This is a genomic window from Larkinella punicea, assembly GCF_003334855.1.
GTDB lineage: Bacteria > Bacteroidota > Bacteroidia > Cytophagales > Spirosomataceae > Larkinella > Larkinella punicea.
On sequence record NZ_QOWE01000018.1, the window covers coordinates 115,343 to 173,013 of the forward strand.

54 protein-coding genes and 1 pseudogene (2 of these 55 running past the window's edge) are annotated in these 57,671 nt (G+C 44.0%); 3 read left to right on the forward strand and 52 right to left on the reverse strand.

Annotation, left to right across the window (positions count from 1 at the left end; genetic code table 11):
* The 3 genes from DUE52_RS32820 to DUE52_RS21085 form a co-directional block, all read left to right on the forward strand.
* Positions 1-146, forward strand: the 3' end of a protein-coding gene (locus DUE52_RS32820; RefSeq protein ID WP_114408031.1) for a S8 family serine peptidase. 2,086 nt of this gene lie to the left of the window's left edge; only the last 146 of its 2,232 coding nucleotides appear in the window; the start codon falls outside the window, past its left edge; the stop codon is at positions 144-146.
* Positions 147-151: 5 nt separating this feature from the next.
* A complete protein-coding gene (locus tag DUE52_RS21080) occupies positions 152-1,549 on the forward strand; it encodes an MSCRAMM family protein (protein ID WP_114408032.1) in 1,398 nt (465 codons plus the stop codon).
* A 106-nt stretch (positions 1,550-1,655) separates the two neighbouring features.
* Positions 1,656-3,272, forward strand: coding sequence for a hypothetical protein (locus DUE52_RS21085; RefSeq protein WP_114408033.1), 1,617 nt, complete (start codon positions 1,656-1,658; stop codon positions 3,270-3,272).
* Between the two features lie 97 nt (positions 3,273-3,369).
* On the opposite strand, the gene DUE52_RS21090 is transcribed toward DUE52_RS21085, so the two are convergent.
* The 52 genes and pseudogenes from DUE52_RS21090 to DUE52_RS21340 form a co-directional block, all read right to left on the reverse strand.
* A complete protein-coding gene (locus tag DUE52_RS21090) occupies positions 3,370-4,020 on the reverse strand; it encodes a hypothetical protein (protein ID WP_114408034.1) in 651 nt (216 codons plus the stop codon).
* An 11-nt stretch (positions 4,021-4,031) separates the two neighbouring features.
* Complete coding sequence (locus DUE52_RS21095; RefSeq protein ID WP_114408035.1) at positions 4,032-5,492, reverse strand: capsule assembly Wzi family protein; 1,461 nt, start codon at positions 5,490-5,492, stop codon at positions 4,032-4,034.
* A gap of 57 nt (positions 5,493-5,549) precedes the next feature.
* Positions 5,550-6,047 (reverse strand): UpxY family transcription antiterminator, encoded by a 498-nt coding sequence (locus DUE52_RS21100; protein WP_114408036.1) that lies wholly within the window; start codon positions 6,045-6,047, stop codon positions 5,550-5,552.
* Positions 6,048-6,139: 92 nt separating this feature from the next.
* A complete protein-coding gene (gene wecB / locus DUE52_RS21105; protein WP_114408037.1) occupies positions 6,140-7,285 on the reverse strand; it encodes a non-hydrolyzing UDP-N-acetylglucosamine 2-epimerase in 1,146 nt (381 codons plus the stop codon).
* 27 nt (positions 7,286-7,312) lie between these two features.
* Positions 7,313-7,720 carry a VanZ family protein gene (locus DUE52_RS21110; RefSeq protein WP_114408038.1) on the reverse strand — a complete coding sequence of 136 codons (408 nt, stop codon included), beginning with the start codon at positions 7,718-7,720 and terminating at the stop codon, positions 7,313-7,315.
* 36 nt (positions 7,721-7,756) lie between these two features.
* The gene (locus DUE52_RS21115) at positions 7,757-8,512 is read right to left on the reverse strand and encodes a polysaccharide deacetylase family protein (protein WP_114408039.1); all 756 of its coding nucleotides are present in this window, start codon (positions 8,510-8,512) and stop codon (positions 7,757-7,759) included.
* Entirely contained in the window at positions 8,512-9,600 is a 1,089-nt protein-coding gene (locus DUE52_RS21120; protein WP_114408040.1) for a glycosyltransferase, read from the reverse strand. Before DUE52_RS21120 ends, DUE52_RS21115 begins: the two co-directional genes overlap by 1 nt.
* Before the next feature lies 1 nt (position 9,601).
* Positions 9,602-10,144 carry an acyltransferase gene (locus DUE52_RS21125; protein WP_114408041.1) on the reverse strand — a complete coding sequence of 181 codons (543 nt, stop codon included), beginning with the start codon at positions 10,142-10,144 and terminating at the stop codon, positions 9,602-9,604.
* 80 nt (positions 10,145-10,224) lie between these two features.
* Positions 10,225-11,373, reverse strand: coding sequence for an N-acetyl sugar amidotransferase (locus DUE52_RS21130; RefSeq protein WP_114408042.1), 1,149 nt, complete (start codon positions 11,371-11,373; stop codon positions 10,225-10,227).
* A 3-nt stretch (positions 11,374-11,376) separates the two neighbouring features.
* A complete protein-coding gene (locus DUE52_RS21135) occupies positions 11,377-12,138 on the reverse strand; it encodes an AglZ/HisF2 family acetamidino modification protein (protein WP_114408043.1) in 762 nt (253 codons plus the stop codon).
* 27 nt (positions 12,139-12,165) lie between these two features.
* Positions 12,166-12,792, reverse strand: a complete 627-nt coding sequence (gene hisH, locus DUE52_RS21140; RefSeq protein ID WP_114408044.1) for an imidazole glycerol phosphate synthase subunit HisH — start codon at positions 12,790-12,792, stop codon at positions 12,166-12,168.
* The gene (locus DUE52_RS21145; protein ID WP_114408045.1) at positions 12,789-13,727 is read right to left on the reverse strand and encodes a glycosyltransferase; all 939 of its coding nucleotides are present in this window, start codon (positions 13,725-13,727) and stop codon (positions 12,789-12,791) included. Before DUE52_RS21145 ends, hisH begins: the two co-directional genes overlap by 4 nt.
* A gap of 6 nt (positions 13,728-13,733) precedes the next feature.
* Positions 13,734-15,149: a glycosyltransferase family 39 protein gene (locus DUE52_RS21150; RefSeq protein ID WP_114408046.1), complete on the reverse strand. Its 1,416-nt coding sequence runs from the start codon at positions 15,147-15,149 to the stop codon at positions 13,734-13,736.
* Positions 15,142-16,263: a glycosyltransferase family 4 protein gene (locus DUE52_RS21155; protein ID WP_114408047.1), complete on the reverse strand. Its 1,122-nt coding sequence runs from the start codon at positions 16,261-16,263 to the stop codon at positions 15,142-15,144. Before DUE52_RS21155 ends, DUE52_RS21150 begins: the two co-directional genes overlap by 8 nt.
* Positions 16,260-17,213: a glycosyltransferase family 2 protein gene (locus DUE52_RS21160; RefSeq protein ID WP_114408048.1), complete on the reverse strand. Its 954-nt coding sequence runs from the start codon at positions 17,211-17,213 to the stop codon at positions 16,260-16,262. Before DUE52_RS21160 ends, DUE52_RS21155 begins: the two co-directional genes overlap by 4 nt.
* A 14-nt stretch (positions 17,214-17,227) precedes the next feature.
* Positions 17,228-17,578 (reverse strand): annotated as a pseudogene (locus DUE52_RS21165) (transposase); the annotation flags it as partial.
* 34 nt (positions 17,579-17,612) lie between these two features.
* Positions 17,613-18,140, reverse strand: a complete 528-nt coding sequence (locus tag DUE52_RS32825; RefSeq protein WP_229312251.1) for an IS630 family transposase — start codon at positions 18,138-18,140, stop codon at positions 17,613-17,615.
* On the reverse strand, positions 18,121-18,624 hold the full coding sequence (locus tag DUE52_RS32830; protein ID WP_229312252.1) for a helix-turn-helix domain-containing protein: 504 nt from the start codon (positions 18,622-18,624) through the stop codon (positions 18,121-18,123). Before DUE52_RS32830 ends, DUE52_RS32825 begins: the two co-directional genes overlap by 20 nt.
* A gap of 100 nt (positions 18,625-18,724) precedes the next feature.
* Positions 18,725-19,630 (reverse strand): FkbM family methyltransferase, encoded by a 906-nt coding sequence (locus tag DUE52_RS21175; protein ID WP_114408050.1) that lies wholly within the window; start codon positions 19,628-19,630, stop codon positions 18,725-18,727.
* 21 nt (positions 19,631-19,651) lie between these two features.
* Positions 19,652-20,629, reverse strand: a complete 978-nt coding sequence (locus DUE52_RS21180; RefSeq protein ID WP_114408051.1) for a glycosyltransferase — start codon at positions 20,627-20,629, stop codon at positions 19,652-19,654.
* 264 nt (positions 20,630-20,893) lie between these two features.
* Positions 20,894-21,148 carry a transposase gene (locus DUE52_RS33115; RefSeq protein WP_374755916.1) on the reverse strand — a complete coding sequence of 85 codons (255 nt, stop codon included), beginning with the start codon at positions 21,146-21,148 and terminating at the stop codon, positions 20,894-20,896.
* Positions 21,149-21,672: 524 nt separating this feature from the next.
* Positions 21,673-22,038 carry a transposase gene (locus tag DUE52_RS21190; RefSeq protein WP_114408053.1) on the reverse strand — a complete coding sequence of 122 codons (366 nt, stop codon included), beginning with the start codon at positions 22,036-22,038 and terminating at the stop codon, positions 21,673-21,675.
* A 170-nt stretch (positions 22,039-22,208) separates the two neighbouring features.
* Positions 22,209-22,682, reverse strand: a complete 474-nt coding sequence (locus DUE52_RS21195) for a helix-turn-helix domain-containing protein (RefSeq protein WP_114408054.1) — start codon at positions 22,680-22,682, stop codon at positions 22,209-22,211.
* Positions 22,683-23,080: 398 nt separating this feature from the next.
* Positions 23,081-23,842 carry a glycosyltransferase family 2 protein gene (locus tag DUE52_RS21200; RefSeq protein ID WP_114408055.1) on the reverse strand — a complete coding sequence of 254 codons (762 nt, stop codon included), beginning with the start codon at positions 23,840-23,842 and terminating at the stop codon, positions 23,081-23,083.
* On the reverse strand, positions 23,835-24,515 hold the full coding sequence (locus tag DUE52_RS21205) for a CatB-related O-acetyltransferase (protein ID WP_114408056.1): 681 nt from the start codon (positions 24,513-24,515) through the stop codon (positions 23,835-23,837). The genes DUE52_RS21200 and DUE52_RS21205 overlap by 8 nt, the downstream gene beginning before the upstream one ends.
* Positions 24,516-24,525: 10 nt before the next feature.
* Positions 24,526-25,467, reverse strand: coding sequence for a hypothetical protein (locus DUE52_RS21210; RefSeq protein ID WP_114408057.1), 942 nt, complete (start codon positions 25,465-25,467; stop codon positions 24,526-24,528).
* Positions 25,468-25,484: 17 nt separating this feature from the next.
* Positions 25,485-26,162, reverse strand: coding sequence for a DUF1919 domain-containing protein (locus tag DUE52_RS21215; protein ID WP_114408058.1), 678 nt, complete (start codon positions 26,160-26,162; stop codon positions 25,485-25,487).
* Positions 26,152-28,062: a glycosyltransferase gene (locus DUE52_RS21220; RefSeq protein WP_114408059.1), complete on the reverse strand. Its 1,911-nt coding sequence runs from the start codon at positions 28,060-28,062 to the stop codon at positions 26,152-26,154. The genes DUE52_RS21215 and DUE52_RS21220 overlap by 11 nt, the downstream gene beginning before the upstream one ends.
* Before the next feature lie 7 nt (positions 28,063-28,069).
* Complete coding sequence (locus DUE52_RS21225; RefSeq protein ID WP_114408060.1) at positions 28,070-28,927, reverse strand: glycosyltransferase family protein; 858 nt, start codon at positions 28,925-28,927, stop codon at positions 28,070-28,072.
* Between the two features lie 26 nt (positions 28,928-28,953).
* Positions 28,954-30,207 carry an ABC transporter ATP-binding protein gene (locus tag DUE52_RS21230; RefSeq protein ID WP_114408061.1) on the reverse strand — a complete coding sequence of 418 codons (1,254 nt, stop codon included), beginning with the start codon at positions 30,205-30,207 and terminating at the stop codon, positions 28,954-28,956.
* Between the two features lie 17 nt (positions 30,208-30,224).
* The gene (locus tag DUE52_RS21235; RefSeq protein WP_114408062.1) at positions 30,225-30,860 is read right to left on the reverse strand and encodes a CatB-related O-acetyltransferase; all 636 of its coding nucleotides are present in this window, start codon (positions 30,858-30,860) and stop codon (positions 30,225-30,227) included.
* A gap of 87 nt (positions 30,861-30,947) precedes the next feature.
* Positions 30,948-31,826 (reverse strand): ABC transporter permease, encoded by an 879-nt coding sequence (locus DUE52_RS21240; protein ID WP_114408063.1) that lies wholly within the window; start codon positions 31,824-31,826, stop codon positions 30,948-30,950.
* A gap of 42 nt (positions 31,827-31,868) precedes the next feature.
* Positions 31,869-32,831: a Gfo/Idh/MocA family oxidoreductase gene (locus tag DUE52_RS21245; RefSeq protein ID WP_114408064.1), complete on the reverse strand. Its 963-nt coding sequence runs from the start codon at positions 32,829-32,831 to the stop codon at positions 31,869-31,871.
* Positions 32,832-32,853: 22 nt separating this feature from the next.
* Positions 32,854-33,429 (reverse strand): acyltransferase, encoded by a 576-nt coding sequence (locus tag DUE52_RS21250; protein ID WP_114408065.1) that lies wholly within the window; start codon positions 33,427-33,429, stop codon positions 32,854-32,856.
* Positions 33,430-33,432: 3 nt separating this feature from the next.
* Entirely contained in the window at positions 33,433-34,575 is a 1,143-nt protein-coding gene (locus tag DUE52_RS21255; RefSeq protein ID WP_229312253.1) for a DegT/DnrJ/EryC1/StrS family aminotransferase, read from the reverse strand.
* 32 nt (positions 34,576-34,607) lie between these two features.
* The gene (locus tag DUE52_RS21260; RefSeq protein ID WP_114408066.1) at positions 34,608-35,714 is read right to left on the reverse strand and encodes a sugar transferase; all 1,107 of its coding nucleotides are present in this window, start codon (positions 35,712-35,714) and stop codon (positions 34,608-34,610) included.
* A 122-nt stretch (positions 35,715-35,836) separates the two neighbouring features.
* Positions 35,837-38,203, reverse strand: a complete 2,367-nt coding sequence (locus DUE52_RS21265) for a GumC family protein (RefSeq protein ID WP_114408067.1) — start codon at positions 38,201-38,203, stop codon at positions 35,837-35,839.
* A gap of 72 nt (positions 38,204-38,275) precedes the next feature.
* Entirely contained in the window at positions 38,276-39,127 is an 852-nt protein-coding gene (locus DUE52_RS21270) for a polysaccharide biosynthesis/export family protein (protein ID WP_114408068.1), read from the reverse strand.
* 1,676 nt (positions 39,128-40,803) lie between these two features.
* The gene (locus DUE52_RS21275) at positions 40,804-42,318 is read right to left on the reverse strand and encodes a caspase family protein (RefSeq protein ID WP_114408069.1); all 1,515 of its coding nucleotides are present in this window, start codon (positions 42,316-42,318) and stop codon (positions 40,804-40,806) included.
* Positions 42,319-42,328: 10 nt separating this feature from the next.
* On the reverse strand, positions 42,329-43,198 hold the full coding sequence (locus DUE52_RS21280; RefSeq protein WP_114408070.1) for an LpoB-related protein: 870 nt from the start codon (positions 43,196-43,198) through the stop codon (positions 42,329-42,331).
* 50 nt (positions 43,199-43,248) lie between these two features.
* Complete coding sequence (locus DUE52_RS21285; protein ID WP_114408071.1) at positions 43,249-44,523, reverse strand: caspase family protein; 1,275 nt, start codon at positions 44,521-44,523, stop codon at positions 43,249-43,251.
* Positions 44,524-44,527: 4 nt separating this feature from the next.
* Positions 44,528-46,285 (reverse strand): M48 family metallopeptidase, encoded by a 1,758-nt coding sequence (locus DUE52_RS21290; RefSeq protein WP_114408072.1) that lies wholly within the window; start codon positions 46,283-46,285, stop codon positions 44,528-44,530.
* Between the two features lie 52 nt (positions 46,286-46,337).
* On the reverse strand, positions 46,338-47,849 hold the full coding sequence (locus tag DUE52_RS21295; RefSeq protein ID WP_165840982.1) for a DUF4384 domain-containing protein: 1,512 nt from the start codon (positions 47,847-47,849) through the stop codon (positions 46,338-46,340).
* A 20-nt stretch (positions 47,850-47,869) separates the two neighbouring features.
* The gene (locus tag DUE52_RS21300) at positions 47,870-49,435 is read right to left on the reverse strand and encodes a caspase family protein (protein WP_114408074.1); all 1,566 of its coding nucleotides are present in this window, start codon (positions 49,433-49,435) and stop codon (positions 47,870-47,872) included.
* Positions 49,432-50,451 carry a hypothetical protein gene (locus tag DUE52_RS21305; RefSeq protein ID WP_133299896.1) on the reverse strand — a complete coding sequence of 340 codons (1,020 nt, stop codon included), beginning with the start codon at positions 50,449-50,451 and terminating at the stop codon, positions 49,432-49,434. The genes DUE52_RS21300 and DUE52_RS21305 overlap by 4 nt, the downstream gene beginning before the upstream one ends.
* A gap of 10 nt (positions 50,452-50,461) precedes the next feature.
* Positions 50,462-51,496: a hypothetical protein gene (locus tag DUE52_RS21310; protein WP_133299897.1), complete on the reverse strand. Its 1,035-nt coding sequence runs from the start codon at positions 51,494-51,496 to the stop codon at positions 50,462-50,464.
* Between the two features lie 15 nt (positions 51,497-51,511).
* Positions 51,512-52,114 carry a hypothetical protein gene (locus tag DUE52_RS21315; RefSeq protein ID WP_114408077.1) on the reverse strand — a complete coding sequence of 201 codons (603 nt, stop codon included), beginning with the start codon at positions 52,112-52,114 and terminating at the stop codon, positions 51,512-51,514.
* 47 nt (positions 52,115-52,161) lie between these two features.
* Entirely contained in the window at positions 52,162-53,391 is a 1,230-nt protein-coding gene (locus DUE52_RS21320; RefSeq protein WP_165840983.1) for a caspase family protein, read from the reverse strand.
* A 696-nt stretch (positions 53,392-54,087) separates the two neighbouring features.
* Positions 54,088-54,615 (reverse strand): hypothetical protein, encoded by a 528-nt coding sequence (locus tag DUE52_RS21325; RefSeq protein WP_114408079.1) that lies wholly within the window; start codon positions 54,613-54,615, stop codon positions 54,088-54,090.
* Between the two features lie 15 nt (positions 54,616-54,630).
* Positions 54,631-55,590 (reverse strand): MBL fold metallo-hydrolase, encoded by a 960-nt coding sequence (locus DUE52_RS21330; protein ID WP_114408080.1) that lies wholly within the window; start codon positions 55,588-55,590, stop codon positions 54,631-54,633.
* A gap of 48 nt (positions 55,591-55,638) precedes the next feature.
* Positions 55,639-56,484 (reverse strand): serine/threonine-protein kinase, encoded by an 846-nt coding sequence (locus tag DUE52_RS21335; protein ID WP_114408081.1) that lies wholly within the window; start codon positions 56,482-56,484, stop codon positions 55,639-55,641.
* Positions 56,485-56,503: 19 nt separating this feature from the next.
* Positions 56,504-57,671: the 3' portion of an ABC transporter ATP-binding protein gene (locus tag DUE52_RS21340; protein ID WP_114408082.1), read on the reverse strand. The gene runs 614 nt beyond the window's last position; only the last 1,168 of its 1,782 coding nucleotides appear in the window; the start codon falls outside the window, past its right edge — the gene reads right to left on this strand; the stop codon is at positions 56,504-56,506.

Here is a 57,671-nt window from a genome sequence, read left to right on the forward strand (position 1 = left end):
ACCTGGGCGGGAGCGGCAAACACATCGGACCGCTCATTCAGTTACACAAAGCCCTGGAAGCCTGTCGGCTGGAGCCGAAGGATGCCTGTGCCGCGACGCTCGACAGTCTGAAACGGGAAATTGCCAAACTCAAACGCCAGCCCTAACGCCTATGCCCCGGCAACTGATTGCGATTACCCCCACCGCCGGCCTGCGCCCCGTTTTCGGTTCGAACGTTGGCGAAGGCGTCAAACGGTATCAGACCCTCCGGGAATTGCTGACGGTGGGCAGCAGCCATGCGGTTTTTGCCGAACCCGTTATCGAACTCGGTCAGATTCGCTGGTTTAGCGATCTGCCCGGTGCCATTCAGCCGTATCAGGAACTGTCACCCGAATGGCAGGCCAAATCCCGGGCGGTTTTGCGGTATTACACCGATCTGGCGTATGACCAGATTCAGCGCTACCACGACGCGGACGACCTGCACCGGATGCTGGCCGACTGCCTTGAAATTCCGCAGGTTAAAAACCTGTATCTGATTGGCAAACGCCCGGTTTTAATCCTGTGGGGTTTTCTGAGCAGTGATTTCAACCCCGCCCGCGGCCTGGTTCGCAAGCTGACGCAGCAGGCCGTTTCGCCCCGGATGATGCTCAACGCCAAAGTGGTGCAAGCCGCTGACCAGAAGCCGGTTGCCAACGCGACGGTCTCCCTGCACCACGGCGGGCAGACGTATAAACTGACGACCAGCACCGACGGTAACGTCAGTTTCCAGCAGATCATCCCCATCGATCCGCTGGTGTTTCAGGTGGAGGCCGCAGCCGATTCGTATGCCGTGGCAACCACCACGCTGACCAGCGAAAAAACCGTTGCTGACCTCATTTTTGACGGTTTCTATCCCCTCATCACCACCTTGACGTTGCACCCGCGGCTTGAAGAACACGCCATCCCGCTCCAGCTTATCGATCTTGTTACGAAAGAACCGGTCAACGGTGCCACCGTGCGGCTAACGACCGCCAATTCCGACCTTACCCAGACCAGTTCGGAAACCGGCCTGGTTTCCTTTGACCCGGTTTTGCTGTTGGCCGGGGAAAAAGCATTGGTTTATGTGACGCATCCGGATTTTGCCGACGAGCGCCTGGAACTGGCGGCCGGGGACCCAACCCACGTTGTGGAACTGAATCCATCCGGGCTTCGGGGTCGTCGCGGGGCATTCAGCGTCAATCTCCGCTGGTTTTCGACCGACGACCTGGATCTGTTCGTTTCTGACCCCGGCGGCAACCTGCTCAATTACCAGCAACGGGAAGTGAATTTCAAAGACCACCTCGGAATTCTGGATCTGGACGCCAACGCCGATGACGATTCGGCCACGACCGAACCGCAGGAAAACGCCTATTGGGAGAAAGCACACGCCGGGTATTACACCATCGAGGTTTCGTTCTATAAACGCCGTTCGCCGAAAGGGCAGGCCGTTCCGTTCGAGATCACGGTTCAGCACGGCAACCAGCAGTACATCCTGCAACGGGAGACATCCAAAGAGGGCGAACGTGTTTTTGTGGACCGGTTTCACCTCTGACCGCTCAAAAAAACGGCCGACCGTGATAACCTTTTTTACGGACTGGCATCAATAGACATCCGGGCGCTCCCGGCGCTTTACCAAACCATCAGAAAGCCTTTTCCGCATGAAACGCGAACTCCTTACGACCCCCCTGAAACGCATTCGGCCGGTATTTTTTAATGTGGGTGAAAACGTCAAACGGTATGAACAGGTACGCGGCCTGTTTGTCGGCGGCCACGACCGGTTGTTTGCCGAACCCCTCGTAACGGGGGCTGGCCGCGACGAAATTACCTGGTACGGGGAGTATCCCGGCGATTTTCGGACGCTGGCGTCGTATTCGCCCGAGGAACAACAACAGCTTCTGCCGATCCTGAACGAGCAGGTCAACTACCTGTTTCGCGACATCATCCGGTATATCAAAAAAGGGCCGGGGCAATATGACCGGGCCAGCTACCGGAATCTGCGCCAAAGTGTCGAGAGCTTTCTGGAAGTGCCTTCGACGGAACACATTCTGGTGTTCAACACGCCCGACGGCCCCCGGTTTACGCTGACCAATTGGGGGTTTATGTTCGAAACGGAAAAACCCGAGCGCAACATCATCCGAAAACTGGTGCCGTTTGGCGTCACGCCCGTGGTGGTCAGGGCCATGTATCGACCGACGAACCTGCCCGCAGCCAACGAACCGCTGGCGGTTGAGTTTGAAACCCATAAACGGACACTTACGACCGACGAACAGGGCCTGTTAACGATTGCGGAGGTTCCGTATCTGAGCGAAATAACGGTGTATCAGCAGGACGCGGGTGGGCAGCCGGTGAACAGGCAAACCGTCTTCGTGGATGAGCGAAATCCGGCGGAACCGTATCCGGTTTTGCTCGAACGGCTGCCGTTTTCCATGTTTTTCCGGGTGGTAGACCAGCACGGGCGGGCGGTTCCCAAACACCACATCCGGCTCGATTATCAGGGAATGCAACTGCCCGCACAAGCTGACGAACAGGGACGGTTGCTGCTGAACAATACCTATTATGGCGAAAGTGTGCAGTGTTACGACCTCGTCGATAAGAAAGAGCCGCTGGTCAAGACCTACGTCCACGAACGCGGCCAGACCGACTATGTAATTCCGGTTTTTATTCCCGACCCGCTCAAACCGGTGAAGCGCGGCCTGGGTTGTCTGGGATTGCTGCTGGGACTGCTGGTGCTGCTGGTGGCCGGGCTAATTGCCTACTACTATTTTGCGTATGACGAAAAACCGCTCTCCCAGAATCAGTTGAACGCATCGGTACGGGGGCATAAAAACCGCCTTTCAGCCCCGGACAGCCTGAACGCCGTCGCCCCTGATTCGACCGCCGTGTCCCCGGATACCCGGAACGAAGCCGGCCCGGAAATTCACGATGACATTGCGCTATCTCAATGCAATGGCGGGCAGGACGGGCAGGATTATCAAAGCCCTGACATCAAGGTGGTGATTGCCGAATACGATCTGGGCAAGGAAGATGCCACGTTCGCGCTGGACTACTACACCGATGCCGTCCCGGATCAAATCGAGGTATTTGAAGGCCGCAAAGATGATATCGATGAGGATTCAAAACCGCTGTTCATTTACTACGGCAGCACGATCTACGACAGTTGGTCGCGGGCATCGATGCAGCAACTCATCAAAACCAAAAGCCAGTATGTAACGGTTCGGGTAACGGGGCAAACCATCTGGAATTACCGGGTCAATTGCCCACTGAACCATCAGTAGTAATGCGACGAATACAAACCGTGCATAAACAAAATAGCCTGCCAAAGTTTATTTGGCAGGCTATTTTGAATGGAATAAAATTCTAAACAGGTTCCATTCAAAACTTTGCTTTTAAGCAAATATCCCCGTTGTTACTAATTCCCAACTTTATGCTATTTAGTTGAGAAATCGCCTTATTTCTGGAATTATATAGATTGACCGATGCCGCCGTTAGTTCGTTTGAAACTTCGATCAGACACAACCCACCAACAAAAAGCCCTAACCCGCCCAACACTTTGGGCAGACTCCGTTTTGTATACGCCACCTGAACGTCGGCAACATTTGGATTGGTTGGTGTGCGTATGCCCCGGACAATTGAAGTGGCTGGATTCCCTTTGATACCAATGTAACCGATAACCAGACCCGAAACCGCCACAACCGGACCAATTGGTTTTAGCACATTTCCAAACTGGAACCTTTTTCTGGCTTTGGGGACAGATTCCAATAGCTGGCTTATGGCAGAGTTCGACAATTTGGCCCCATTTTGGTAGACGGTGGTGGCAAACAAGTGTCGTTTAGCGCGTAATGTATCATCCAGTTCAGGGGCCGTAAAGTTCTTTAGGGCTTCTGATACACCTCTTTCCTGGAACCGTTTAACATACCTGAGAGCTGAGTTATTCCCATTCCAACTAGCCTGGCCCGGCGCAGTGGTTTGAGCCAGGGTGGGCAGAGCCATCAAAATTATAAAGAAGGATACAAGTTGTTTCATAAATTATCTAGTTAGAAGTAGCGTTTAACCAGCAGACCCAACCCCAGATTTTGTTCCAGCACGCCGGCATTGTCGTAAGCAACAATGGCATTTAAAGTGTATTTCTGTACGGGAAAAGCGATGTGTTGCTGAACGGAGGTTTGCGTAAAACTCAGCGGGACATCATAATTCCCTAAATTTTTACTCATCGAAATCCGGGTTACCAAATCAAATTTCTTTACCCGACTCTGCACACCGATGGTAACGGCATTTACCCGGTTATTGACGATGAGGTTGCGGTTTGCGGCCAGATTTTGTGGCAGACCTGTGGTGTAACGCAACGGCATGATAAAAGGCGTACCAATTGTCTGCCCGTTATAAGTCCAGCCGTCGATGTATCTCCCGTTATTAAAATAATCATCATTACCCCGCAGTTCGTCAGCGGTAGCTCTTCCGGAGCTGACACTCCCTCCCTGACTGGAGGTGTGTAAGTATTCGACGACCACCCGAAGGATTCCGCTCGTGGCTTGTTTTCGTTTAAAAGACAGACCCAGCAATCCATCGGAGATGTTATTTAAATAAAACAAAGAGCCATCTTCATAAATAGATTGTCGATACATAAACCACTTGGTACGGGCATCTTCATACTCCAATCCAATATCAAAAGTACCTAAATGATTTCCGACCCGGTTTCCACCTTCGGCTGAGGCTTTGCCATTTTCCACCTTAAAATCATCTGAATACAACGTTTTAGAAGTGATCACATAGAGATACGATTCCAGATCGCTGCCATACCGGGTTATTTTAACGCCCCGATCAACACGATCATACAAAAGCGTGCCGCCCCATTGTACCTGATGATTGAAGCCGCCATGAAATTTAAAGCGCCAATCCGGCTTTCCTAACCGGATGTACAAGCTTTTTTGATGCAGGTAATAATTCTGAATCCAGTCACCTTTGCCAAACCAGCCATGAGCGAAATTACCTTTCACGGCAATCAATCCATTTTTTAGAATTGGCGTATAATTAGGCAGTGAAACTTGCACCTTAGGTATTGGAAGGGCATTTCCTGACCAGATGTACGAGCCTATGCTCAAGACCGAGTCGGCTAATCCAACGAGTTCCCGCCGTCGGCCGGCATACAACTCAAATGCCCCATAGCGCACTTTGCCGTACAATTCCGTCAGTAAAACCTGATTGGTTGAGCCCACATTCAGGACCGCCCGTGCTCCATAACCGTACGAGAATTTTTTGCCAGCCAGACTATCGTATTCTTTTCTAACCTGCGCCCGGAGTGTAAAGCCCCGGGATTTCAGCGGGACCTCGCCGTACTGATTCGATCGAATCCAGAATGGATTGCTGGCCGCAGTTGATAAATAGGTGCCGGCTTCTACCCCATACTGTGGTTTACGGGAAATGCTCTGTGCATCGGATAGATGACAAAGCAAAAAACTCACCAGCCCATACAAGGTTAGTTCTAGTTGTTTAGGCATACGTCAGAAGAGAAGGGGGTGAAATAGTCAGTGGAAGTGACTATATTTTGAAGACAATCAGTTCATTGCAATTAATTTCTCCACTTTATTTTTACTAAGATCTACGGATATGCAAATATTCAGCGATTCAATTTTTAGCACGATCGTTTTTCCCTGTGTCGATATGACTTGCCCTTCCTGATCTATGAATGCTCCGGAAGCAATTCTGAGTCGTTCAGCAGTCTTGAAATCAACAATTTCAATCGAATCGTGATCAAAATCATTCAGCATATCCTTAATCAAATCAATCTCTTTTTGCTTCACAATAGCTGGCTTTTTTAGCCAGTTAAGATAGCCAACGACCCCCGGTACGCCATAAACAACCTGGCGTTCATTTTCTTCAACATTCACAAAGCAATACGATCGGAACAAAGGTTCTTCAACGATCTTGAAGCGATCGGACCATTTTCGCTTGATTTTCCGAAGTGGACAATAGACTTCGACACCTCTTTTCTGAAGCTCCTTGGCAGCAAGCTTTTCAGAACGGGATTTCGTGTAGATAACAAACCAGGGCATAATTCTTTGATTTAGGAAAGTAAGACAGAGAGAGTATGCGAAACGACCTGATAGGTAAATTGTATAAACAATCCCCTAACTAAGATTAATTTTCAAAGACTAGCTAATACTATTTTTAGAATTCGCTCGGCTGCGTTCCCATCGCCATAAATGGGCGTAACCGACCGAATGGGGAAATGCTCAAAGTGGGCGTAGGCTTCCATAATTCGGTTATAAGTAGCATCGCAGAGTACAGCCGCCCCGCTTTCGATAATCTCGACCCACTCGGTTTCCGGACGCAGAATGATACACGGTTTTTCAAAGAAGAAGGCTTCTTTCTGAACGCCCCCGGAATCAGTCATGATCAGTTTAGCCTGTTGCTCTAACAGCGTCATTTCCAGGAAAGAAACCGGTGGCACGAGTAGTATATTGGGATTGTTTTGAACGGTCTGAAATAAACGCGCATCCAGCAAGGCATTCATCTGCTTGACCGTACGGGGGTGTACAGGCATAACCAGCTTGATGCCGTAGCTGGTAGTTATCGCTTGAAATGCCTCGAAAATGGTAGTAAGTCGGTCAACTTCATCCGTGTTGGTATCTCGGTGGAGGGTTGCCAGCAAAAACTGTCCCGGTTTCAACTCCAGTCTTTCCAACAGATCCGTTCGACCGGCGGCTAATTCCGAAAAGTACAGGCTATTGTCATACATAACATCCCCGACATTGAACACCCCCGGGTTGTCTACGGTATACGGGGGCGCGTTGTCGGCCCGAAATCCTTCCCTGAGGAGGTTGTCAAAACCGGTTTGCGTCGGCGGAAATAGATACGTGGAAACGTGGTCACTCAAAATCCGGTTGATCTCTTCCGGCATTCGCTTATTAAAAGAACGTAAACCGGCTTCGATATGAACAATCGGAGTATGCACTTTTGCGGCCGCGATGGCTCCGGCCAGGGTTGAGTTCGTGTCTCCGTAGATGATCAGGCAATCGGGTTTTTCAGTCTCAATAACCGCTTCAATGCCCGTAATCATTTTGGCGGTCTGCTCGCCATGTTTCCCGGAGCCTACGTGTAGGTTGTAGTTAGGCCGGGGAATTTGCAGTTCCTCAAAAAAGACATCCGACATCTCCCGGTCGTAATGCTGACCGGTATGAACAATCACTTCCTGAACAAGCGTTGGGTATTTCGTTTTTATGGCGCGACTGATGGCGGCCGATTTAATAATCTGCGGCCGCGCACCGATAATCGTCAGGAGTTTGAGCATAAATGGAACTGCGTCATCTTTTATGGTTTATTTCCCTGATCGGAACCAAGCCCACAGCAGCAGAAAACCCAGCGTCACGCCCAGCGCATTGGAAACCAGGTCATTGATATTGAAGGTGCGATAGGGTAACAGCAACTGCAGGTATTCGCAAAAGGCGGCAAAAGTCAGTGCCAGCAGATACGACAGCCCAATCCGGATGCGGTTCCTGTGATGGAGTTCCCAGCCATAACCGCCCACCAGTACCCAGGGGATAAACAGCAGGGCGTGCGACAGGTAGTCCAACCGGATTTCCATCACATAATTATCGTTAAGATTCCCCAACAGTTGACCCTCTCCATTCAGGGGTAAGGCTACCAACAGAAGGATGCATACAGTATAAACCCAGGCTATGGTTCTGGCGGTATTGGGACGAAGAAGGGTAGTTAGTTGTGACATACTTGGAGCTTGATCGCCATGATCGGACTTCGTCGATTAATCTCTCACGAAGAAATAGCGCTTGATGATATTCTTAACATTCTGAGTCACCAGTTCCTGCGTCCAAAAATAAGGGTTATCATTCCACCGCTGCGGATGAAAAGTAAACATAATCTGATTAGGAAATCCAGGTTGCTTTGCCGCAGTGATAATGTCGTCCGTAGTCTTAAAGGAATGCGTAAAAGTGGTTGACACTTTATCGCGGACACTCACTTTCTCTCCATCCCATCGCCGACCAGTATCCGTCAAATAGGCCACTTTGTTAAAATCGATATCAAAATAGGGTTCGCCAATAATTCCAAAATCCCGGTAGGAATGCGTTTTCCAGAGGTCTTTTGAATCGTATTTCGAAAGTGGACTCCCGTGCATACAAATGGTGGCAACCGGTGCCAGACGGCGGAGTTCAGTTAGATTTTTCTCAAAATCCTGAATGGCCATTGCCAAATTACCTTTGCAGGTTGTCAGGCATTCGTAATGATAACCGATTTCGTGGCCGAGTTCGGCAATCTGCCGGATAATTTGTTCATCCCAGCTTTCAGGTACAGCCCTGAAATAGTAGACGCCTTTGACCCCCAACTCGTTTTGTAGCTTCGCAAAAGTGAGTGAGTTTTCTGGGCGCAGATCAACGTCATGCCGCAGGATAATACTTTTTTTATTCGGTATTCTTAAAAATTCATCGAAGGTTTGGAAATTATATTTTTTTGAAAGTAATAGCTTTAAAAGTTGTCTATACTTATGTTCCGTAAAATCCATCAGCGGAAATTGTATTGATAATCAGGATTTTCCTTCATAATTGAAGCACTTTTTGGGTAGTTTTCAATAAACCATACAAAAAATTTCAAAACATTGATTTTTTCCCCGAGCATTCTGGTTTGCTTGCTTTTATATTCTGCATTAAGCGCTTTATTCATCAGCATTTCATTGACCTTTTCAAAAAAACGATCCACCTCATTCGTCTTAAAACTACTGGTAAGTTTATAATTATACTCGAGTTCGTTCAGAACACCGATTTCTCCGGCAAAATCATTGAAACGAATGCCTGGTGTTCCCAGCAAAGCGGCTTCTACTGCCATTGATTGACTATCACCAATATACATTTTAGCGTAGGCCAGTATGTGGTGAATTTTCGAAGGGTTAGCCGTCAGCTTATATTTTTCGAATTCAGGAGCCAGGGGCCTTTCCGAAGTTATGAATACATTTCCGTAAGGTTCTAAAATAGCAATCAATCTCCGGGCAATTTCATTGGTAATTCCACTTTTATTGGTATCGTGATAAGCCACCAATTCGGCAAACCGCAGTATAAAGTAATCACGATTAGCTAGCTCACCTATTTCTTCGACTTGAGCTTTAAACGCAAGTGGATGTAAATAAGCTAGTTTATGAAAACCGTTATAACCAACTTTCTTAAATTCCCATTTTCCCGCGTTACAAGACTGCGGTGACAGGATTACGCTAACAAACGGATAGGCAATTTTCGCAAACTGAGGAATTATAGAAACATCGTCTTCACTAAAAACGAAAGAAGGAATTCTGTAAAATTTCCCCAAATGAGTTAAAGAAGGCTCTGATCCCAATAATAAATCAGGCTTGAAGTCCTTAATAATTCTGGATATCCTTTTATACTTCCTTAAATAGCTTATAACAATAGAAGTAACACTTTTTTTTCTTACCTCAGGTAATACATTTAAAAACTCAATATTATCTTTTAAACACAACTCCTCAAGAATATCTTTGGTTCGACTCAAAACCTTAACAGTATTTCCATTTTTTTTTAGCTCAATAATTATATTTTTAAATAAATGGTAATGCGCCGGGTGGCCTAAGAAAATCAGGCAATTCATTTTATTTCTCAAGTTGCTGAATGGGCGTAATGGTTTTCAACACTACTGCGGGGGTTCCGCCAACAATAGTATAAGGCGGAACATTCTTTCGAACGACAGATCCAGCTGAGACAATAGAATTTTCGCCAATAGTTACCCCTGGTAAAATAACTACATTGATAGCAATCCAGGCCCCTTTTTTAATGTGTACAGGTTTTACAACATGAGACGACTCACCCAGGATCGCCCTTAATGGGGCTGTAGGATTTGAATGTGTTAAAATATATACACCACCGGCTAAAGATACATCATCTTCGATCGTGATTAAGTCTGGTCTTACCCGATCTAGTATATTTCCACCTCCTAAAAAAACGTGTTTTCCAATTTTAACACCTCTGAGACGTTCAAGTCGACAACGGTTTTTCGCTCCAATTGGAAACCGGGTCATCGCCATCCATTGTAAAACTTTACCAAAAAAGGACTTAAATAAACCACCTACAGTTTTAGCTTCTAAATTGGCGCTTCCCAATTGGTCTTGGGCAAAAGCCATTATTTTTTTCTCCATACTTTTAAATGTATCTAAGGACAGTAATGAAACTATTCAGTTATTAGCTATATAAATGAATAAGAATAGACTTTATCGATTTATTGAATATCAATTATCTCTTTGGCCGATACCGACATGGGTGTAAATCCGTAGAGTCGCTTAAGCAGGGGGCGAAATTTGTTCGCCAGCCAAAAGATTAGTTTATAATTTGACGGATAATCAAATGTATTCTTATTGGGAGAATTCCAGATGGTTTTAAACTCTTCTTTTGTCAATTCCAGTTTTTTAATAATATATTCACGCGATCGATCCAGTTCAAGCTGCGAATCAAAAGGTGCATTGATTTGCTCTAATGCTTCTTCCCGCGTAATGGCTTGGCTGATTACCTGCGCCGACAGGTTTATTTTTCGTTTGTCAATCGCAAATTTTTTGGGTAACCAATACGCCATAGAAAATTTAGTAAATAAATTCTCATGATGGTGTCCACCGTAATCTTGCCAATCGTAAGTTTCTATCAACTTTTTTTTGGCCTCTTGTTTGTTATAGGCTAAAAAGTAATAAGGACGAATATCTCTTACGCCTTTTATCAGGCCCGTGTAAATCATTTTCGGCAGTGTCAACAATGGATACGTTTTGAGCTTAATTCCCGATCCGTATTTATCGTGAATGTACAATAGTTGCCGGGCATCGGCATACGTCCATTCTTTGGGCTGCTTTCCTTCTGACCTGAAATCGTTACCCCGCAATATGAATTGAATGCCTTCTTTTCCGGCTATTTTATACATTGTTGCCTTGATTGCCAAATCAGTAGGTGTATCGATCCACGGCATCGATGCCTTCATATACGATTTTAGTAAATCTTTTATTTCTTCATAATCGATGACATACGTTTCTAAATCGATCTTTAATTGAGTGGTGATTTTATATATATTCTGAACTGCAATTTCACTATTAAACCCATTGTCCAGATTGACTGCCAAAGGCCGCAAGCCATATTCCTGGGTCAAATGCAATAAATAGGAACTGTCTACTCCCCCACTTACACCAACCAGACAATCATATCGTTTATTGACACCAGAAGCTTTTATTTCTGCAACCAACTTATTCCAATCTTGCGCTCCTTTCTCTCCGCGCGGGTAATCGGCCATCATTTTTTCCTGCAGTCGGCAAAAATTCGAAACGCCATTCTCATCGAACTGAATTCCCGGAATGGTTTCATCCCACACACCTTTACTGCAAACTTTCATACGTTAAGCAAATAGATTGACTAGTTCCGCTTGTTTGGGGTAATTTACCAAAACCGCTTTTCGGGGACCGTGGAAAACAAATAACGAACCTGCACTGACCGCCGAAGCGTAAGATTCCCGAACCGCCCGTTTAAAATCGAATAGACTTCCCGCACCACCAGCCGCAACCACCGGGATTTGAACAGCTTCGGCCACCTCTTTAATGAGCTTGAGATCATATCCCTTCATCATCCCATCTTGTTCGATTGAATTGATAATGATCTCACCCGCCCCTTTTTCTTCCACAAGTTTTGCCCATTCAGTGGGGTTGAGACGCGTCGCTTTACTACCATTACGTATATACACCTGCGTCTGACCCCAAAATTTCTTCTTCACATCGATGGACACCACGATGGTAGAACTCCCAAATTCATCCGCTGCCTGTTGAATAAACTGAGGATTTTCTACGGCGATGGAATTAAGAATAACCTTTTCCGCTCCGGCATTGATAATGGCTTTGATGTCTTTAATTGAACGGATTCCGCCCCCAACCGAGAAAGGCATGTTAGCTTCATCTCCCACCTGACGGACAAAATCCAGCGAGATCGTCCGCTTCTCTTTCGTAGCCAGAATATCTAAAAAAACCAACTCATCGGCTTTCAGGTCATTGAATATTTTTACGGCGTTGATTGGATCACCGACATACCGATAATCTTTAAACTGTACGGATTTAACCAATCCTTTATGTTTTAGAAGAAGAATAGGTATTACCCGCGGTCGGAACATTTAGCCTGTAACAAATTTGATTTGTTTCTAAATTCCTATGAAATTTTCTATTAGCACCGCTCCCCAATCATGGCTTTTTTCAGGATGAAACTGCGTTCCGTAGATATTGTCTTTTACTATTGCAGAAGCAAATGAGCATTCATACCTGGTCATGGCCAGGACATCCCGCTTCTCTTTACAGGCTACATAGTACGAATGAACAAAGTAGAATAAAGTATCTTCCGGAATGTCGTTAAAAATGGGTGATTCTTTTGTAACCCGAGCGGTATTCCAACCCATATGCGGGACTTTGTACCTCCGTTCATTCTCTATTCTAAACCGAACCACCTCAGCATCAAACCATCCCAGCCCCTCGACATCGCCTTCTTCACTATGGCGTGCCATTAACTGCATACCGAGACAAATACCGAGGATGGGCGTCTTTTCTACCAGAACTTTGTGGTTCATCACGTCCCAAATACCGGACTCTTTCAGTTTTCTGACGCCGTTGGCGAAATGACCCACGCCAGGTAAAACCAGTTTATCCGCCTTGGCAATCACCCGAATGTCCGACGAGATACAAACCTGGCGGTGAAGACGTTCAAACTTCTTTTGTACGGAACGCAGGTTGCCCATGCCGTAATCGATGATGACAATGCCCGTTTGCAAGTTCATTGGATTTGGCAATAGACCTCCCGAATCTGTTGGGCGATCAATCGGTTATCAAACTGACGAATGGACTCTCTCGACAAAACCGGCTCCGTATTGGCCAGTGCTTTGCGAATTTTGTCGGCTACATCGGTCGCGTCGTACGAGGTGATATAACAGCCTGCAATGTTGCCCATGACCACCTGAACATCCCCAACGTTGGTCGACACGACCGGGCAGTTACAGGCGAGGGCTTCTTTGACAAACTGCGGTGAGCCTTCGGAATGTGAAGTCATCAGGGCCACATCGACTGCGGTGAATAGCAAGGCAACTTCTTCGCGTGTGTAATTTTTCAATTCGATCAATTCGACGGTTTTATCCTGAAGCAGAGCAACGGCAGCCCTGGCCAGTGGATAATTCTTAACGGCAATACCGGATCTGGAAGAAAACAGAATGTATTTTTTATATGCCGAAAGGCCCAACTGCCGACGACTCTGCTCTTTGCTACGGGGTATGAACACATCAAAGTCAACGCCACAGGGAATAACCGCCCGTTTCGATTTATTAGCGTAAATCGCCTTGCTGATCAGTTGAGCACTGATGTAAATCGTTTTGCGGCTCAGTAATTCAACGATTAGTGAGACCATTCGCAGCGAAGGAAAATTAATATCTGATCCGTGAAACGTAGCGACTACGGGTACCTGTCGTTGCAGATTAGACAGCAGTGCCGACAAGGCCACATGGGCATGAATGCAATGATACCGGTTTCCGCGAAGTTGATTAATCAAATCGCTCAGGCACGATAAATAACCGTAGATTCCTTTTTTTGTAACAAAGAAATAATCGAACGCAATGGCCGGATCGATTTGTCTAACCGCTTCTACCTGATCGTAGATAAAGGCCTGATGCTTTTTGAAATCAAAGTTTTCAGCATTGCCACTGCAAACGATCAATATCCGCATTGTACTTTACGATCGCCCTGCCAGCTTAAACCAGTTCCAACCAATGACTATAACGCAAATCAACACCAGGTAAGGCACATAGTATTTCTTGTTTTTTGCATTCATCTGTGAAATACCGTAAGCCGCCAGAATCAACAGGAACGGAACGAGGGGGAGATGGAATCGCTCGGATAGAGCAAAACCGCTGGATGCCAGCACAAAAATGTAGGAGAAAATAACCGACAATAAGAGAATATGTTCCCGTACCTGTTTGCGCTTGTAAAGTGCAAACAGGCCAATAAACACAAAGAAAGCGTACACATTGCGCGTAAAATAGGCCCCGCCCAACATCATAGCATTAGGCTGATCTGGGATGTTAACGAGCGTTGGAAAGGGGGCCATTAGCATAAAAGGGAGAAAAATACCACGTGAACCATAACGTGCCAGTTTATTTGCCCCCTCCCGTGTGGCAAAATTATCCATTTGTGAGGTAAGGTTCTGGTCACTTGCTTCTATATACTGATTGATATTATCACCAAAGGGAGTTGTGGCAATAAAAAACGCCCCCACTGTCAATAAAACAATAAGTCCAAGCCTTTTTCCCAAGCCAGTAATCCGCTGATTAGTAAGAAAAGTAGCGATTGCTAAAGAACAAAAAAGGCATCCTGCCAAAACAGTTCGAAAAAAGAATAAAGAGACTCCTAGCCCTCCTATCAATATGAGGTATGTTAGTTTTATTTCTCTCGACCTTATTTGAAGATCTACTTGATAGACAAACAAAACCACAAGAAATACCATCTCTATTTCTTTAAGGTTGAGACCACAATAATAGATTAAATTCGGTACTAGCATAGACATAATACCGGCAATACGACCAGTATTTTCACCAAAATTATTCCGAGCGATTTTATAAACAAGAATGCAAGTAAGGCTACCCAATAAAGCCTTAATCAATCGAGGAATCAATAAATAATTACCAAATGTATAGTAAATAAGTCCCAAATAAAGTGGGTACCCCATATCGGAATAGTTTTTCCCTATGTGATCCGAATATACTGACCATTGGTTATTTTTAAGCAGAGTAACGAGCCAGGTAGCTTCGTAGTGATAGGTCAAAGAATCAGCAGCCGAAAATTCAAAGGGTTGTCCAGTCATCCAGTTATAAAAAAAATAACTAAATAATACCCATATAACACGGACAAAAAACGCCGTCTTATAAAGTCTACTAATAAAAGCTGGCGTTGATAACTTGGACCACCGAAGCGAAAGTGTTGATGAAAAAGAGAAGAATAGCAATACTTCAACAAAATCAAAAGTCAGCCAATGTAGCGGAATGGCTCTATGTAAAAACAATAGAAAGATAAGTATTGTAAGCAATACAAAGGCTAGTATACTTTTGCGAGTAAAATACTTGGGAAAATAAGCAACAGATTTATCAGTCATTAGTGCTTATTATAGACTGATAGTGACCCTTCAAAGTATATATATGCTTTTGAATAGAATAAATTTGTCGAACTCTAGCCGCATTGCCAGATGCTTGTTGTTGAAAAAATGATTGTCTCTGCAAAAAGTGACAAAATTTAGTAATCAGATCATCAATATCTCGGGTTCTGTAAATCATCGCAAGTTTTCCATTTTGTGTAATTTCTTTCATAACTTCCCAATCATTGACAAAAACAGGAATTCCTGCGGCTATAGCTTCGACTACTGCAATACCAAAGGTATCATGATCACTTGAGTAGACAAAAGCATCTAAATTATGCAAAATGGCTGGTACGTCATTCCTTGATCCAAGAAAGGACACCTGTTTCAGAATCTTATGTTCAGCGCAAAAAGAAATGCAGTTATTGTATAAATCCGGTGTAGATTCACTAATAGCACCGACAAAAACAAAATAATAATCAATTTTTAAGCGAGTAAGTTCGGATAGAAATCGACAGATTGTCAATTGGTCTCTTCCGGGAACAAAATTTCCAACACTACCAAACAAAAGTGTTTTCTGGTTTAAGCCCAATTCCAAACGAATATTTTTATTATTATTTACTCCGAACTTATTAAAATCTACGCCATTATAGACTGTTTTCTGCTTATGCAAAAGGATTCCTAACGAATAGGATGAAATATAATGCCCCAAAAGATGCTGGCTAACATACAAGTTTAAATCAGTACGTCTAATAATAAATCGAACAATTTGGCTTGCAAACTTATTATAGCCAAAATTATAGCCATGAAAAGTTAGCACTAAGCGAACCCCAGTTCCTATACAAGAAAAATACGCAAGAAACGCATCAAATGGCAATTGCGCGTGTACGATTTGTACCTTTTCTTTCTTAAGTATCATCCTAAGTTTAAAAAAATAGCAACAAAAGAATGGAAATCTTATAGGTAAATAATGAATTGGAATATCAGTTTGATGAAATTCATGCAAAAGTGAACCTGATTTACGATGAATCATAAGGCAATCTAACTTCTCTTGGCTTGCATGTTTTAACGTATCTAGTAACAAATTTTCCGTTCCACCTCTATCAAGAGACCCCATTAAATAAGCAACTTTCATCTTCTCAGAAGTTGACAAATGGCTTGTTTCAGAGAAGAAGCTACTTTCTTTATTTTAAAGTATAATTTAACAAAAAAAAGTGGTGAGCGATAAATAAAATGATAAAAAAAAGGTTGCTGCTTAAATTCGACTTTATCCAATATAGATTTGACCTCATACGCGTACTGACCTGATATATAATAAGGTAATAATGAGCGAACTCGTAATCCATCCAAAAGCCGTTTCAAAGAAGCAGACTTATGCTCCATTGCATTAAGATAGGGAATATTAAAAATAAAATGAGATTCAGGTGGTTGAAGAAAATAATTCCCGATAGCTCTGTTAGGTAACTCAACATCTTGATTGTAGAAAGCAAGAGGTTCATTAAGATAAGCTATTTTATATTGAATTGCGTAGCGGATCCATAAATCAAAATCTTCACCAAACTTTAGATTAGTATTAAACCCACCTAGTTGATGAAAGGTTCTTTTCAACAATACAACTGAAATGCAAGAAAGTGGCATCCACCAAGCATATGTATAAGCAGAAAAATAATCAATATAACCTCTAAATCCTTTTCTTTCGTGATTAAGTGAAATTGTAAAATGATTATTCTTAACCCAAAAGTATTGTGTACCAAAAATAGAAGCCTCCGGAAAATCTTGAATTAAAAAGAAAATATGCTCTAAAAAGTGTATACTCCACCAATCGTCCGCATCAAGAAAAGCAATGTAGTCAAATTTTGCTGCCATTACACCATTATTTCTAGCTACAGAAACGCCTTTATTACTCTGATTAATAATAAAAATTCTAGGATCATTAAATTGCATTGCAACCGAAAGACTATTATCTGTTGATCCATCATTAACAATAATTAATTCAAACTCTGTGAAGGTTTGTTGAAGAATAGAAGAAATACATTGAGAAATATACTCCTCTTTATTATAGAGCGGGATAACAATAGAATACATGTACTTATACTAATTCATGTTTGAGATAGCGCATTTTTCAGGTATGGAAAACAAGTTAGTGAAACGACCTTTCCTTCTTGTTCGAAAAGCTGTTCGACAATCGTTTGAATACGATCCTGAGCTTGCTGTAAGGAATCAAAAACCCGGTGTTTTAGCTGTTTTCGTACCTCTTTGAAAAAGCGTTCGACAGGGTTTAATTCTGGACAGGCTGCGGGTAGCCGCTCAAATACCAACTTCTGATTGTCAAACAGTTGAGGCTTATGAGCAGTAGCCCCATCAGCAATAAAGAGTGATTTTTGCCCAATACATTCTCGTACCTTACCAATGAACCAAGAAAACGATTCACTATTCAATTGAAGCAAAAAAGCCGCAAAACCTTCCCCATTATAGAGTAGAGCATTAGTCTGTCATAAACGCTACCTCCTTCTTTCGGAAGAAGCTACAAACTAAATCAGAGCCTTTTTCCAATAGCTTGACTTGTTGCCTGATGGCCTCCCTTAGGGCGGTTAAGCTGGTGAATACTTGGTTTTTCAGGCTGCGTTTCAAATGACTCCAAACCAACTCTACTGGATTTAACTCCGGGCTGTAAGCGGGCAAACGCTCTAAATGCACTCGACCCGGCCTGGCTGCTAAGAAAGCCTTGATCGCTTCACTACTATGAGCCTTGAGCCCATCCCAGATCACCAATAGGTCCCGCTTTCGGTAGCGGTTACAGCGTTTTTCCAGAAACCACACCAGATCTTCACCCGTGTAGGCCTGATTCTGATAGCCCACATAAATACGGCCGTTGGGGGCAATGGCGGCTATCAAATTCCAGTGTTCACGACCTGCCTGCTCCTTGACCACCGGCGTGTGTCCCCGTGGGGCCCAGGTATGGGCCAGCAGGGGCAGCAGGTAACAGGCAGCCTCATCGATATAAAGGATCACTCGGTGCTCCTGCCGGGCTTTTTTTTAGCGCAGGCAGGCGCTCGTCTCGCCAGTCTTGAACAGCTTGAGGATTTTGCTGGCGAGCCTTCTTTTGAGGTTTTTGCCAACTCCAGCCCACTTTCTTCAAGATGCGGCCTACCTGAGACACATTATAACTCACGCCAAAGTGCTGCTCAATGACCGCATTGATCCGTTTACGAGTCCAGACCTCCCCGGCAAAACCGTGGTGGAGAGTCCCTTTTTCCAACTCCTCTACCAGATGCGTTAATTGTTCCTTGGTCAAGCGAGTGGGAGCGCCTGTTGGTTTACGGTATAGCAGGGCTGATTCACCCTGCTGCTTAAACTTGGTCAGCGTCCGGCTCACTCCGCCTTGCGTTAATCCTAAGGCCGCAGCGATAGCCTTTTGTTTCCAACCTTCCTGCCAGAGTGCTACACAGCGACGGCGTAGGACTTCATAGTCTTTTGGTTTGTACTTTGCCTCCATCAAAACAAGATACGAATATTACAGAATTATGCCTTCCTCAATAATGCGAATAAATATGTTTAAAATAAGCATCCATTTGCCAATATACTAGCAAGTACAATTACCTGTTGGCTTTTAAAATTCCATGTCTAAAATAAGGTGGAGAAAGATTTTTATGAATAAATAACATATATCCATTAGTAAAAGATATATTAAATCCTAAACAACTTAGAAAATAAGAAATTTGATGAGCATCGCTATTATTGTGATAAGTACAAACCAATAATTTAGGAAATTTACTAAACTTCAATAAATTATTTGCTTTTTTTAAAATTTTAAACTCATACCCTTCTGCATCAATTTTAATAAAATTGACAGAAACATCCTTAAAATAAGCATCAAGAGTTATAGTATCTATATTATCTATATCTGATACATATTTAGTAATAATTGAAACTTTATGTGCCCATGGCTCAAATGTAGACTCTAGTGCCTCTTTCCATTTAGGATCAGGTTCAAATATATAAACTTTTGACGCCTTCTCAACAACATCCAATGCAAAGTTACCTTCTGCAGCACCAATATCTAAAACAACATCACCATTATTTACATCAAAATCTTGTGATAAATACCGATGTGGAGACGCTTTATTTTGCTCAATTAGTGTACAGAGATAATTAACACTAACTTGTTTTTTTGACAAATAAGATTTAGGGTAAAATAGTTTTTTTTTATTATGATAAACATAGAACATCTGCTTATCAGAATCCAGATAAACAGAAATACTAGATGGATCAAAATTTAAAGAAAATTCATAAGGAAATACGTATGAAAGTGAATTATTTTGATGAATAATATTGTTTAAAAAATCAATTTCTTTAATATATTTTAACTTTTCTTTTTTGTAAAAAAAGAAGTAAATATTAATTTTCAATATCAAACTGTTCAATCCTTCGTTTGGAGAGAAAAAAAAAGTAGGATTAATTATTCTAAAAAACAATCGCTTAAATGTGGATTTTATTTTCATAAAAATATTATTAACATAATATTAAAGCATGCTTAATCTAGAGTAAATCTTCTTAATTAGATAAAAAATATAAAAAGAAAGTGGAAATCTAGCGAGGGTAGTCTTTAATGAATAATAGTCTAGTTGACTTAGTTTTATACTGTAATATTTAGCTTTTTCGAAATTGCACACGTGCCAAGAAGTTGAAAGCAAAGCCTTATATTTATAGATTTTCTGTTCTTTAAAACCAGGAAATCTAAAGATTAAAGGGAAATTGTCAAGAAAATATTTATACATTTTTTCGTGTTTTTCCATATAATCTTCAGTTTTAGCTATATCTTGGGAATTACTTTCGGAAATGTGCCCAACTCGGAAAGTAGCTGTAGAGATAGCAAGGTACATAATCTTTGAATATATTGATATAACTAAATAAGTACACCAGTCTTCAACGGGAAAATCATTTTCAACAAAATTATTTATTGGAACGAATTTATCAAAAACATCTTTCCTAAAACAAGGTGTGCAGGAACAAATATTATAATTATTAATTAATTCTTGAGTAGAGATATTCCGAGAAATATCATTATTTAAATATGTATTATAGTTTTTAATAATTTTATTTGTTTTTGAATTTAATATATCAAAATCAGTATACACCAAGCCATAATCTTTGTTTGACATTAAAAAGTCAACTTGAATCTGCATTTTTTTCTTATTATGCCAATAGTCATCGTGACCACAATAACAAATATAGGATCCAGTGCAATTATTAATGGCATTTTTAAAATTCGAAATAATTCCACGGCGATCATTATTTTTATAAATAAAAATATTTGAGTATTTACCTATGAAAGAAGACAAAATTTCAAGGGTATAATCGGTGGAATTATCATCAGATATAACAACTTCGAAAGGATATGATGATTGTTGATTTAATATACTATAAATGGTATCATGAATGTATAATTCACTTTGATAAGTAAGAACAATAACAGAAACAACATAATTACAACGTTTCATTTGTAGATGAGAAAATTAATCGGTCAAAAAAGCACTTCTATTTTTCAAAATATCAAAGAAAATGTTTGGGAATATTATTTGGTCATTTTGCCAATCGGTTTAGCATCAATGCACAGTTAACCTACAGAAGCTAGGATTCTGAACTGCTGGTGGTCTGCTCATAATCTTTAGCAACCCGTCGAAAGTGGTTTAACTAGGCAAAAGTTCGTTCGACTACCCACCGTTTTCTAATTTGTAGCTTTTGGTTCCACGATAATAGCCCTTTCAATATGTAGACACCCGCCTGCTACCTGCTTGATTAGCGGAATGAACGTACACACTCCAAAGCCTGCCTCTTGTGTCAACGATGATCTGCCGTTTGCGTCCGTTTACCTTTTTAGCCGCATCTAGTCCTCGTTGCAAAGAGGGTAAAGGAGATAGCTTAACGCTCTGGCTATCAACACAGACTAAACAGGGTGTCGATTCTCTTCCCTGAGTAATTCGATCCCTCTGATTTAATGCTTCGCTTAGCCGATTCAGACAGCCTTCCTACTTCCATTTTATTAAGTAGTAGTAAACGGCCTGTCTGTGGGGATAGTAGGACGGTAAATACGCCACTGACAACCCGTGCGCAGGATATAAAGAAAAATGTTTGTCACCGCTCGGGCGGCCAGGTTGCCGCAGGCAAAACCGACGTTTCCGATTAGCAAATAGGTTTCAGTAACTTACCAGTGGGTGTCTGTAAGCTCATTAGATTGAGTAATCATCCTTCATAGTGTTGCAACATAAAGGTAAGCAGGCACCCGCTTTTTTCATCAAGTTATAAAATTCCCAACAACTTCTAAAGGCCAATTTGGAGGCTTTCTCCAAGAGTTTGTTTTGAAGCTGAAGGGCTACCCGGGGTTGGGTTTAAAAAACCTCCGGATACCCCGCTGGTTTTTCAGGCTTCGCATAAAATAGTTCTAACCTAATTCAACTGGACAGTTGGCAGTTGCATTCAACTCCGGGATATAGGTTAGTATGCGGCCCAAGAAATACTACCCGAGCTGGCTATTAATACTAATTCATGTTTGAGATAGCGAATTTTTCAGGTATGGAAAACAAGTTAGTGAAACGACCTTTCCTTCTTGTTCGAAAAGCTGTTCGACAATCGTTTGAATACGATCCTGAGCTTGCTGTAAGGAATCAAAAACCCGGTGTTTTAGCTGTTTTCGTACCTCTTTGAAAAAGCGTTCGACAGGGTTTAATTCTGGACAGGCTGCGGGTAGCCGCTCAAATACCAACTTCTGATTGTCAAACAGTTGAGGCTTATGAGCAGTAGCCCCATCAGCAATAAAGAGTGATTTTTGCCCAATACATTCTCGTACCTTACCAATGAACCAAGAAAACGATTCACTATTGAGGCAAAAAAGCCGCAAAACCTTCCCCATTAAATGGACAAAGAGTTAGATAGAGATACGTGTTTTCGTATCCAATACGTACAGGAGCCGTCGGGCGATGGCCTTTAGGAGTCCATTTGTGACCCAGTTCGGTTCGCGTTCCAGCCCGTAGTTCGTCATGAAACAAAATGGCTTCGTCTGCATAATCGGCCCGCAATTGGCTAAACTTTTTTAAAAACTTCAATGGCTCCAGGCTGCTGACGGATATTGACCGGGCGCCCAGTTTTACGCTTGATTTTAAGCCGTTTACATAAATCACTCACTCCGCCAATGGTATAAATGACCCCTAAACTACCCGCTAAATAGGCTTGAATATGGGCCAGTGTTTGGGCTTGATTATCCAATAAAAATTGGCGCAATCGAGTAATTTGCACACTACTGAGCTTGCCCCAGCCTCGGCGGGAAGGCCCACTCATCAACGCGTCAAAACCGCCCTGCTGGTAGGTATGCCAAAGTCGTTGAGCATGACGTTGGCACAGGCCAATGGTGGCTCCGGCAGCTGCTTGAGAATGGCACTCGCCTGATTTTAGTAAGCGTAAAAATCGGGCTCGATCCCGATTCAAAGCAGGACCCCGCCGTTTTTCGGCTTCGAGCAGAAAATCAACCTCTTCTTTTATTTTGTCAGCATATTTCATCGTCCAAATATACGCTATGTCAATCTTGAATTAGTATAAGGTGTAAATAAAGTTTTTTAGAAAACTCCCCAGAACCGTATAAGCCTGACTATGATAGTCCCAGAAACGGCCAATGGGTGCATAGCAGTAATCAAATTCCAGTGTTCATGGCTTGCTTTCTCCTTTACTACTGGTATTTTTCATAGGTATGGGTGCAAAAACCGCAGCAAGCAACAGACAGTGACTTAAATATAAAAGAATCACTAGCTATGTCCGACTTTGTACACCTTGAGTTAAGACTAGGGTAGGAGTAATAGCTTTTTGGTTCCAAACTCTTACCAGTGCTTTACGCTGTGACAGCACAATGTTCTGTATTCTTTTGATTTGGAGATTGTCTTGATAAAAACAAAATACCAATATTACAGAGTTATACTTATCAGTATAATAAGTTTAATAAAATAAGCAATAAATTTATCCATCAATTGATGAGTATAATACAATATGGATAATCTTTTTTTTAAAAATCTATTATAAAGCAATAAACTTATTTCAGCATATTCACGGTACAATAGTTGATTTTCTGTAGAAGAAATCCCTCCATCGGAAAAAATAGAAATTGGAAATCCAAGATTATAAAACTTGCCATTATCCAAATAAATTCTACTGTAAAGATCGTAATCAGATGCAATTCTATATGCAGTGTTAAAAGAATATTTTTTTAATACCGTAGTTTTAATAAGTGAGGATTGATGGCAAAATGGCAATTTATAATAAAATGCTGATAGAGAAGTCGGTTTATTGATTTTAAAGAAACCGTCTGTATTAAATACAACAGAGCCATATAGCACATCTTTGTTATAGATAGACCTATTTTGTAATACTTTGTATAATACATCAGCATTATAAAACAAATCTCCAGAATTTAAAAAGATAGTCCAAATCCCATTTGCCTTTGATAATCCTTTATTCATTGCGTCATAAATACCTTGATCTTTTTCACAAAACAAGAATGAAATTCTGTCCTTATACTTCTCAATAATATCATAGCTTCCATCGGTAGAATCCCCATCAACCAGAATGTATTCAATTTTAATATATTCTTGAGATAATACACTTAAAATAGTTTTCTCTAGTCCATATCTATTGTTTTTATTGATAGTAATTACAGTAAAATCATACATCGTATTTTCTAATAAAGTCTTCAACGTTCCAGAAATATTTTTCTACATCTTTTAACGAATCTTCATGAAATTCCCACCAACGAATTTTTATCAAGGAGTTAATTACTGCAGGAGAAAATCTATTCTTAATAATTTTAGCAGGCACTCCTCCTGCAATAACGAATGAGGGCAAGTCTTCGGTTACGACTGAGCCAGCCGCAATTATAACGCCATCACCTATATTAATGCCATCAAGTATTGTTACATTAGCACCAATAAATACATCATTACCTATCACAATATTTTCACGTTCTGTTATTTTATCAGACAATGAAAAAGTTGTCCCATTCTGTTTTTTAGTTGAATAAAACATTGGAGATGTGCTAATACCATTTACGGGATGTATCCCCCATCCGCATAGAAAATTTGGTCCAATTGAACAAAATTTTCCAATAATAGCATTAGAAATGCATGAATTTTGAGAAATATAAGTATAATCACCTATTTTAACATTTGAAATTGAATATGGAAAATATTTTTTCACAAACTTACCTTCAATACAATCTGACAGATATGAATGGCTGAGATAGTAAATGTTAGATTTACCTAATCTAGTAGTTGGTTTAGAAAGAATTAAGACAAGAATAGGCTGAAATAAAAATCTCAATAAATTAATAAATCTATTCTTCAACATTGATTAATTTTTATAAAATAGATATTTTTTTAAAGATTTTTTTCAATTTGGTATAAAAATAACTATATCCATATTTGTTTGGTTGAAGGCAAGTTTTATGATAATATAAATCGGCAATTCTATCGTGTATCATCAAAGCAGGGTGCTTAATGGGTAAAATTGATCTTGTTGGAATATTTGCACACGGATTTTGAGAATCAAATGTATGAGTTGCATCTTGATCAAATCCAATATTTGTAACCAAGTTTACATTAGGAAGGATTGCTAATCCATTGTTCATCCAGATCATAAACATAAATTGATAATCCCAACAAGAATCATTCATTCTATTCTTTTTTACTATATCAAAAATTCCCATCCAATAATTCTCTTCACTTTTAGTTAAAAATTTTTTTTGTAATATTTTTCGCATTTGCTCTTTCTCTATATATGAAATAGTATAATCATAATTATTCCAAACACGTTTCCAAGTAGCCCAACCCCAAATCGCGTTATGTAATGAATAATAATAAGATCCTTTACCTCTGACTTTTCCGTTTTGAAAATTAACTCCTCCAACAGACATAATTTTTATATCATTTCTATAATATTGCAATAACTCTTGACAATACCAAAAAAAATCTTTATGTGGAAGACAATCATCTTCTAAAATAATTCCTTCTTCAACTTGACTGAAAAACCAAGTTATAGCATTTGATGGACCCAAACCACATCCTAAATTTTCCTTTCTAAAATTTAATTTTAATTCACATTCCCAGTCTACCTGATGTACAATTGCTCTAGTTCTGTCAACTAGATTGACATGATTAATTTCAAAATTTTTATAACCATCTGCGGCAACAAACAACTTTTTCGGTTTGATCAATTTTATTTGATCAAATACTATTTGTGTCTTAACAGGTTTGTTAAATATAATCAATAAAATTGGCGTATCCAGCCTGGCTGATTGCATATCTTAAATAGTATAGTTTATTTATGAATTCTTTTTAAATTATTCAAAGTTTTTTTTATATTCATATATTTTCTATACACTCCCCATTCATTTTCAACCATGTCATTCTGAATTTGTTCATTAAAAAAAATAACACTCTTTAAAGGGTATTTCTTTGTAGTAAAACATATTTTATTATTAAATGGCAAGTTATCAAATCTTTCAATAAGTTCTTTGGTGCAAAGGTCTCTATCAGAAAATTTTACTAACATATTTGTTTTGTTAATTCTTGAGCTTCTTTTCTTCCAATTTTTTTTTGCCATTATTTCTGAAGTGTAATGTAAAAAATGAATTTCGACTTCGTTATCAAGCAAAGCAATTGGGTATTCCTGAGTTTCTATATTATTTTTGTATTTAGATTCATTTGCTTTAATAAATACTAAGTCAGAGTTAATGTACGAATCGAAATTTTCTAAAAATTTGATATAACATGGTGCAAATAAAAACAATCCAACAAATGGAGTTTGATATTTTAATTTAAAGTAATTGTAAACAAATCCTCCCCAGCAATTATTTGATATAATTGTAAAGTTGTAATTCCATAGCCCAATTTTTCTCATAAGAAAAATTACATTCACCTTTTGCTTATAAAAAACCTTATTAAGGTTAATTGCAGTTAACTTTAATAAGGTATCGAAAATTAAATTATTTTTCATTATAATTATTAGGTGTAGTGTTAAATAATTTAAACCTTAGTAAGTAAATAAGTTTAAAAACTAGTGTAACTAATTTCGATAATATATAGGGACGCTTTTTTATAACAATAATATTAAAAAATTTAATATTGTATGTAAATAATGTTGAGTAAAAAAAACTTGTAAAATTATAAGTACATAACTTTACAATTCTTAAATCTTCCTTTGTAAATATTTTGAATTTTGGATCAAAATATTTACCTTCTATTGCGTACATTACTGATGCGAAATACAATTGAGATATTTTACGATATAATAATGCTTCTTTGCAATTATTGTATCGCAGATAATGATATAGTTCTCTAGAAATATAATTTAAATCAATAGAGTTTTTTAAGCTTATATTGTTTGTAATAGAGTTTAAATTTGATCTCCGATAATAATATAAAGTTTTATTCAATAATGACATTTTATCAGTGTGAAGGATTAATCTAATGAAAAAGTGCTCATCTTCATGTAATAAATTTGGTTTGAATTCTAACTTATTGATTTTAAGAAAATGCCTATTGTACAGATACATTGGTGAGGCCGAAAGTGGGAAATCTTTATTATGAATATAATACTGTGTAAAATAAAAAATTCCATTCACAACTTGATTTTCATAAGGAAATACCTTAGGCAAGCCAATTTCGTCAGTTGATTCTGTGAAATTAAAAGCTAATACATCTAGTTCTAATTTTTCAGCATGACAATAAGTTTCTTTGAGCATACCAGGAAGTAGAAGGTCATCACTATCTAAAAACACTATATATTTTCCTTTTGCATTGATAAGCCCCTCGTTTCTAGCCTTTCCTAAGCCTTGATTGTCCTGATTTATAATGATAAGATTACGAAATTTTTCTGCATATTTTTCCAATAATTCTCTTGAGTTATCTGTAGATCCATCATTAATACAAATTATTTCATAATCTGAAAATTCCTGATTTATTACAGAATCTAAACAGGGCTCAATGTAGTTACCAGTATTGTAAACCGGTATTATTATGGATATTTTTATATTTACTTCTATCGTATAATATAATCTACTAATACTCTTTAAATTAAATATTTTATTGAAAAATTTGATGATATTATCTTCTTTAACATACTTGTTTAGTTCATTATTTTTAAAAAATGGTTGTACTAGATATTTGGCGTATAATTCTTCATCTTTATCAATTTTAATAATTTTACTTATTGCGTCTTCAATACAATCAAAATCGTGAATATTAACAAAACTTTTCACATTAAAATCTGTATAAATCTTAGGATTTCCCCAATATATTGGCAAACTATTAACTATCATTGGGTCAATTATTTTTTCAGTTGTGTAACCTAAAAATGACGAATTCTCAAAAGATATAGTAAATTTATATTTCTTTATAAACTCTCTTTTATTATCAACCTTAAATCCTATATTATTTAACACCTTTCCTCCAGAATCAATTTTTTTATATTTTGAAAGTAATTGAAAGAAAAACTTTCGTTCTTTTGCGTTATTATTGCTATAAATAAAGTTGCAAAATTTTGTTTTTTCTTTTAAAATTGTATTAACATTTTTTTCTAACAGTAATTCATTCATATCACCATACATAACGTATAATGGCAATCTTAGATTACGACCATTATAAGAATCATAATCAAAACTAATACTATAGTCGCATATAGTGAAATCAGGTCTTAAATTCTCTCCTGTATAAAATATACGAATACAATTCTTATAGTTGTAAAAATCTTTCCCTCTCCAAGAAAATATCAAATAATCTGGCTGTTTTTTAGTTAAAACTACTCTATAATATTTAGCCAATAAATTTATAAAATAATTATCTTCGATGTTAAATCCATCCCAAAAATCTGTAAACCATAGCCTTATTTCCGTCATTATTATTTCAATTTGTTTTTAAAATGCGCAGTATTTTTTTTACATTTTTTTTCAAAAAACTTATTAAATTATTTCCATGCAATGGAACATCCATTATTTCTAATAATGTATCGTACGGTGAATTTTTTTTTATAAGATTTTGATTTTCATATCTATTACTGATCAAGAATTCTCCCTCTACCCTATATTCTAATAATTTATATTGGTTACCATATTGAGTTGGATCTCTAAACAAAGGCAAATTGTACTTCTTATACAAGATGCTTAATATTGATTGATCGTGGCGGTGCTCAATAAAATCTAAAAGATTTGGATACCCTAACTCGTTTTCACTATCTGTTGAATTTCTATAGTCCCTGGCGTACTCTAACCATTCTGTCATTAAATGTATAACCCAATCTCTTTTTTGCAAAACAATGAACCCACTCATGCATTGATAATTGTCATAATATTCTTCCTTATCAGCATCCATTAATATAAAGCAGTCTCGCTTTGTCCAAGTACTATTCTTATGTGTAGAATTATCAAATATCATTAATCCATTGTTGTCCGAACAGATTTTAAAAAGAGGTTCGATTGATTTCATAAAAACCATATCAGAATCAGCATATATTATATAATCTAGGGGAGATACTTTATTAAGTGTTTCTAAAATAATAAATGGTTTCCATATCATATATCCCGCTCCTCTGGACTGTGATAATATAAAAGTATTTTCATTATAAAATTTTTTCTTTTTTAACCATTTTTCATTATATTTAATATGATTTGTTATACCGTATTTTCTTTTTGCTGATTTTAAAAGTCTTTTTTGACTAATTGAATACTTTTTATTTGAATACGATATCAATATTTTTTTAATCATAATTAATTTCTATAAAATATATTTTATTATAAGAAAAGAAACCCAGCACCTTTTTCATATTCAAATACCATCCCTGTCTCTGTGCTTTTACCATCCGCTTCTATATATATAGCTCTTGGTATGGTTAGCCAGGTAGCTTGTCCTGGATATGTTAGATACATATCACATATATACGACCCTTTGTTCATATTATTAGGCAATTCCATTTCATATAATAACGAAAAGCTTCCTTGTTGTATGACTGGAATTTTTCCTACTTTATGCCCTGGAGAAAAAAAGGCAAGGGGAATTTCATTATTATCATATATTCTTAACTCTAATGAGATGGCCTTTTCTTCTTTTAAAAATCCATTTATAACAATTTTAACTTTGTTGATATTTATTCCCATACGTATTGAATTTGATTCTTGTTCATTTATTAAAATTGAGTCTATCTTAATCTTTGGGTGACAATATGATATTGAATCTATTACCCTAGACGTTGTTTTTATATTATGGCCTAAGTAGCTATTTATACATTTACTTATTTCATCTTGATTTACGATCCTTCCGTTCTCTAAAACGATTCCCGTTTTACATAAATGTTGAATGGATGCCATGTTATGACTTACAAACAAAATGGTTCTACCTTTATTATGACTAACATCTTGCATTTTCCCTATAGCTTTTTTCTGAAACTCAGCATCTCCTACTGCTAATACTTCATCGACAACTAAAATTTCTGGATCAAGATGTGCAGCTACAGCAAATCCCAGCCGGACAGCCATTCCACTTGAGTAGCGCTTAACGGGTGTATCTATATACTTTTCGCATCCTGAAAAATCAATTATTTCGTCAAGGTTCGAACGAATTTCGTAATTAGTCATTCCTAAAATTGCACCATTTAAAAATATGTTTTCACGTCCTGTTAATTCAGGATGAAAGCCAGTGCCTACTTCTAATAAGCTCCCGATTCTACCATTATAGGAAATACTACCTATGGTAGGTCCAGTTACTTTTGAAAGTATTTTTAGTAATGTAGACTTTCCTGCACCATTTTTGCCAATAATTCCTAGTATATCTCCAGGCATTACTTCGAAATTGATTTCCTTAATTGCCCATACATAATCCGTATTGCCATTGGTTCTATGATCACTGGATTCACCAATTTTTTGATATGGATCTTCTTTACCACGGATACGATACCACCAGCGTTGGGCATCTTCCTTCATTGTTCCGGTACCTATTGCTCCCAGGCGATATTGTTTAGATAGATTTTTGACTTTTATGATTGGTTTCATTATACAATTAAGCTTCTTTATCTTACTTTATTTTTTTCAATAAAATCTTTTATTCTGTCATTGCATAAATCTTTCATTTGGATATTGATGTTTTCCTTGGTCCAGTTCCACCATTCTATTTTTAATAGCGATATAATATCATCTTCATCAAAACGTTTACGTATTAATTTTGCGGGATTACCTGCATGAATTTCATATGGGTTTATGTTTTTTGTAACTACCGAATAAGCACCAATTACAGCGCCATGACCAATAGTCACACCCGACAGTATGGATGCTCCTTTTCCTATCCATACGTCATTCCCAATTATTACATCCCCTTTTGTTGATGAATAATTAGATATATTTTTAGCGTTATGAAAAACTGCTGGCAGCGTAGGAAATGGATATGTTGATATCCATTCCGTTCGATGATTACCCCCCAAGAATATCTTAACTTCGTCTGCAATTGAACAAAACTTGCCGATTTCTAACCGTGATCCTTCACTCCAATCAAGAATTATTGGCTTTCCATACGTATACTCACCTATAATATAATTTTTATTTTCGAAAATATCCTTCGTAAAGAATGGCTTTTCTGACAAATCGAATGGCGCTAATTTTCTGGATATATAATTTTTAAACCTTCTTTTTACTGAACTTATGTTAATCATAAATTAAAAGACTATCTATTTATATTCTTTTATTAAACTGTTTTACATTGTTTGGCTACCAATCGCCATCAATTTAGGCAACTGTATCTATACCGTATCCATAAAGTTTTTCTCCGTTCTGTTGAAGATCATCAATCCAACCAAAAACACGATAATTGTAAATCCGGCTGAATAGCCAAGCAATCCCCAAGAAAACGTACCAATGCCTAAAAACCCATATTTAAAAGTCTCAATGACGCCCGTCATGGGATTAATCAACATGATGAACTTGTATTTCTCCGGAACCGCCGACAATGGGAGAATAACCGGTGTCGCATACATTAACAGTTGTACCCCAAACTCGACTAAATATTGCAGATCGCGGTAACGGGTGGTCATGGCAGAAACGAGCATCCCAAGCCCTAGCCCCATAAAGCCCATGATGACGATCAGCAGCGGCAATAAGAGTAGTGTGCTGTTTGGGTGCAATTCATAACCTCTAAAGGCAAAAATAATAAACATTACCAGGAATAAGAGAATCCCGATTCCGAACTGAATCAGATTACTGATCACAACCGATAAGGGCGTAACCGCTCGCGGAAAATAGACTTTTCCGAACAAGCCGGCATTCGCTGTAAAGGTGTTTGAAGTGGCTCGCAGGCAGTTGGCAAAGTAGTTCCAGGCCGTAACGCCCGCCAGATAAAACAAAATGGGTGGTGCCCCATCGGTCGATAATCCGGCCATTCCGCCAAAGACGATAGCCATAACCACCGTCTGGAAAATCGGTTGAATAAAAAACCAGATTGGCCCCAGAATCGTTTGTTTGTATTTGGCCACAAAATCACGGCGGACAAACAGCATCAGCAGGTCGCGATACCGCCAGATTTCGGCTAACCGCAAGTCGAACAGGCTGTTCTGCGGAGTAATCGAGTGGGCGTACGTCTCTTTTTCCTGATCGACGATCGCTTCGTCTTCTACTTCAATCATTGCAATGCCTGCTGCTGTCTGTATACATTGGCTATTCGGTAACTATACCGCAATCTTATTCCGTCGGTTATTTGCCAACGGATGATAATCCCCGCTAAGTGTAGTAAGGCTGGCATTTCGAATGTGATGAACAATCTCTATGGATGGCGAAGCCTCGCTGAGCGTAAATCCGTTTCCCGCCAGAATTTGTTCGTAGCTCTTCGTGTGCAAATCCGTAAAACCGTCGCTAAATTCAATTTCTTCCCCTTCGATTTGCAGCGAGCGGTAGGTTCGTTTGGACGTAAGTCTGATCGCTTCGGGAAGAGAGGTTTCATCTGTACTCAAGAACCACCGCACGCGAGCGCGTTCCAGTTCCAGGTAACCGGCGGCTTTGTTATCCTCGTGGACGTGTACGGTATTTTGGTTTACTTTCCCGAAGATCCAGGTAAGCATATCAAAAAAATGAACGCCAATATTGGTGGCGATCCCCCCGGATTTACTCTTATCCCCTTTCCAACTGGTGTTGTACCATTTCCCCCGGCAGGTAATATACGCTAAATCAAGATCGTAGATTTTACCCGATGTGTCCTTATCCATCCGGTTTTTTAAGGCAATAATGGTGGGATGTAATCGGAGTTGGAGAATATTATATACTTTCTTGCCGGTTTCTTTTTCCATTTCAGCGATGGCGCCGATGTTCCATGGATTCAACACGAGCGGTTTTTCGCAAATGACATCGGCACCGCTTCGTAGCCCAAACCGAATGTGGGCGTCATGGAGGTAATTGGGGCTGCAAATACTCACGTAGTCGATGGGTGTCTTGCCTCCACGCCGTAATTTGTCGATGTGTCGATCGAAGCGCTCGAATTCCGTGAAGAAATCAGCCTGGGGAAAGAAACTGTCGATGATGCCTACGGAATCGAATTTATCGAAAGCGGTGACGACGGCATGACCGGTTTCTTTGATGGCTTTGAAGTGGCGTGGTGCGATAAATCCGGCAGCACCAATCAGGGCAAATCGTTTCATGGGAGACAGAAATACACGTTTTTCACTCGGTTATCGACAGGGCACCATTTTTCAGTTGATAAAACACCCCACTTTCCGGACAGGTTGCGATCCCATCTGCATCGAAAACCAGTCGATGCCCGTATTCACTGATCCAGCCCAACTGTTTTGCCGGGTTACCAATGACCAGGGCGTAAGGCGGTACGTGTTTGGTGACCACGGCACCGGCGCCAATAAAGGCATATTCACCAATGTCATTTCCGCACACAATCGTCGCGTTGGCCCCGATACTGGCTCCTTTGCCAACGTGCGTCTTTTCGTACTGTGCACGTCGGTTAATGGCACTCCGCGGGTTAGAGACATTCGTAAACACCATGGAAGGACCCAGAAACACATCGTCGGCGCAGGTAACGCCCGTATAAATCGACACGTTGTTTTGTACTTTTACGTTATTGCCCAATACCACCTTCGGTGAAATCACCACGTTTTGGCCGATATTACAGCTTTTGCCGATGATGCAGCCGGGCATGATATGAGAGAAATGCCAGATGGTAGTCCCCTCACCAATTTCACAACCTTCATCGACAACGGCGGTCGGATGGATAAAAACGGATTCCACGGTTTAAGCGAAATAATCGATCACCGATTCGGCAATGTAAGCCACCTGGGCATCCGACAACTCCGTATGCATCGGCAACGAAATAACCCGCTGACACAGATCCTGCGTCACTTTCAAATTACCGACTACCCTTCCGATTCCCTGATAAGCCTTCTGGTTGTTCAGTGGCATCGGATAATAGATCATACTGGGTATTTTTTTCTGACTCAGGTAGGCTTTCAAATCGTCCCGGCGGTCGGCCGGGACTTTCAACGTATACTGGTGAAAAACATGCGTCGAATGGCTGGCCCGGTACGGAATTTCAATAGCATCGCAATTTTTCAATGCTTCGTCATATAAGTCTGCCACGCGCTGACGGTTGTATGTATACGTCGTCAACTGTTTTAGTTTCTCGATTAAAATGGCTGCCTGAATAGAATCTAATCTGGAATTCACCCCAATCGTGTCATGAGAATACTTCCGCGATTGACCATGGTTGGCAATCATTTTTACTTTCTCAGCTAATTGCTCGGAATTAGTGAAAACCGCCCCGCCGTCACCAAAGCAACCCAGATTCTTGGAAGGGAAGAACGAGGTTGTCCCCAAATCGCCCAGCGCACCGGCGGTTTTTACGCGTCCATCCCGAAAAGTGTAGGTCGCTCCAATGGCCTGGGCGGCATCTTCGATAACGGCAATATCCTGATCGTTGCACAATTGCAGAATCCCCTCCATATCAGCGCACTGGCCAAATAAATGTACCGGAACCACCAGTCTGGTTTTGGGGGTAATTGCTTCAGCCACCAGGTGCTGATCGATGGTAAACGTCCGCGGGTCGACATCAATGATGACCGGTTTTAGACCGAGCAAGGCAACTACTTCGGCAGTGGCCACGTAGGTAAACGCCGGCACGATCACTTCATCGTTTGGTTTTAAGTCCAGCGCCATCATGGCCAGTTGCAGTGCATCGGTTCCGTTCGCGCAGGAAACCACATACGGGATGTTCAGATTCGTGGCCAGTTGTTTTTCAAACGATGCTACCTGGGGTCCTTTGATGAAAGCCGTTGAATCGATACAATCCTGAATTGCAGTATCGATCGCAGCTTTACTTTTCAGGTATTGATTTCGTAAATCAACCATTTGGATAGTCCCCAGATCGTCGGTTTTCATGGCGAAGGCGTCAGGTCTTCCGGTTAAAAAAGCTATTTGCTACGTACTTTTTTAACAATAATGTTGGTCAGTATCCGCCTGAGATATAGCAGATCCGTCTGAAATGGGGCTTTTGCATACGCCTGCAAATAAGTTACTTCCGACTGAACGATCTCCGTGAAAGTAACCGGCATATCGGCGTAAAAAGGCGGTAATAAACCGGGTTTATATTTTTTCCTGATGACTTGGGCGTGTTCGGGATACAAGCTAAAATAATGCTCACTAATGGGGCGGACACCAATTAATTTAATGTCGCCTTTTAACAGATTATATAGCATTGGCAATTCGTCGATCCAGTATTTGCGGAGTACCCGCCCGCCCGTACTGACCCTGAAATCATTTTTGAATTTCCCCCCCGCTTCCAGCCCATTTTTTCGGTGTAAATAGTCCTGTACGTATTCAGCGTAGGGATGCATTGAACGAAATTTATAAACGGTGATTCCTTTCCCATTTTCACCCAGACGTTTCATCTTAAAAAGAAACCCTTCATTGGGTTCAGGATTTGAAATACTGGGATTAGAAACGCTACTAGGCTGCGTAATAATGACCGTTTCGTAATCGGTCTCTACCAAATCGATGATATTGAAACCTTTATAAATAAGCCGACCCATTATCTCGGCTTTAGAAACGTCGATGGGTATTGTCAGTAACCGGCAAATTTTTCGACATCCTTTGAGCTTAGGCAGAACCCTTCTGGATAAAAAGTGAAATGGGTAATAAATATTGAATATGCTGGAAGAAAACCGCTCCTGAATTTTGAATTTTATATTTTCCGCCGTGACTATTCTAAAAGCAAAATAACCATCGGGCGATAAGTATTGGCGAACTCTTTCGAAAATCAGATTAGGATTATCCGATTTTAAGAGGATCTCATCAAGGTACAAATTATCAACTTTCCGATGAAATGTGTTTTGTATGATCTCTTCTAGTTGTACACAGGTCCAGTTAGGCTTATTGGCAAAATTCAATAAATAATCAGGTATTTTCTTTTGTAAAAATCCGTTACCGGATGAGATCGAATTTATTGGATCGAATTTCTCTTTCGGAAAATCCGACTCTAGTGAGCGCTCACCCTTTAAGGTAAACAGACTGTAAAACATTTTATAGGTAGGACAGGGAAACTATAGGTAAACAGAAATACGCTTGTAATATTAAAACTTTGACTTGTCACTCTCAATTTTTATTAAGGGTGGACAACTAGTGTCAATAGTTGAGGATCACATTAATCCTTCGTTATAAATCGATTGAACCAGCTTTTCTGGGTTGTTTTTTCAGCATAATATCCCCCGTTTCCATAGCCATACCCGTATCCATAACCATAGCCATAATCAGAGGAGTTTTTGTAATTGACTGCATTAAAAATCACATTGAGGGATTTAAATACTTTCTTCTTATTCAGGTCATTTATCGTGTTCAGATAGAGCTTGGGTGTTTTCTCATGACGTACTAAATAAAAACAAACGTCCGTGTAAGCTGACAGAAGCGTAGCATCAGTTACTAGACCAACTGGGGGAGTATCGATTAAAATATAGTCAAAAGATTGTCTCAGAATTTCGATCAGTTTTATAATCCGGCCATTGGCTATCAACTCGGAGGGATTAGGAGGTATGGGGCCACTGGGGATCAAATAAACGTTTTCAATTAAGGTACTTTGAATTACCTCTTCAATCTCGGCTTTCCCGATCAGGTAATTCGACATACCCACCTTATTACTAATGTGTAGATATTCTTGTATTTTGGGTTTCCGCAAATCCAGGCCAATAATAACTACTTTTTTGTCCAGAAAAGCCAAAGAAGCTGCGAAATTAAGTGCGATGAAACTCTTCCCTTCTCCGCTTGTAGATGATGTTATCATAATCGTATTTCCGACGCCCTCCTTGGTATCTAAAAATAGATATTGCATGTTAGAACGAAGCATCCGAATCTGTTCACTAACAAAACTACGGCTTTTTATATCAATGATTTCTCCTTTTTCTTCTTTTGGTTTAATGCCTACTTCGCCAAAAACTACCAAGCCGGTTCTCTTTTCAATTTCTTTTTTGGACTGAACCGTATTGGTTAGCATCTCTTTGATGGCAATAAGCCCGATCGGTATTGAAAGGCCTAATAAAAGAGCAATTAAGTAGATATTATTTTTATCAGGTCGGATGGCTCCGCCGGTCGTGAAGGGAACATCGACCAGTCGGCTGTCAGTAACCGTGGACGCATATGATAAAGCCGTTTCTTCGCGCGTTCTTAACAACAATAAGTACAAATCTTCTTTAATATTTGCCTGTCTTTTAATACCTACAAATTCTCGTTCTTTCCGTGGAATGGTTGAAATTGCACCTTCAAACCGGTTATTTAATTCAATTAAACTGCGTTTCGTCACATTTAAACTAGCCCGTTGGTTATTTAGATTTTCACGAATCGCTTGTTTCACATTCCGCATTTGGCTGTTGATGGTTTCCAGATAGGGGTTGCCCGGCTGAACGGTTTGGGCCAGTTTACTCCGATCTATTTCCAATTGCGATAATTGCGCAATATAAGAAGTCAGGACTGGATCACTAACCCCCATCATCGTAGCCGGTGCCACAATACCTACCTGGGAACTATTCAAATACTCGTCGATCCCATCCAGAACTTTTAACTGAATATCGAGTTCATTCAGTTTTGAATCATTTTCTTCGACTTTTCCCAAGAATAAATTTGCTTCCGAGCTTAAATCGCCGACACCCTTCGTTTTTCTAAATTGTTCCACATTTTGTTCAACCCCACCCAATTCTGCCGTAACCAGTTTCAATCTTTCTTCAATAAAACGAAGCGTATTGGTAGCTTCCCGGTTTTTATCTTCTAATGACGTAAAGGCATATTCATCCAATAACTTCATCAGGATATCTTTGCCTTTTGCCGGCACCGCAGTTTCGAGCCCCAGAGAAATGAGTGTGCTCTTGGGGTTGAGAAGTGCGATCTGCAATCCACTGATTAAACCGTTTACCAAACCGTCGCGATCCTGAAAAACAACCTTTATCGGTGTAGTATATACGGTGTTGAGACTGTCCCGATCAGATACCCGGAATTTACCGTATTTGGATTTTACCAACTGGTTATATTCAAACGTTCCTATCGTATTCTGCTCGTTGTCCAACAGTTGATATTTATTGCCGGACTCTACTTTAATGTATAGAGGATTGCCGTATGCAAAAGCCGTTAATTCTGTCGTATTCAATACAATCGGGCTATCTGTATACAATTCATTATCCCGTGCTTTTGCTTCTTTCCAGTAGGTTACAATCAAATTCAGGTCATCTACGACTCGTCTAATCAATGCCCTTGATTTCAACACTTCGATTTCATTCTCTACGAGTTTACTCCGACCGCCCATGTCCAGTTTTTCGAGCACTTCGGCGTTCATTTTTTTCTCATCCTTGATCAAAAGTGTGGCATTTACCTGATAAATCGGCGTGTATTGTTTCAGGTATACATAAGCAAAGGTAAAACTTAAGCCCAGAGCCAAAACAATCCAATACCAGTAACGCAGATATTTAAAGACGTAACCAAGAATATCAGTATCATCATCTTCTTCAAAAATCTGTTCAGTGTTGCTCATAGTCAAATTTTCAATAACCGAACGCAGGTAGACAATGTAACCGTTCCTGAAAGATTACCTTGTGCGATGGTCTCAAAATCGCGATATCAAATAAAATACCGATAGAAATGTCGTAAATAAACTCAAATAAATGGGTGCTCGCTGAACAAATAAACTGGTTGGTTGCGGTTGGGGCGGAAGCGTCTTATCCTTCGTAGGCTCCACATAGATAATGTCATCATGCTTGACGTAGAAATACGGAGATGTAAAAACTTCGCGGTTGCGCAGGCTTACTTTCCCGATTTCCCGTTTCCCTTTCACCGACCGGATAACGGTAATGCTATCTCTTTTTCCATATACCGTCAAATCCCCGGCTGCTGTTATGGCTTCAATCAGGGTGGTCTGATCATTCAGTAAATTAAATGTACCAACGTTCCCCACTTCACCCAGAACCGTAAATTTGTGATTCATAAACCGAATGTTGACCGCCGGATCCTTGAGCGTTTTTTCAACTTCAAGCCTAATTCTTTCCTCAGCCTGTTGCAAGGTCAACCCTTCCAGCTTTTGCTTGCCAATGAGCGGCATGGACACATTTCCCAACGAATCTACGGGATACCCCAGCGGCTGATTGCCGGCGCCGGCAGCGCCCGGCGAAAAGGTGGCAAGTGGCAATGAGCTTACATTGTAAAAATTGAGTATCTCATTGGATTCCTTATTTAAGCTACTCACGATAATGCCGAGAATATCCCCTTTCTGGATTTTAGATATCTGGGGAACAGCGGTTTCGATAGAAGCCGGGAAGGTTAAATCTTTACTCTGAAAATACTCGAATTGGGGCGGGGGTGGTTTAACACTTTTGCAGGATGATAATTGAAAGACAAGGAAACATCCAATGAAAATGACTTTTTCTATTTCTTTAATTGTGTTTATAATACCTATACCCATTTAGTGTTAGTTTTCAGAAAGTTACATTGTAAGATGGAATGTAGCAGATAAAATTCATTAATTTCCAAGGCTTCGCCCGTTCAGTCCCATTATTATAATGGAACGTAGAAAAAATGAAATACGACTAATATAAATCCTTTTAAACTCTTATTAATATGCGTTACAAACTCAACATTTTAATTCTTTTGAATTTACAATGTTGAATTTTAGAAACTGGCACTCCGAGGGCCATACTTAAGTAGTTTTAACTATTAAGTCTCAAAGAATTTTACCAATTTAATGTATCCCTTACGCCAACAAATCACTTGTATACTAACAATAAAAGTGAAATTGCTTTACAGAACCGGGAACATAATTGTGCTTTACTTTTAAAAAGTAAAATTCATGTACTTTTTAATTCTACCGGGTTATTCCACAAACGAATTTAGTGATAAAATTGAATTATTTGCAATAAATATCCAATTTTTTTTAAAAAAAACCTAATTATGGATATTATCAATCTTAATGAACCAGTTTAGTTCCAAGTATTGTATTGAAAAATATTTTATCTACTTTCTAGTTAAAAAGTAGATAAAAATGAATATCTTTCATGACATTTTTTATGTTTTAATACACACAAGAACTTGTGGTAAATAACTATTCGCCAGTTGAAATACTTTTTTTTGAAAATCTACTCATTTTTTTTAAAGTGAAATGCTGTTATTAGACCATAATTTTTGACTCTAAGGACTGATTCACCATCAAAATTCAGTTTTCAGCCCCTTCCATAATCCAATGTACAACCAACAGTAGTTGGCAAAGACAAACCTGACCGCTCAAACCAATCGACTACTGGCCCGTACGGCCCATCCTGATTCGCTTTCAGGCTAATGATATAATCGGCCTATTTATCAATGACCAAATTGGCAATGGCATCAATCGTTACGAAATCTGCTGACCCCAGTTAGTCAACAAATTTTCTAATTGACACAGATTAAGGAATCGAAACACCCGGCTTAATGTATCGGAGAGGGAATGCCAAACGGTAATTCTAAAAACTCCCGTATCATTTCTTCTTCATCGCAGAAGGCGCTTAAAATCCTTTTGATTTTTGCTTTTTTTGATTTAAGGAACTCCCAATATTACAAACATATTTTTTTATTTCTAAAAAAATATGTTTCATTTAAGTATTTTTTCTAAGTATATTAATTTCTTTTCTAAGTACCCCAGATTATTATTATACTTACACACAATCATTTGCGTTACATAAAAATAAGTGCTGCCGTTTAATAAATTTTGGTTTTCATAAGTAGTGATAGAAATCTATAAGTTACTGATTTTTAGCTTTCATGAAACTATTTGTTATACTATTTCGAATTTCGGTTATTGAGTTTGGTAGCCAATTCAGCAAACTGTAAACTACGCGTTTTTATCAAACTGAAAATGAGCGCAAAGAGCATTTTCAGGCGGGCTAAGTACCATAATCCTCCTGCTTGTTGAGTGGCGGATTGGCAGATTTTTCCTACTTTTGGTGAGTAATATTCAATCATTACGGGGCTGTTTTTTTGTTGCTTGGCCGCTACAAATTTCCAGCTTTTTTCTTGATTTTAAGTTTCATCATGCAGCGTAAACGAGCACAATCCCTGTAAAAGATTTCCCTGAGGAGGTCAGTACGTAGACGGCCAACTCGTTAATTTTCAACGCCGGAAATAAAACTCGTCGCCCGTCAGCGAAGTCGACTCCCACGGAATCTGTTCGTTGTTCGTTTTCTGCATCACATCCGTGCGCACCAGCCGGAATACGGACTCAATCGAGACGTTGGGCTTCTGAATGTGTTGCAGCAAACTTTCGGTGTAGGTGCCGTTTTTACCGGTTCCGTCGGCGGCCGTACTGCCGGGCGCGGTGGCAAAGGCAATGAGCGTGCCGGTTGGGGCTTTAATCGACGCCGGCCCGCCCGAATTGCCGGCATCCCGTTGCTGGACCGGTTTGACGAACGGATCGTTTCGGCAGGCATCCATCACCAGAATGTTGACGCGGGTGTTGGCGGCTTCCATTTTATTCAGAATATGCTGCAAGCCAACACATTCCGATTCAACATCACTCTGTTTCGTCACTTCCACCGGCACCAGGTAATTCAACCCGTTGCGCTGAACGCCATGACCGGCGTAATAGACCATCCCGACCGTATACTTCTCCTTGCTCAGCACCTCTCCAAATGTATTGATGGCACTGATGAGAGCAATCCGGTCGACATTCGTGCATTTGATCACCCTGAATCCCAGGCTGGTCAGCGAGCTGGCCATCGCGTCGGCATCGTTGACCGGATTGCCCAGCGCTGGTACGCCCGTGTACCCACCGTTTCCGATCACCAACGCCAGCCGTTTATCGACCGCCGACTTCGCAGCCGCAATCCGCTGGGCCATCTGGGGCGTCAGCGTAAATTCCAGCCGACTGACGTTGCCCACCGCATCATACGCTTCCATCAGAATGGGGTAGTCGCCCCGGTCGGTCAGTTGCACCACCGGCTGAAACGTCCCTTTCTCGTCGAGCGCAACCGACTGGCCGTTGAGCGTGAGCCGATCGACCTTCGAGGGATCGGTGACCCGCCCGATGATGGTGACCTCACCCGTTTTAGCCTTTGCCAACCGGGCCATGCCCCGGGCCGCTTCCGGCAGCGAAGGGCTGATCACATCAATTTGCGGGCCAACGGTATCCCGCACGGCCAACACCGGTTTTGCCGCCTGTTTTCCGGAAAAATGAAAGCCTATCTGCCGAAAAAACGCTTCCCGGTCGCGTTCATACGCCCCCCGGCCTTTGAAAAGAATCGTAACCGCCTGGGAAGCCGCCTGATCAATCGATTGAACACTACAATGGGGAGCCCTGACAATGGCGACCGGCTCCGGCAGTTCGGGGTCGAAGGCTTCCAGTTTGATGATCACCCGCGGCACCGACGCATCCAGCGGGCATTTATCCGTCAAACAACTGACTTCGATCCGCCACCCGGCCTCGCCGGCCTGCGAACCCGATACGACCGAAAATTTCCGCTCGCGAAGCAATCCCTGCAAAACCGGAATGACAGACGTCAGGTCCTGGGCACTCCCCGTCTTCACAACGACCGCTACCGGCGGTTCGGCCACAGCCCCGAAAACCGTGGCACACACCAGCCAACTCCCCATCAAAACCGACAGCACACTCAATCGGAATCTCATCATCGTCTCTTCTTTAATTGGTGGTTTTAAGCATCAGCCGGGCCTGTTTATCCCACAATTCCTGCAGCTTCTTTCCGCCTTCGGTCACCGTACACAAAGCCGTACCACCATCTTCGACCTTTTTAATTTTTGCAAAAGCAACTTCCTCATTCACAATCCGTTTGGTTCCATCCGGGCGAACTACTTCGCGCTGGTTGGTGATGATGATGCGCGTGCGCATACCCGGCAGCGGAAAAGGAAACGGAAGCTCGTCTCCGTCCGATGCCGATGCTTTCGAGGTCAGCCCCTCGCCTTCGACCCGGAAGCTGATGATACCTTTTTTCTCGCTTTTTTCGAGTACTTCCAGAATTTGCATACTGGCCGGAAATTTTCGACGGGCAAAACTTTCCGCCTTGGACATCAGGGAACTCATGGCAATATTGACCAGATAATCTTGATCCGAATTGCTGCTGGAACTGGACGAACTCTGAAGCGTTTCAAACTCACTGACGCCGGTTTCGAGGTCGGTCACCTGCACCTTGGCTTCCACATTGCAATTATAATAGGTCACATTCCCGATCCGCTGGTTACTGAAATTCACCGCCGTTACCTCGCCGTTGATCATGAACTGAGCCCCGGCCAACTGCCCGGCCTGAATGGCGTTGGTCTGATCGTATTTGTCGTCCAGCGACTTTTTCTGCTGCTGAACAATCTCATCCAGGGTGGACGAATCGACGGTTTTAACCCGTCTTGAACTCGTGAGACCCGAAAAAACGGCCGAGGTGACCCGGTCGCTGTAGTTTCCTTTGAACGGAAACACGCTCACAACCGGCTGCGACGAAACCTGAGCCATCGTCAGGGGAACCACAAAAAGCCATGCAGCTAACGTAAAGAGAACTTTCATAGTAAACGTGATTTGTTTTTAACGAGAGAAAATTGGTGTTGAGTGCGCGATTATTTATCCAGTTTTTCGAGAATTTCCTCCAGCCGACGGATGAGCGAGGGCAATTCGCTCCGGGCCTGGGCCACAAGTTGCTGGGGTTCTTTACTCATTTTGACCACGATCTGATACCGCCGGATAATTTCCGTCGTTTTGGGCTTTACCCAGCGTGTATCCTGTTGAAAACCAGCCCGGCAACGTTCCGGCATATCGGCCTGCTCGTAGAAAAGCATCTGGTTCAGGGAATCATAGAAATTCTTCTGGTTGCGGTAAAAGGTGTCGAATTTTTCGGCAAACTGCTCGGCATTGTCCGTGCTGATTTCCTCGTCCATCCGCTTCAACAGCGGCAAATCTTCCCGAATACCGGCCAGGGCCGTCTCGTTTACGTAGCTGTCCAAAGGCGGGCAGGGCGCTTGATCTGTTAGTATGGGCGAAACCGGCGGTTTTGGCGGAACACCGCCCCCTCCTCCCTGGACGGGGCGAATAGCCATCTGTAGCTGCGGATTCTGGTTCTGGTTGTTCTTCGCAGCCGCACTTTCGGTCAGTTTGACAACGGTTTTTACAAACTGGTCCCAGGTCGGTTTTTCCTTTGTTTTCGACGACAGCAGCCGGTTGGTCGCCACCTGCCAGGAAACCCCCAGCCAGCCGCCTTTCGGATCGCTGAAGGAATACTGGTTGCGTTTGCAACTGCTCAGAATCAAACTCCCGGCATAATTCCGAAACAATGCGTTGTATTTGGCGGCATCGGCACTTTCCGGCGCATCCATCGGAATGGCCTCACGTTTGCTGGTGACGGGCGGCTCATCGCTCCTTTCTTTGTTGCAGGCTTCGCCAATCACCAGCGCCAGACGCGGTTTTTTGGCCAGAATCCGTTCGTAAATCGTTTGCAGATTTCGGGAACTGGTTTCCAGCGTGGCCCGGTCGGCGTTGGCTTTTCCAAAAATCAGGGAGGGATACTCGTTCTGGCGGTTGTTCCAGCCGTGTCCGATAAAGTAAAACAGCACCACATCGTCGGAGTCCACTTTCAGCGCGTCCAGCTTCTGGTCCAGTTCGGTGGCCAGGCATTTGGCCCCGCTATAGGCCGCCATTTCGAGTGATAAACCGGCGTATCGGGCAACGTTGGGTCCGTAATTGCCGGTCAGGTAATTGTACGTTTTGCGATTGGCGTCGCCGAGGGTCGGATCATCCGTGTCGGCAAAAACGATGAAATGCAGTTTCGCCTGCCCCAGAGACGGTGACGTCAACGGGCCGGCGAAACAGAGTAGACAGAGAAGGGCTACGATGCGCATAGGGCTACTGCGGTTTTACGAATGTTTTCCCCCGGTTGTTCGCGGGTTTCTTCCCCGGTGTTTTAGAGTTCTTCTTTTTGTCACCGGGCTTGTCCGGTGTTTTCACCCCCGCTGCGGGCTGAACGACGATTTTCTTAAGCTGAGTCTGCACCTTTTTGAAGTCAGGCTCGTTGGTTTCCAGCGTATTAAAATCCGTGTAGGCAAAGGCCGTCGAAAGCAGGAAGTTCACGTGGTTGAACCGGTCGAGGGAGCGCGGGTGTGACGAATATACCGACTCGCCTTTTTTGGCCGCCACATTCCGGAACGCGAGCATGGCGTAGTTCTGGCTTCTCAACGCATAGCCCGTAGCTGCCAGGTCGGAGGCCCGCTGGCTGTTGTCGTGCCGTTGTTCGCCGGTCTCCGAAGCGTTCATGACGTATTGCAGGGCCGCGGCTTCCTCCGGCGATTCACCGGCTTCCTTTTCATCCCGTGCCAGTTTACTCCAGACTTTGGCCGCCTGGCGGGGGTCATAGCCGGCCATGAACATGTATTGCAGCCCGATGCGGTCGGCCTGGGTTTCCTGTTCGCGGTTATAACTGCTGTGGTACATGTCTTTGGCCGCCTGAATCAACTTGGCCGGCACATCGCTGCCGGTTTGGTAGCCGGTCACGGTACTGCCGAAATCCGCCAGTGCCTGCCAGTCTTTGCCTGTGCGGTAGCTTTTGGTGTGGTGGCGCTGGGTAACGTGGGCAATTTCGTGTCCGAGAATGGCCGCCAACTGGGCCTCGTTTTCCAGTTGTTTGATCAGTCCGGTATGCACAATGACCGTTCCGTTGGGATAGGCCGACGCGTTGAATGAATCGTCGTGAACCAGATAAAACTTGAAGTTGATAAAATCAGGGTGGTTGGGGTCCAGTGATTTCAGGTATTCCGGAATCAGCTTCTGCCCCACATCATTAACATACGCAAACAGGTTTCGCTCGGTCACGAAGCGATACGACATGTCTTTTCCAATCTGTAAAACATCTTTGTTCATGAACAAAGCCTTGTTGATGGCCCGGCGCATCAACAAATCGTCCTTACTGATTTCAACCGGGCGCATGGTGCCGGATTTGACAAAAATAACCCCACTCGTATCGCGCCGACCCGTTACGGTCAGTTCGGCTCCCAACTGCATCTGGTTAAACGAGTTGAAAGTTTTGTTTTTCCATTCGTCCTGGCCCTTCACCTCGGCTTTGGGATCCATCCGCACTTCCTGTCCGTCGATAATGGCCCGGTTTCCATCCCGAAATTCGAGAATACCGCTGACTTTGGCCTTCCCGAAATAATCATCATCCAGATAAAATTCTTTGGCGATGTTCCGCAACGTCCGCTGGTAATGGTCGAAATGGAAGCTAATCTCCATACCGGCCCGGAACGAAGACGGCGTCAGTAAATCCTGGGGTTTCACTTTTCGCCGGATTCCTTTCGAGTAGCTCACCCTGCGTTTCGGAAACAGGGTTGAATCGGTCATGAACACGTGGCTATATCGCCCCTCTTCATCGTTTTCGGCCAGCACCAGCATGTATTTATAAGGCGGTTTAAACTCGATGATAATCCCTTTTCCGGTTTTATCAAGGGGCACTTCATCCACCGGCGTATCCGGCACCACCGGGGCTACGGGCTTTGGAGCCGTTGTTTCCCGCTTCGATTCCTCCTTTTTTTTCTTGCCCTTCTGGGCCACCAGGGTCAGCGGCAGAAAGAGCAGTATCCCCATCAACAGATTAATACGCATGGTTTTCATAAGACCAGGGTTAGATAAAAGGTATGGCCGGGTCAACGGCGAATTCAAAACGTCATTTCGTGCGTTGGGCCACCGCGCTGCGGGTCGTCAGAACCAGCCGTGTCTCGGCCAGTTGGGGCAACCGGGCCATGCCCCGATCCACACACCGGGCGTTTTTCAGCGCATCTTTCAACGTTCCCACGATGATGTCTGCGCCGTGTTCGTTCGGTTTGGTTTCGACCGTACAAAACCGGGTGGTCGATGCCGCAGCAATCAGGGTTTCCTGACCAAAAGGCGGAATACACTCAAACTGATCCGGAAACACAATGTCCTTGTTTTCCTGACCCGGTTTAATCTCGAAGTCGTTCCAGAGCAGGGCGACCTCGCCATTGGTCTGCACGTAGAGCAGCCGGACATGGCCGGGCTTATTGACCCGGATTTGCACCGTCATGGTGTCTTTTTCCCAGAATTCCAGGTTTTTCCGGGCCGTCCCTGAAGCCTTCATCGTAATCTGAAAGGGTTCGGTTTTGGCCTCCACGGGCGGAGCCGACGCCGGTGGCGCTCCGCCCGTAATGGTCTGCTGGGTGGCAATCACCTCATCGTTCTGTTCCGGTTTCAGTTGAAGACCCTTCTCCTGCACCCAGGTGACGGGCAGATCCAGATTCGGTGTGAGTTTGGCAAAGCTATTGTCCGTAGCCGGATCAAACAGCTCGGTCATGATTTCAACCTGACCGCCCCGTTGCCGGTAGCTTCCCCGAATCCCCAGCCCCTGGGCCGGGTCGTCGGCCACCACACTCAGGCCTTCATCGGTTTTTAGCCGTTGACGAAGTTCGTTCACCAACTGGTCGGAAAACGCATTCGTGAGCTGGCTGTTGTCATACGAAAACTTCCTTACCACCACCGGTTTGCTCTTGTCCGGCAGTTTTTCCGTGATGCTTTTGGCCAACCGATAAACCGCCCAGCTCAGGCTGCGTTCACGCTGGCGAAGTTCGAACAGGTTCACATCCACCGGAAAAGAAACGGCCTGGGGCGGAATGACGGCGGCTTTTTCGATCTTGACAATCCGGTAGTTCTGCGGCTCAAAACCGCTCGATCCGGTGAGGATATCAAAGGAAAAATGGATCGCCAGCGGGGTCGTCCGTTTGGTCCGGGCCGTTCCCGGTTTGTTAAACTCCGTCGTTTGGGTTACATAGGTAACCATCACCAGTTTCCCTTCCTTATTGCGGCTGAGCAGGTATTTCTCCCGGTCGAGATTGGTTTCCGCATTGCCCTTGAACAGGCGAAACTGCTGCGAATACTGCTCAACGGGATACGACTCGCCCATCAGATCGCTGAACACAAACGTCTCTTTACCGGCAAACGACTGGGCAATCAGAATCTGTTGTTTGCTGTTGAATTCACCCTGCGACTGGCAGTAAAAACCGGCTGCGTTCAGGGCGCTGGTATAGTCCTCCAGGGCCGTATGGCAATTGACAATAAACGCGGTACTGTCTCCCCTGGTAAAGCGTTGCTGAGCCCAAACCGCCGGTGAACCACCCCATAGCGACAGGAAAAACAAAAAAGCAGTAGCCGTATTTTTTTTCATAGATCTCATCAGCGTTAGGGTTACAGAACAAGGGGCTCGACGGTTCGGTCGATGTATTCCGGTTGTTGGGAAAATCCATTTTTCTGGGTTTGAGCAATCACTTCACTGCGTACGTCCTGAAAAACATCCCCGATCCGTCGTCCCCGCCGAAGGTGCGCGAGCAGGGCCGCCGTATAGTATCCATTCTCCTTCGGGCCATTCCGGGCGGTGGAGCCGGGTGCGGTGGCCAGAGCCACGTAGCAGTTATTGATGCTGTTTTCGACATGAATCCGCTTGAATCCGCGGCTCAGTCCGCCCTGGGACACGGGGCGGGGCTGCTCGCCCGCAACTCCCGAAAGCCGCACCGACCGGGTGCTGTCTTTGCGGGCCGGAGCGGTAGTTCCGGGGGGTTTGCTGAACGGGTCGTCGCGGCAGGCATCGATGATAATGATGCAATACCGGGGCTCCTGTTTTTGAATCGCGTCGATCAGATTCGTCACCGAAATGGCCTGCAAATCCATGTCTTCCGGGTTTTTAAGCTGCGCATCGACGGGCAGAAGGTAATTTTCGCCCCGGTGCTGCACGCCGTGTCCGGCATAAAATACCAGCGCCACGTCGGCTTTACTGGCTTTTTTGTAAAATTCCAGCAGCGTTTTATCGATGCCTTCCCGCGTCACATCGGTGACGAGCATGGTTTCGAAGCCCAGGTCGGTCAGCCGTTTTTGCATGGCTTTGGCGTCGTTTCGGGGTTGCCCCTCCAGACTGTTCACGTTCTTGTAGTCGGAGTTGCCAACCACCAGCGCCATCCGGCGACCGTTGAAATTGGAAGCCGGCAGCGCACCGGTTTTTCCGCCAATTTTCAATTTCTGCTCCAGTTGTGCCTTGCCCACCAGCGCATCCGGAAAATCAGGATCGATGTCCAGCGACTGCTGGTAGTATTTCAGTGCCTGCTGCGATTCGCCTTTTTGTTCATAGGCTTCACCCAGATCGCAATACACCCGAAAAAGCTGGCCGTGTTTCAATTTCAGGCTCGTCTGAAAGTCGGCAATGGCCACGTCGACCTGGCCTTTCCGCAACCGCGCCCGGCCCCGGTTTCGATACGCATAGGGCGAATTGGCGTTGAGATCGATGCCTTTCTGGGCCGTGGTTTCGGCTTCGTCGAACCGGCCGTGTTTGGTTTGGCAGTAGCTCAACCCGCTGTAATAATCCGCTTTGGATGGCGCGCGGTTGATGGCCTGCTGGTAATCGCGGGCGGCCCGTTCATACTCGCTCAACTGAATGTAGATATACGCACGCTGAGCGTAATATTTGGCCGGCCCCTCGTCCCGGCGAATGGCCTGATTGACGTCTTCCAGGGCTTCCCGATATGCTTTCACGGCGGGCAACGAGCGAACCACTGAGCTTCCGTGGTAGGCTTCGGCGGCCGTCAGGCCATCGGGCTGGATTTTCAGCACCTCCCGGTAGTAGCCAATGGCCTTCTGCGGATCGGTTTCCCGGTCGGCCAGTTCCATCCATTGCAGCGCCGTCCGGACCGACTGGGCCTGAATCGAGGGGCCAAAAAAAACGGCCAGACTCAGTAGCAGCACGAAAATTGACAGGTGTTTCATCGCAGTTGATCCGGTTGATTCCAGTGAACGATCAGGTTGAATGCCTGAACCCAGGGCTCCCGGCGACCGGCCGGAAACGGCACGGCATCCGTTCGTTTGCGCCGGTAAATCTGCGGGCTTTCGACCGAAACCGTGACGCCTTCCAGCACAATGAGCTGTCCGACCACGACCTTATCGGGGTTCTCGATAAAGTCATCACAATATTCCAGGTCGAACGATTGAATCTGGAACCGGGCGATGGCTTCGGGCCTCAGCCGCAAAGCCAGAAGCTGGGCCAGCGTCAGCGTATCGGCTTTTTCACCGGTCATGACCACCACCGTATCCGAGCGCATCAGTTGTTTCAGTTTACCAAGTGCCTGGGTTTGCCGGGTAGAGTCGGCCAGAAACCGCACAAACCAATGCTGCATCTGCTCGTGGTAGCCGGCCACTTTGGCAATGGTCAAACCCGGTAGCTCGACCGAGTCGGCTTTCCGCCGGATGCTGTGAATGACCAAATCCTGGTAGGTTCCCTTCCGCTCCGTCGCATCCAGTTCAAGCACCCACTCGTCGCGTTGCCGCAGCGGCTGCCGGCCTTCGCTCAGGATGCCCGTCAACGCTACCGACGCGGTCACTTCAAGGCGGGTGCGGTTCTTCTTTTTGGCCATTTGCCGCATCCGGGTCGGCTCAAGCTGGAAATGAAAGACATCTTCCCAGAACAGTTGAGCAAATCCGTTGACCCAGTTCCGGGCGGAGGTTTGGGGCGAAACGTGCTGGTAAATGACCGCTGGCTGGCGCAAATCCGGAATCTTCACCGTGTCGGCCACAAAAAAGTCTTGCAAAGAAGCCAGTTTCCGGGTGTCCGTCTCCGCCGAATCGACCCGGCTACTGAGTCGATTGACCCGGTTTTCCCACTTCGCCAGCCAGTTTGCCACGGCCGGATTCACCAGATTGAATCCGGCGGGTTTTACGGGGGCAGCCCAACCGGTCGTACCGGACATCCAGCCACCGATCAGAATCCCTACCAGTATGTTTTTCATGCTATTCATGTCAGTCAGACTTTTTAGACGATGCAGACCATTTCATGTACCGGCTCAGGGCGGCAGGCAGTGGTGTTCGGTACTCGACGCTGTAGAGGTCGGTAATGAGCCAGCCCGCATTCTCTTTTTCCCGGTGAAAATCTTCCAGTTTGAGCAGCCAGCCCCGGCGAATATCCAGATACAGATGCACTTTCTGGGTTTGTTGTAAGGTAAGGCTGCCCTCCTGAACAGCCTTCGACAGTCGGATCAGCGTTTTACTAACCGGATAGGCTGAAAGCGTAAAAGCCAGCAGGTTTTCGCGGTTGCGCAAAAATTTGTACAGGTTCAAAAACCGGGTTTCGTGCGTTTCAGAACTGATAAACAGCGAACGATCGTTGCGTCGGGACGTATCCAGCCGCATGGTATCCGTCCGCGAAGCCTTCAGAAACGGAGCCTCCGCATCGATAATTTTCCAGTCCGAATAGGAATCCGTCCGGTTTCTTTTCAGAAAAAGGGTAACCTTCTGGGGTGTATTTTTATACAAAACCGCGTATTCTACTTCGCCAAATAACTCCTCTGTGTCCTTCGGCAGCAAAACGGCGGCCGTGTCGGTTGCGATCGTTGACACAAACTCATCCACCAGGGTTTGATAGGCCGGGCTGTGTCGGCCCGAGCGCACATTCAGCCGCGGGTCGTCTTCGTTGAAAAGCATCCGAAGGTAGCGTTCCCGCGGGTAGGTCAGCCGACTCAGGGAATCGAAAGCCTGCTGCGTCGGCGTTTGCTGGTAATTGAGCCGGTGCAGAAAATCATTCACAAAAGCCACGCGCTGAATCATGAAGGGTTCGGCGGGCCGGCTCACCACGGACAGATAGGCCGGCCGGACCACCGAATCCGCAGCGAGCCTGGTCAGCGAATCTGTCGCCGGTTTTTTGAGCGTATCCGTCACCCCGGCTTGCCGGAGCGTATCGGCCGATTCCATCGTTCGTGGCCCTTCGATAACCGCCGACGTCTGACTCAAAACCGCCAGCAGCGGAACAACTCCCATTAGTATTTGCCAAATTGTCATTCGCGTTGTGTGCAATTAGTTATCGTCCCGAACGGTGGCATCCACCGTGATATTTCCCAACAAAACCATCCAGTTTTTCTCCTTGTAGAAGGGGTCTTCCCGCACCCGCAGGTCCGCTTCTATCTTCTTGGTGGTTTTATCCTGATAAACCGGGACGCCATTTCGCCAGGCTTTGAAGGCCTGAAAAAACAGCCCGGTTGCCTGGTAAGATCCATCAGGCTGTTTTTTCCAATCATCCAATCGGACCGATTCGAAGTTGGTAATCTGCACTTTATCGTATTTGAGTGCCTTGATCTTTTCCAGATATTGCCGCAATGGCAAAATGGTGCGCCCCCCCGTATTGATATTGGAAACCTCAACGCTGACATCTTTTTTGAACATCAGCAGGGCCTGCCGGATGGCTCCATTGCGCTCATCGAAGGGACGGTCTTTGTCCGCGATGATTCCCAGGTAGTCTACGAAGGCCTTGATCCGGATTTTAGCTTCTTCGCCAAAGTCCTGAAGTTGCTGCCGGGTCAGCGTATCCGGATTAATTGCAGTGGTGGCGTTGGCCCCCGATACCGATTGGACTCCGGTCAGCATCAGACTCAGCAAGACGGGCAGAAAAAAGAATTTCATAGGGATGGGGTTATTCTGTAAAGTTTTATCAATCAGCACTGTATCACTTACTGATTCCAGATTTCCTGCACGGCAACTTCGGTGTAAAAGCGGCCCGATGGATCCAGTTTTGAAAGCCGCTCCACGATGTTGACCTGCCGGATGCTTTTTGCCAGCGTCGAATAGCGGCTCATCAACTGATCCAGCGGTATCAGCGCCACCTGGGTCGCGTTGACGTATACTTTTACCCGGGCGTTGTGAACAAAATACTGCCCGGCCTGCGTCTGCTTCGAGGTGCGGACGGCATAGGTGAGCGACTCATCCGCCAGCGTGTTCAGAAAACCGTTTACGTCGCTAAAATCCGGTCGTTGAGCCGATGCCGGAGCCGCGGGCTGCGGGGCCACGGCGACCACCGGTGTCTGGGCGGGAGCAACCGCGTTGGAATCGACCGAAGCTGACGATGGTGCGGCTGTCGGATTGGCCGGAACCACTGCCACCTGGCTGTCCGGCGCCGTCGCGGTGGAGTCACTGGCCAATCCAACCGTGAAGATCGACTCCTGTTTGGCCTGGCGGGCTGCCTGAATGCTCCACATCCGGGTTTGGGTATCGTCGAGCAATTGCTCCCAGGTCACCCGTTCGTTGTAATGGCAGGCATAATCGATCGATTGCAGGAGCGACCAGGTATAAAAACTGCCCCCCGGAGCGGCCCCCGAAACCTGCCCCCGTTTGCTGCTGGCGGCAATGACGCCCCCCCGCTGCTGCAGGAATAACTGGCGAAAAATAGCCGGATTACACGCCGTACCTTTCACCATTGACCGGTCCTGGGGGACGTTCTCATCGATCACTTTGTTGCAGCAATCGCCAATGGTGAGGCAAAACCGGGCCTTCTTTTTCATCAATTCCTCATGAATGAGCATGAGTGGAAAGTTTCCGTCGCCAGTCGTATCGATTGCCATAATCGGGAAGTTTCCGGCATATTTGCTCAGGTTGAAACCGTGCCCGGTGTAGTAAAAAACGACAATATCCTCCGCACCACAGGTCAATCCCTGGATCGATTTCCGGATCGCATCGTTGCTGAAATTTTCTTTCACCAACACGCCCGGCTTATAGACATAGCCAATGCTTTCGGCAATTTTACTGAACTGCTCGTGGAAGCGAAGAATATCCAGTTGACAGGCCCGGGCCAGGGTTTTATCTTCGGTAGCCCCGATCATGATGACATGGAAAGTGGGTTGAGTTTGAGCCTGAAGCGTAGTCAGGCTGACAAGACAAAGGCAAAACAAGACGATCGATCGCATATAGAAAATGATTTTGTACCCATCCATGTCCGTAACCGGACTCAGGTTATCACCTTTTTTGAAAAAATGTGAAAATAAAAAACGCCCGCGGCCGAGGGCCGCTTCTGGCCAGGCCATACTTCTATATTACCTAATTCGCATTTTGGTAAACAAGGTAAAATTAGCCATACCACACAGGCTAACAATACCTACTTTCGGGTATTTCTACTAAGGGAAACAGGGCATAATCGCTGTTGTCGGCAGGATGTAGATGGACACGCAGATTTGATGGGTGCCTGCTCTCTCCGGCTCACTTCTCCCGTTCTGATTCTGAGGGTTATATCTCGTTTAGATGACTAAAAACTACACCATGTATCACTACAGGAAGGCCATCAGCTTTCGCCTGAACCAACCTGCGCGCTTCTTTCATTGTCTGTTAGAGATGGAAGTGTTACGGGAATTTTGACTGGAAGTGTGTGGAATGAAACTACGAGTGAAGAGCAAAAATACGCGGTATTCTCACAAATAAATACGGTTTTTGATTAAAATTAATCAGGAATTTTTATTCCCTTTCCGGTTTTGTTATAATGTCCGGATTGTCAGAATCACTGTGGAATTAGCGAAACAATACACGCTGATAATCAAACCTTTCTGGCATAATTTCATAAAATTACCTGACCGATCGCGGCCAAACTATAAAGCAGGAGCGTATGGTTTTTACTTCTCCACCAGCGATAGAATAAAAAACACCAGCCCGCCAATGAAGAGAATGGCCGAAAATAAAACCGCAAAAATCATCAGAAACCCCCGACTACCGGTTTTGGGCATCACCATCAGGGAATCTCTCTCTTTAAACCGACCAGTTTGCGGATTCGTCAGCTTAAAACGACCTTCCTGTTCAATTTTAAATTCAGCAATGGGAACAATCCGGCTGCCCGACCCATCTTTCCGCTGCCCGAGCAGGTTGACAAACGAATGCACGGCCACGGTTTTTCCCGTCATTAAATCGGACACTTCAAACGGAATATCCGTCGGAATAATACCGGTTAACGAAGGGCGTTTGACCGCGATTTCGTACGCGCCGGGCTCTTTTAACGGAAATTCAAAATCCGGCACCAGCGCCGAGTCTTCAATTTTTGTTCCGGCTGTATAAACCCGGATCAATCTGCCAATGCTTTTGAAGAGCAGCAGGAAACCGGTTACCATCAGCAAGGCGAATAAAACCGTTGACCAAAATGGAAACATGGGATAAGAAAAATGTTAAAATTCCAGAAGCGTTCCCTGTTCGGGAAAGATCAGCTTTAGTTTCAGCGTGTTGCTTTCCCGAAGCTGCTTTTTAATCACGGCCTCGTTGGTTCCGGCCGGTTTGATGTGGGTAATCACAACCGGCAATCCGTCCAGGGCTGTTGCACCGGTCAATTTGCTCAACGCCGTCAGTTCGTGCATCAGCCAGTTGGGGGTTAAATGCCCATACAACTGGTTATCCGGTTGCTCGTTCGGATAAGAAACTTCGATCAATAATCCCTTTAGCTTTTTCGATTGAACCAGCGGAGAAACCGCCTGCCAGAGTTGGGACAAATACGTCGATTTCTCAATTAAATCCGGGCCGGTATCACCCAGATACAGCAGGTAATGCGCGCCGTTTCGGATCAGAAAAGCCGCGCTCTGGTACGAGTTTCCGTGGCTCAACGGAAAGGTTCGCACGCTCAGACCCGTCGCTTCGATGGAAATTTCGTTCGCCGGCGAAAGAACCGTGTAGCGGTATTTGCTCAACGCCGGCTGATCCCCTTCGTTGGCCAGATTGGGCCAGCTTTTCCAGTTGAAATAATTCTTTTTAAGGACGTCAAGGCAAGCCGCCATCGCATAAATCGGCTTCCGGGCGTCTTCCGTCGAGTTGATGATCAGGCCCGACAAATGATCCAGATGGGCGTGGCTGATCAGGTAGGCTTTGATATATTCTTTCAGAACGGATTCTGAACTCACTTTAAATACCTGATTCTGAACCGCTTTCTCAATCCCGGCATGAAGCGTTCCGGCATCCAGGCAGATGTACGCATCCGTTCCCTGCGGTGCCAGCAGATAAGCCGAAAGATTACTTTCGTCGATACCGCCTTTCACCCCCAACGGAACCACCTTGAAGGTTGGCCCGGACGGTTTTTGCGCGAAGGCTCCGGAGAATACGAATAAGAAAAAGAAGACGGATAGAAATCGGACAGCCATGGAGCAAACGGGTTAGCCGTTTAAAACTACACGATTTCTGCCACCAATTCAAGGCTTCACCCGATCCCACCACTTCCGAACGGGGCCCATCCAGTCGGGAGCGTTCAGCAAAGCCGGGTGATGCAGGGCCTCCAGCACCTGCCGGGCGGTCATCCGGCGGTCGGGCGACACCGTCAACAGCCGGTCGATGAGCCGCTCACTGGCCTTCGACAGCCTGGGATTCAGCTTATGGGGAGCGAGGTAATCGCCTTTCTGAATCCGGCGGCCGGTTTCGCTTTGCGTGTTTCCGCCAAACGGGGGCTGCCCCGTCAGCATTTCATACAGCAAAACCCCCAGCGCCCAGCAGTCGGACGCGGAACTGCTCCGGCCCGAAAACTGCTCGGGGGCCATCGAAGAGGCCGTACCGATCAGGTGACCCTCGTGCGTCAATTTCGGTGAAGTAGCCGCCCGCGCCAGTCCAAAATCCAGCAATTTGGCTTTTCCGGGTCGGGCAATTTTGATATTTCCCGCTTTCAAATCCCGGTGAACGATGTCGCGGCTGTGCAGATACTCCAGCGCCGAGGCAATCTGGGCCAGCAATTTCCAGGCGGTTTCTTCGGGAAAAGGCCCATTTTTTCGGATGTACTGCTCGATGGTTGGCCCTTCGATGTATTCCAGCACCAGGCAGGAAAGGCCGTTTTCCACAAAAAATTCGTACACCAGCGCAATGTGCGGATGCCGCAGGGAAGCTTGAACGGCGGCTTCGTTCCTAAACCGTTCGGCCTGCTCCATGCGGCTCAACAGCTTGATGGCCACCGTTCGTTGCGTCGCGGTGTGGTAGGCCTGGTATACCTCGCCCATCCCGCCCGACCCCACCCACTGGGTCAGCGTGTATCCTCGTATCGGTTGGTTCATGACTCAAATGCGGTTTTTCTTACCCCAGAACCGTGGCCGCCAAACGGGTCAGGTTCATCGATCGAGCGTTGGAATCAATGATGTCGCGGTACAAACCGCCTTCGCGGTAGAGCGATTCGTGGGTTCCCTGACCCACGATTTCCCCTTCCTGCATCACATAAATCTGGTCGGCGTCCATGATCTGGCTGATGTTGTGCGAAATGATCAAAACCGTCCGGTTTTGCTTGATCGCATCGAGACTATCTTTGATCTGTTCGGTCGTAATGGCATCGAGGCTGGCGGTAGGTTCGTCGAGCAGCAGCACCGGCGGGTTTTTCAGGAAAAGCCGGGCAATCGCAATCCGCTGCTGCTGACCACCCGACAACGCGCGGGCTTCGGTCTGGTAGCCCTGCGGCAATTGCAACACCTGATCGTGCAGACTGGCCTGGCGGGCGGCTTCGACCACAGCCTCAAACGGGGTGTCGAGCTTGCCGTAGCGGATGTTTTCTTCGACGGTGCCGGCAAAAATGTGGTTTTTCTGCAACACCAGTCCGACATTTTCCCGAACAAACTCGCTGTCGTAGTCCGATAACGGCTGGCCATCGAGCAGCACGCGGCCCCGCGTCGGGTCATAAAAACCGGCCAGCAGATTCAGCGCCGAGCTTTTCCCGGCCCCCGACAAACCCACCAGGGCCGTCACCTTGCCGGGTTGCAGTTCGAGCGTGATGTTCCGCAAAGCCTGTTTGCCGTTGGGATAGACAAAATCCACGTTTTGAAGGGCAAAATGGCCCTTCCAGGTGGTCGATTTCAGCGAACCGCGCTGGAGCACGTAGGTGTTATTCTCGATCATATCGAAAAATCCTTCGGCATACACCAGGGCCTCGGTATACTCGTCGTAGATGCGGTGCAGGTGCCGAACCGGCGCCGACACGTTGTTGAACAGCATGATGTGCAGCAAAATGGCACCAACCGACATCTGGCGATTCAGGACAAAATAGATCGTTACGACAAAAACCAGCACGATTCCCACTTGCTCGGCAACGCTTTTCAGACCGTCAAACAGGTAATTGGTGCGGTGGTGGCGGATTTCGTTCTCGGCCAGCCGGTGGTTCAGGTCGTGCTGGCGGCCCTGTTCGTAGCCTTCCCGTACGAAGGATTTGACCACGAAAATGGATTCGAGCAGCCCAAACAACGCATTGGCCTTGTTT

Coding starts and splice junctions, on each gene's coding strand:
- DUE52_RS21090 (WP_114408034.1), bottom strand. CDS start 4,020: ATGAAACAACTTGTATCCTTCTTTATAATTTTGATGGCTCTGCCCACC.
- DUE52_RS21260 (WP_114408066.1), bottom strand. CDS start 35,714: ATGTTTTACAGTCTGTTTACCTTAAAGGGTGAGCGCTCACTAGAGTCG.
- DUE52_RS21220 (WP_114408059.1), bottom strand. CDS start 28,062: ATGACGGAAATAAGGCTATGGTTTACAGATTTTTGGGATGGATTTAAC.
- DUE52_RS21210 (WP_114408057.1), bottom strand. CDS start 25,467: ATGCAATCAGCCAGGCTGGATACGCCAATTTTATTGATTATATTTAAC.
- DUE52_RS21305 (WP_133299896.1), bottom strand. CDS start 50,451: ATGAAAAACATACTGGTAGGGATTCTGATCGGTGGCTGGATGTCCGGT.
- DUE52_RS21190 (WP_114408053.1), bottom strand. CDS start 22,038: ATGGGGAAGGTTTTGCGGCTTTTTTGCCTCAATAGTGAATCGTTTTCT.
- DUE52_RS21195 (WP_114408054.1), bottom strand. CDS start 22,682: ATGAAATATGCTGACAAAATAAAAGAAGAGGTTGATTTTCTGCTCGAA.
- DUE52_RS21335 (WP_114408081.1), bottom strand. CDS start 56,484: ATGAACCAACCGATACGAGGATACACGCTGACCCAGTGGGTGGGGTCG.
- wecB (WP_114408037.1), bottom strand. CDS start 7,285: ATGCTCAAACTCCTGACGATTATCGGTGCGCGGCCGCAGATTATTAAA.
- DUE52_RS21225 (WP_114408060.1), bottom strand. CDS start 28,927: ATGATTAAAAAAATATTGATATCGTATTCAAATAAAAAGTATTCAATT.
- DUE52_RS21245 (WP_114408064.1), bottom strand. CDS start 32,831: ATGAAACGATTTGCCCTGATTGGTGCTGCCGGATTTATCGCACCACGC.
- DUE52_RS21175 (WP_114408050.1), bottom strand. CDS start 19,630: ATGAAAATAAAATCCACATTTAAGCGATTGTTTTTTAGAATAATTAAT.
- DUE52_RS21240 (WP_114408063.1), bottom strand. CDS start 31,826: ATGATTGAAGTAGAAGACGAAGCGATCGTCGATCAGGAAAAAGAGACG.
- DUE52_RS21330 (WP_114408080.1), bottom strand. CDS start 55,590: ATGGCTGTCCGATTTCTATCCGTCTTCTTTTTCTTATTCGTATTCTCC.
- DUE52_RS21230 (WP_114408061.1), bottom strand. CDS start 30,207: ATGAAACCAATCATAAAAGTCAAAAATCTATCTAAACAATATCGCCTG.
- DUE52_RS21115 (WP_114408039.1), bottom strand. CDS start 8,512: ATGGATTTTACGGAACATAAGTATAGACAACTTTTAAAGCTATTACTT.
- DUE52_RS32830 (WP_229312252.1), bottom strand. CDS start 18,624: ATGGAGGCAAAGTACAAACCAAAAGACTATGAAGTCCTACGCCGTCGC.
- DUE52_RS21135 (WP_114408043.1), bottom strand. CDS start 12,138: ATGTTCCGACCGCGGGTAATACCTATTCTTCTTCTAAAACATAAAGGA.
- DUE52_RS21280 (WP_114408070.1), bottom strand. CDS start 43,198: ATGAAAGTTCTCTTTACGTTAGCTGCATGGCTTTTTGTGGTTCCCCTG.
- DUE52_RS21130 (WP_114408042.1), bottom strand. CDS start 11,373: ATGAAAGTTTGCAGTAAAGGTGTGTGGGATGAAACCATTCCGGGAATT.
- DUE52_RS21215 (WP_114408058.1), bottom strand. CDS start 26,162: ATGAAAAATAATTTAATTTTCGATACCTTATTAAAGTTAACTGCAATT.
- DUE52_RS21150 (WP_114408046.1), bottom strand. CDS start 15,149: ATGACTGATAAATCTGTTGCTTATTTTCCCAAGTATTTTACTCGCAAA.
- DUE52_RS21235 (WP_114408062.1), bottom strand. CDS start 30,860: ATGATTAACATAAGTTCAGTAAAAAGAAGGTTTAAAAATTATATATCC.
- DUE52_RS21200 (WP_114408055.1), bottom strand. CDS start 23,842: ATGTATGATTTTACTGTAATTACTATCAATAAAAACAATAGATATGGA.
- DUE52_RS21300 (WP_114408074.1), bottom strand. CDS start 49,435: ATGAAACACCTGTCAATTTTCGTGCTGCTACTGAGTCTGGCCGTTTTT.
- DUE52_RS21320 (WP_165840983.1), bottom strand. CDS start 53,391: ATGCGATCGATCGTCTTGTTTTGCCTTTGTCTTGTCAGCCTGACTACG.
- DUE52_RS21295 (WP_165840982.1), bottom strand. CDS start 47,849: ATGAAAAAAAATACGGCTACTGCTTTTTTGTTTTTCCTGTCGCTATGG.
- DUE52_RS21100 (WP_114408036.1), bottom strand. CDS start 6,047: ATGCCCTGGTTTGTTATCTACACGAAATCCCGTTCTGAAAAGCTTGCT.
- DUE52_RS21325 (WP_114408079.1), bottom strand. CDS start 54,615: ATGTTTCCATTTTGGTCAACGGTTTTATTCGCCTTGCTGATGGTAACC.
- DUE52_RS21080 (WP_114408032.1), top strand. CDS start 152: ATGCCCCGGCAACTGATTGCGATTACCCCCACCGCCGGCCTGCGCCCC.
- hisH (WP_114408044.1), bottom strand. CDS start 12,792: ATGAACTTGCAAACGGGCATTGTCATCATCGATTACGGCATGGGCAAC.
- DUE52_RS21270 (WP_114408068.1), bottom strand. CDS start 39,127: ATGGGTATAGGTATTATAAACACAATTAAAGAAATAGAAAAAGTCATT.
- DUE52_RS21310 (WP_133299897.1), bottom strand. CDS start 51,496: ATGACAATTTGGCAAATACTAATGGGAGTTGTTCCGCTGCTGGCGGTT.
- DUE52_RS21290 (WP_114408072.1), bottom strand. CDS start 46,285: ATGAAAACCATGCGTATTAATCTGTTGATGGGGATACTGCTCTTTCTG.
- DUE52_RS21205 (WP_114408056.1), bottom strand. CDS start 24,515: ATGTTGAAGAATAGATTTATTAATTTATTGAGATTTTTATTTCAGCCT.
- DUE52_RS21275 (WP_114408069.1), bottom strand. CDS start 42,318: ATGATGAGATTCCGATTGAGTGTGCTGTCGGTTTTGATGGGGAGTTGG.
- DUE52_RS21145 (WP_114408045.1), bottom strand. CDS start 13,727: ATGCGGATATTGATCGTTTGCAGTGGCAATGCTGAAAACTTTGATTTC.
- DUE52_RS21110 (WP_114408038.1), bottom strand. CDS start 7,720: ATGTCACAACTAACTACCCTTCTTCGTCCCAATACCGCCAGAACCATA.
- DUE52_RS21180 (WP_114408051.1), bottom strand. CDS start 20,629: ATGAAACGTTGTAATTATGTTGTTTCTGTTATTGTTCTTACTTATCAA.
- DUE52_RS21265 (WP_114408067.1), bottom strand. CDS start 38,203: ATGAGCAACACTGAACAGATTTTTGAAGAAGATGATGATACTGATATT.
- DUE52_RS21095 (WP_114408035.1), bottom strand. CDS start 5,492: ATGCCTAAACAACTAGAACTAACCTTGTATGGGCTGGTGAGTTTTTTG.
- DUE52_RS21155 (WP_114408047.1), bottom strand. CDS start 16,263: ATGAAAGTTGCTTATTTAATGGGGTCTCTTGATAGAGGTGGAACGGAA.
- DUE52_RS21120 (WP_114408040.1), bottom strand. CDS start 9,600: ATGAATTGCCTGATTTTCTTAGGCCACCCGGCGCATTACCATTTATTT.
- DUE52_RS21255 (WP_229312253.1), bottom strand. CDS start 34,575: ATGAAAACCGACGATCTGGGGACTATCCAAATGGTTGATTTACGAAAT.
- DUE52_RS21125 (WP_114408041.1), bottom strand. CDS start 10,144: ATGGAGAAAAAAATAATGGCTTTTGCCCAAGACCAATTGGGAAGCGCC.
- DUE52_RS21315 (WP_114408077.1), bottom strand. CDS start 52,114: ATGAAATTCTTTTTTCTGCCCGTCTTGCTGAGTCTGATGCTGACCGGA.
- DUE52_RS21160 (WP_114408048.1), bottom strand. CDS start 17,213: ATGTATTCTATTGTTATCCCGCTCTATAATAAAGAGGAGTATATTTCT.
- DUE52_RS21285 (WP_114408071.1), bottom strand. CDS start 44,523: ATGCGCATCGTAGCCCTTCTCTGTCTACTCTGTTTCGCCGGCCCGTTG.
- DUE52_RS21085 (WP_114408033.1), top strand. CDS start 1,656: ATGAAACGCGAACTCCTTACGACCCCCCTGAAACGCATTCGGCCGGTA.